This is a genomic window from Streptomyces reniochalinae (genome assembly GCF_003323735.1).
Lineage (GTDB): Bacteria > Actinomycetota > Actinomycetes > Streptomycetales > Streptomycetaceae > Streptomyces > Streptomyces reniochalinae.
Window position 1 is genome coordinate 1 of the sequence record NZ_QOIM01000034.1, and the last position, 57671, is coordinate 57671.

General features: G+C 71.5%; 45 protein-coding genes and 3 pseudogenes. 28 read left to right on the forward strand and 20 right to left on the reverse strand.

The genetic code is table 11. From position 1 onward, the window contains the following. Window positions 1–199 precede the first annotated feature (199 nt). Window positions 200–551, reverse strand: a pseudogene (locus DQ392_RS35230) (replication initiator); the annotation flags it as partial. Between the two features lie 175 nt (window positions 552–726). On the opposite strand from DQ392_RS35230, the gene DQ392_RS14620 reads away from it, so the two are divergent. The 5 genes and pseudogenes from DQ392_RS14620 to DQ392_RS14640 all read left to right on the forward strand — a co-directional run bounded on the left by DQ392_RS14620 (window position 727) and on the right by DQ392_RS14640 (window position 4624). Next, window positions 727–1215 (forward strand): hypothetical protein, encoded by a 489-nt coding sequence (locus tag DQ392_RS14620; RefSeq protein WP_114016286.1) that lies wholly within the window; start codon window positions 727–729, stop codon window positions 1213–1215. 60 nt (window positions 1216–1275) lie between these two features. Then, window positions 1276–2340, forward strand: a pseudogene (locus DQ392_RS36205) (IS630 family transposase). A 387-nt stretch (window positions 2341–2727) separates the two neighbouring features. Then, window positions 2728–3234, forward strand: a complete 507-nt coding sequence (locus tag DQ392_RS14635) for an alpha-lytic protease prodomain-containing protein (protein WP_181856429.1) — start codon at window positions 2728–2730, stop codon at window positions 3232–3234. A gap of 276 nt (window positions 3235–3510) precedes the next feature. Further along, window positions 3511–3633: a hypothetical protein gene (locus DQ392_RS35835; protein WP_281272988.1), complete on the forward strand. Its 123-nt coding sequence runs from the start codon at window positions 3511–3513 to the stop codon at window positions 3631–3633. Window positions 3634–3727: 94 nt separating this feature from the next. Next, entirely contained in the window at window positions 3728–4624 is an 897-nt protein-coding gene (locus DQ392_RS14640; RefSeq protein WP_114016046.1) for a hypothetical protein, read from the forward strand. Between the two features lie 17 nt (window positions 4625–4641). Here DQ392_RS14640 and DQ392_RS36210 read toward each other — a convergent pair. After that, window positions 4642–4918, reverse strand: a pseudogene (locus DQ392_RS36210) (hypothetical protein); the annotation flags it as partial. 331 nt (window positions 4919–5249) lie between these two features. On the opposite strand from DQ392_RS36210, the gene DQ392_RS14645 reads away from it, so the two are divergent. Continuing rightward, window positions 5250–6053, forward strand: a complete 804-nt coding sequence (locus tag DQ392_RS14645) for a hypothetical protein (protein WP_114016047.1) — start codon at window positions 5250–5252, stop codon at window positions 6051–6053. 606 nt (window positions 6054–6659) lie between these two features. Here the strand turns inward: DQ392_RS14645 and DQ392_RS14655 are convergent. Both DQ392_RS14655 and DQ392_RS14660 read right to left on the reverse strand, forming a co-directional pair. Next, a complete protein-coding gene (locus tag DQ392_RS14655; protein WP_114016048.1) occupies window positions 6660–7079 on the reverse strand; it encodes a hypothetical protein in 420 nt (139 codons plus the stop codon). A 324-nt stretch (window positions 7080–7403) separates the two neighbouring features. Further along, the gene (locus DQ392_RS14660; RefSeq protein WP_114016049.1) at window positions 7404–8660 is read right to left on the reverse strand and encodes a helix-turn-helix domain-containing protein; all 1257 of its coding nucleotides are present in this window, start codon (window positions 8658–8660) and stop codon (window positions 7404–7406) included. Between the two features lie 204 nt (window positions 8661–8864). Between DQ392_RS14660 and DQ392_RS14665 the strand changes: the two genes are divergently transcribed. From DQ392_RS14665 to DQ392_RS14680, 4 genes are all read left to right on the forward strand, one after another. Next, on the forward strand, window positions 8865–9407 hold the full coding sequence (locus DQ392_RS14665; RefSeq protein WP_114016050.1) for a flavoprotein: 543 nt from the start codon (window positions 8865–8867) through the stop codon (window positions 9405–9407). 756 nt (window positions 9408–10163) lie between these two features. Further along, complete coding sequence (locus DQ392_RS14670) at window positions 10164–10781, forward strand: TetR/AcrR family transcriptional regulator (RefSeq protein WP_245981480.1); 618 nt, start codon at window positions 10164–10166, stop codon at window positions 10779–10781. Beyond that, window positions 10778–12019 carry an FAD-dependent monooxygenase gene (locus DQ392_RS14675; protein ID WP_114016052.1) on the forward strand — a complete coding sequence of 414 codons (1242 nt, stop codon included), beginning with the start codon at window positions 10778–10780 and terminating at the stop codon, window positions 12017–12019. Before DQ392_RS14670 ends, DQ392_RS14675 begins: the two co-directional genes overlap by 4 nt. 188 nt (window positions 12020–12207) lie before the next feature. Continuing rightward, complete coding sequence (locus DQ392_RS14680) at window positions 12208–12612, forward strand: VOC family protein (RefSeq protein ID WP_114016053.1); 405 nt, start codon at window positions 12208–12210, stop codon at window positions 12610–12612. Between the two features lie 24 nt (window positions 12613–12636). Here DQ392_RS14680 and DQ392_RS14685 read toward each other — a convergent pair whose 3' ends face one another. Together DQ392_RS14685 and DQ392_RS14690 are read right to left on the reverse strand one after the other, a co-directional pair. Continuing rightward, on the reverse strand, window positions 12637–14421 hold the full coding sequence (locus DQ392_RS14685) for an MFS transporter (RefSeq protein WP_245981481.1): 1785 nt from the start codon (window positions 14419–14421) through the stop codon (window positions 12637–12639). Window positions 14422–15120: 699 nt separating this feature from the next. Then, window positions 15121–18000, reverse strand: coding sequence for a serine hydrolase (locus tag DQ392_RS14690; RefSeq protein ID WP_245981483.1), 2880 nt, complete (start codon window positions 17998–18000; stop codon window positions 15121–15123). 339 nt (window positions 18001–18339) lie between these two features. On the opposite strand from DQ392_RS14690, the gene DQ392_RS14695 reads away from it, so the two are divergent. The 3 genes from DQ392_RS14695 (at window position 18340) to DQ392_RS14705 (ending at window position 20879) form a co-directional block, all read left to right on the forward strand. After that, the gene (locus tag DQ392_RS14695; RefSeq protein ID WP_114016056.1) at window positions 18340–19110 is read left to right on the forward strand and encodes a GOLPH3/VPS74 family protein; all 771 of its coding nucleotides are present in this window, start codon (window positions 18340–18342) and stop codon (window positions 19108–19110) included. A gap of 498 nt (window positions 19111–19608) precedes the next feature. After that, window positions 19609–20469, forward strand: a complete 861-nt coding sequence (locus DQ392_RS14700; protein WP_114016057.1) for a helix-turn-helix domain-containing protein — start codon at window positions 19609–19611, stop codon at window positions 20467–20469. Between the two features lie 194 nt (window positions 20470–20663). Next, complete coding sequence (locus DQ392_RS14705; protein WP_114016058.1) at window positions 20664–20879, forward strand: DUF397 domain-containing protein; 216 nt, start codon at window positions 20664–20666, stop codon at window positions 20877–20879. A gap of 153 nt (window positions 20880–21032) precedes the next feature. Here DQ392_RS14705 and DQ392_RS14710 read toward each other — a convergent pair whose 3' ends face one another. Further along, window positions 21033–21920 (reverse strand): hypothetical protein, encoded by an 888-nt coding sequence (locus DQ392_RS14710; RefSeq protein ID WP_245981485.1) that lies wholly within the window; start codon window positions 21918–21920, stop codon window positions 21033–21035. An 86-nt stretch (window positions 21921–22006) separates the two neighbouring features. On the opposite strand from DQ392_RS14710, the gene DQ392_RS14715 reads away from it, so the two are divergent. Beyond that, window positions 22007–22801 (forward strand): SDR family oxidoreductase, encoded by a 795-nt coding sequence (locus DQ392_RS14715; RefSeq protein WP_114016060.1) that lies wholly within the window; start codon window positions 22007–22009, stop codon window positions 22799–22801. A gap of 187 nt (window positions 22802–22988) precedes the next feature. Here the strand turns inward: DQ392_RS14715 and DQ392_RS14720 are convergent, their stop codons facing one another. The 7 genes from DQ392_RS14720 to DQ392_RS14750 form a co-directional block, all read right to left on the reverse strand. Next, window positions 22989–24122: an ADP-ribosylglycohydrolase family protein gene (locus DQ392_RS14720; protein ID WP_114016061.1), complete on the reverse strand. Its 1134-nt coding sequence runs from the start codon at window positions 24120–24122 to the stop codon at window positions 22989–22991. Between the two features lie 83 nt (window positions 24123–24205). Then, window positions 24206–26818 carry a bifunctional FO biosynthesis protein CofGH gene (locus tag DQ392_RS14725; protein ID WP_114016062.1) on the reverse strand — a complete coding sequence of 871 codons (2613 nt, stop codon included), beginning with the start codon at window positions 26816–26818 and terminating at the stop codon, window positions 24206–24208. 86 nt (window positions 26819–26904) lie between these two features. Beyond that, a complete protein-coding gene (locus DQ392_RS14730; RefSeq protein ID WP_114016287.1) occupies window positions 26905–27735 on the reverse strand; it encodes a TIGR03619 family F420-dependent LLM class oxidoreductase in 831 nt (276 codons plus the stop codon). Window positions 27736–27845: 110 nt separating this feature from the next. After that, window positions 27846–29585, reverse strand: a complete 1740-nt coding sequence (locus DQ392_RS14735; RefSeq protein ID WP_114016063.1) for an N-acyl-D-amino-acid deacylase family protein — start codon at window positions 29583–29585, stop codon at window positions 27846–27848. Window positions 29586–29709: 124 nt separating this feature from the next. Continuing rightward, entirely contained in the window at window positions 29710–30837 is a 1128-nt protein-coding gene (locus DQ392_RS14740; protein WP_114016064.1) for an LLM class flavin-dependent oxidoreductase, read from the reverse strand. A 381-nt stretch (window positions 30838–31218) separates the two neighbouring features. Beyond that, on the reverse strand, window positions 31219–32016 hold the full coding sequence (locus tag DQ392_RS14745; protein WP_114016288.1) for an SDR family NAD(P)-dependent oxidoreductase: 798 nt from the start codon (window positions 32014–32016) through the stop codon (window positions 31219–31221). A 130-nt stretch (window positions 32017–32146) separates the two neighbouring features. After that, window positions 32147–33094, reverse strand: coding sequence for a TIGR03619 family F420-dependent LLM class oxidoreductase (locus DQ392_RS14750; protein ID WP_114016065.1), 948 nt, complete (start codon window positions 33092–33094; stop codon window positions 32147–32149). A 251-nt stretch (window positions 33095–33345) separates the two neighbouring features. Between DQ392_RS14750 and DQ392_RS14755 the strand changes: the two genes are divergently transcribed. The 6 genes from DQ392_RS14755 to DQ392_RS14780 all read left to right on the forward strand — a co-directional run bounded on the left by DQ392_RS14755 (window position 33346) and on the right by DQ392_RS14780 (window position 39054). Beyond that, window positions 33346–34968 (forward strand): sensor histidine kinase, encoded by a 1623-nt coding sequence (locus tag DQ392_RS14755; RefSeq protein WP_114016066.1) that lies wholly within the window; start codon window positions 33346–33348, stop codon window positions 34966–34968. Beyond that, window positions 34965–35387 (forward strand): roadblock/LC7 domain-containing protein, encoded by a 423-nt coding sequence (locus DQ392_RS14760; RefSeq protein WP_114016067.1) that lies wholly within the window; start codon window positions 34965–34967, stop codon window positions 35385–35387. The genes DQ392_RS14755 and DQ392_RS14760 overlap by 4 nt, the downstream gene beginning before the upstream one ends. Beyond that, complete coding sequence (locus tag DQ392_RS14765; RefSeq protein WP_114016068.1) at window positions 35384–35749, forward strand: DUF742 domain-containing protein; 366 nt, start codon at window positions 35384–35386, stop codon at window positions 35747–35749. Before DQ392_RS14760 ends, DQ392_RS14765 begins: the two co-directional genes overlap by 4 nt. Next, window positions 35721–36416, forward strand: coding sequence for a GTP-binding protein (locus DQ392_RS14770; protein ID WP_425470534.1), 696 nt, complete (start codon window positions 35721–35723; stop codon window positions 36414–36416). The genes DQ392_RS14765 and DQ392_RS14770 overlap by 29 nt, the downstream gene beginning before the upstream one ends. After that, window positions 36413–37717, forward strand: coding sequence for a cytochrome P450 (locus DQ392_RS14775; protein ID WP_245981487.1), 1305 nt, complete (start codon window positions 36413–36415; stop codon window positions 37715–37717). Before DQ392_RS14770 ends, DQ392_RS14775 begins: the two co-directional genes overlap by 4 nt. 89 nt (window positions 37718–37806) lie before the next feature. Beyond that, the gene (locus DQ392_RS14780; protein WP_114016291.1) at window positions 37807–39054 is read left to right on the forward strand and encodes a cytochrome P450 family protein; all 1248 of its coding nucleotides are present in this window, start codon (window positions 37807–37809) and stop codon (window positions 39052–39054) included. Between the two features lie 165 nt (window positions 39055–39219). On the opposite strand, the gene DQ392_RS14785 is transcribed toward DQ392_RS14780, so the two are convergent. Next, a complete protein-coding gene (locus DQ392_RS14785) occupies window positions 39220–40440 on the reverse strand; it encodes an amidohydrolase family protein (RefSeq protein WP_425470535.1) in 1221 nt (406 codons plus the stop codon). 468 nt (window positions 40441–40908) lie between these two features. On the opposite strand from DQ392_RS14785, the gene afsR reads away from it, so the two are divergent. The 3 genes from afsR to DQ392_RS14795 all read left to right on the forward strand — a co-directional run bounded on the left by afsR (window position 40909) and on the right by DQ392_RS14795 (window position 44695). After that, window positions 40909–43854, forward strand: coding sequence for an SARP-family global regulator AfsR (afsR, locus tag DQ392_RS14790; RefSeq protein ID WP_114016070.1), 2946 nt, complete (start codon window positions 40909–40911; stop codon window positions 43852–43854). 221 nt (window positions 43855–44075) lie between these two features. After that, a complete protein-coding gene (locus tag DQ392_RS34465; protein WP_181856430.1) occupies window positions 44076–44225 on the forward strand; it encodes a hypothetical protein in 150 nt (49 codons plus the stop codon). Window positions 44226–44491: 266 nt separating this feature from the next. Beyond that, on the forward strand, window positions 44492–44695 hold the full coding sequence (locus tag DQ392_RS14795) for a hypothetical protein (protein WP_114016071.1): 204 nt from the start codon (window positions 44492–44494) through the stop codon (window positions 44693–44695). Window positions 44696–44749: 54 nt separating this feature from the next. Here DQ392_RS14795 and DQ392_RS14800 read toward each other — a convergent pair whose 3' ends face one another. Next, entirely contained in the window at window positions 44750–46324 is a 1575-nt protein-coding gene (locus DQ392_RS14800; RefSeq protein WP_114016292.1) for a FadD3 family acyl-CoA ligase, read from the reverse strand. Window positions 46325–46665: 341 nt separating this feature from the next. Here DQ392_RS14800 and DQ392_RS14805 point away from each other — a divergent pair, with 341 nt between their 5' ends. The 3 genes from DQ392_RS14805 to DQ392_RS14815 all read left to right on the forward strand — a co-directional run bounded on the left by DQ392_RS14805 (window position 46666) and on the right by DQ392_RS14815 (window position 49164). After that, window positions 46666–47805 (forward strand): lipid-transfer protein, encoded by a 1140-nt coding sequence (locus DQ392_RS14805; RefSeq protein WP_114016072.1) that lies wholly within the window; start codon window positions 46666–46668, stop codon window positions 47803–47805. Window positions 47806–47810: 5 nt separating this feature from the next. After that, a complete protein-coding gene (locus tag DQ392_RS14810) occupies window positions 47811–48296 on the forward strand; it encodes a Zn-ribbon domain-containing OB-fold protein (RefSeq protein ID WP_181856431.1) in 486 nt (161 codons plus the stop codon). Window positions 48297–48366: 70 nt separating this feature from the next. After that, entirely contained in the window at window positions 48367–49164 is a 798-nt protein-coding gene (locus tag DQ392_RS14815; RefSeq protein ID WP_114016073.1) for an enoyl-CoA hydratase/isomerase family protein, read from the forward strand. A gap of 123 nt (window positions 49165–49287) precedes the next feature. Here the strand turns inward: DQ392_RS14815 and DQ392_RS34080 are convergent, their stop codons facing one another. After that, on the reverse strand, window positions 49288–49833 hold the full coding sequence (locus DQ392_RS34080) for a hypothetical protein (protein WP_147266529.1): 546 nt from the start codon (window positions 49831–49833) through the stop codon (window positions 49288–49290). 170 nt (window positions 49834–50003) lie between these two features. On the opposite strand from DQ392_RS34080, the gene DQ392_RS14825 reads away from it, so the two are divergent. Then, window positions 50004–51113: a hypothetical protein gene (locus tag DQ392_RS14825; protein WP_114016075.1), complete on the forward strand. Its 1110-nt coding sequence runs from the start codon at window positions 50004–50006 to the stop codon at window positions 51111–51113. A gap of 91 nt (window positions 51114–51204) precedes the next feature. Here the strand turns inward: DQ392_RS14825 and DQ392_RS14830 are convergent, their stop codons facing one another. Then, window positions 51205–54390 carry an outer membrane protein assembly factor BamB family protein gene (locus DQ392_RS14830; RefSeq protein WP_425470536.1) on the reverse strand — a complete coding sequence of 1062 codons (3186 nt, stop codon included), beginning with the start codon at window positions 54388–54390 and terminating at the stop codon, window positions 51205–51207. 310 nt (window positions 54391–54700) lie between these two features. Between DQ392_RS14830 and DQ392_RS14835 the strand changes: the two genes are divergently transcribed. Further along, entirely contained in the window at window positions 54701–55348 is a 648-nt protein-coding gene (locus tag DQ392_RS14835) for a TetR family transcriptional regulator (protein WP_114016077.1), read from the forward strand. A 103-nt stretch (window positions 55349–55451) separates the two neighbouring features. Here the strand turns inward: DQ392_RS14835 and DQ392_RS14840 are convergent, their stop codons facing one another. Together DQ392_RS14840 and DQ392_RS14845 are read right to left on the reverse strand one after the other, a co-directional pair. Further along, entirely contained in the window at window positions 55452–55940 is a 489-nt protein-coding gene (locus DQ392_RS14840; RefSeq protein ID WP_114016078.1) for a nitroreductase family deazaflavin-dependent oxidoreductase, read from the reverse strand. Next, on the reverse strand, window positions 55940–57535 hold the full coding sequence (locus tag DQ392_RS14845) for an acyl-CoA dehydrogenase family protein (protein ID WP_114016079.1): 1596 nt from the start codon (window positions 57533–57535) through the stop codon (window positions 55940–55942). Before DQ392_RS14845 ends, DQ392_RS14840 begins: the two co-directional genes overlap by 1 nt. Between the last annotated feature and the right edge of the window lie 136 nt (window positions 57536–57671).

Consider the following 57671-nt stretch of genomic DNA (forward strand, 5'->3'; position numbering starts at 1 on the left):
TGAACTCCGGTGTGAACGAGCGGCGAGGACGCGGCTTCTTCTTCCCCATGCTCTCCATGATGGACATCCTTCCGGGGCAACGCCCCTGATCTCGAATGTCCGTCAAACCGAATCAAGCCCAGGTCAAGTGGGCGAGGACGAGCGTTGTCTCCTCACTATCTGTGGCGGTTTCCTCCCCTCACGCGATGGCCGCTTAGAGACGGCGCCATTCGGCGCGGGCGGTGCGGAGGGCGCCGAACGTGGTGAAGTAGCGGCGGGTTTTGGTGGAGAAGTGACCTCGAAGCCGAGCACGTGGCCCAGGCGCAGAGCCTGAGGTGTTCGAAGCCTTTGCGAGCGCCGAGGGACCAGGCAGTGCGGATGAGGCGTCCGGCGCGAAGAGGCAGGTCCATGCCTGCCAACTCGGCGACGAAGTGCAGGCGGCGGTGCAGAGTGCCCGTCGCCGTTTCGGCGCCCTTGGTGGCGTACGTGGCGATGTAGGCCGCGACTGCCCGGTCAGTGAGCGCCTGACCGTCGTAGAAGGCTGGGCCGTGGATGGTGCGGATGTCGAGTTGGTCCCTTCTGTGGCTGAGACAGCCGCTACTGAGCGTCATCACAAGCCATTGCAGCAGGTGAGATCCGCTTCCCAGCGCCAAAAAATCGTGTGTCCCAAGCGCTGAGGGCCGAACCTGACAGCCAGCTCACCAATTCCGCAGTGCGTCTCTGCCCGAGTGCCTAATGTGGCGTCTCGTGGAATGGATATCGCCAGTCAGTACGGCTATCGGTGCCCTGATAGGTGTGGGCTCGACGCTGGTCGTTGACCGCGCCCGTTGGCGTCGTGAGCGGACCGACCGAGCACAGGAACAGCGGCTGCATCTGTACGCCGACTACTCAGCGTCCCTCTCCCGTATGAGGACAGCGCTCAACGAATGTGCGCAGGAGGAGGCGCAGGGTGAGGACCGGGCTCAACGAGTCCGCGCGCTGTTCCTCAGCCCTGGCGGCTACGAGCTTCGGCACCAACTTGCCATACTGGCCCCTCAGGCGGTGATCGAGGCTTCCCGCACGGCTTTCATCATCCTCAGAGAGACGCGCGATTGCTTGTTGGCCGGAGCGGACGCCCACAGCACGGACTACCGCGAGTTGGAAGACTCCTTCGACAACGCCATAGCTGAACTCCGCGCACTCATGCGGAGAGACCTTGGCGCTCCGGATTCCATCCCAGGTCAAGCTGGTTACTGACCTTCAAAGCGTGGTGTCGGTAGGACTGACGGCCCTTGATCCCTGCGGTATCACGAGTACATGAGGTATGCCCAAGGCGGTGGTCTGACCGACGAACGGCGGTCCTTCCGTGAGGAGTTACGGCTGGAGGCGGCCGAGCGGTTCCGGCACGGCGACGAGAACGCGGTCATCGCGCACGACCTGCGGGTCAGCGTCCGGGTCGGTGCAGCGCTGGCGCAAAGCCTGGTCCCAGCGCGGGCCCAGAGCCCTGGCCTCGAAGGGCCCGGCATCGCTGCCGCTGCTGAGCGACGACCTGTTCGCCGTGCTGGAGCAAGAGCTGGACAAGGGAGCGGTGGCACATGGGTGACCGGATCAGACGTGGGCCCTGGCGCGGATCAAGACCCTGATCGGGCGCCGGTTCCACAAGAGCTCCACCGTGCAAGGTGTGGCCGCCCTGCTCAAGCGGCACGGCTGGAGCTGCCAGGCCCCCGCCCGTCGCGCGATCGAGCGCAACGAGGCGGCGGTGGCCGGCTGGGTGAAGGAGACCTGGCCTCAGGTGGAAGGACCGTGGCGGCGCTCGATGCCTGGCTCGTCTTCGAGGACGAAGCCGGATTCTCGATGACGCCGCCGACCACTCGCACCTGGTCCCGCCGCGGTCGCACCCTTGTGGTCCGCGTCCGGGGCCGTTCCCGCCGCCGCTTATCGATCGCCGCCCTGGCCTGCCACAAAGCCGGCGAATCCTCCCGGCTGATCTACCGCCCCTGCCCGGACGCTCGGCCCGACGGTCGCAAAAGCTTCTCCTGGAAGGACTACCGCGACCTGGTCCAGACCGCTCACCAGCAGCTCGGCGGTCCGATCGTGGTGGTCTGGGACAATCTCAACACCCACCTCACTGCCGGAATGCGCCGCTACATCGCCGACCGCGACTGGCTCACGGTCTTCCATCTGCCGCCTTACGCGCCCGACCTCCACCCGGTCGAGGGCATCTGGTCCGTCCTGCGACGCACCACCACGGCCAATCGCGCCTTCGCCGACCCCGACGACCTGATCACCGCCATCCGACGCGGCCTACGCCAACTCCAATACCGTCCCGACGTCCTCGACGGTTGCCTCACTGGCACCGGCCTCCGGCACCAGCCACCATGACGACACCACGCTTTGAATGTCAGTAACCATCTACCAGGCCCGGGACCTCCGACGCCTGCTGTCCTCGCCCCGGGCGAATCTCTCGGCCGCTTGTAGTCGTAACTTCTCGCGGAACCGCTGCGGTTCGACAGCCGACCCGCCTCCCTGTGGGTAGCGCCTGCCTGGTGATACCGCACAAGAAGACGACCCCCTCAGCCCCTACGACCTCACGAGTTCAATCTTGTAGATGGTGCACCAGTGCGCGGACAAGTCACTCGCGCTGCGACCGAAACCTTCGGCACCATTTTTCGTATTGAAGAGAGCAATGGGGGACCAATCGCCTACAATCGCAGAGGTCTCAATTCGCACGACTGTTCCCTCGCTATTCAAGGACCCTGGAGGTCACACGTGAGCGTGGTCGCTATCACCGACCAGGCAGCTGCGCAGACCGTCCAGGACGCGGGCGGGATCCCAAAACGGGTGACCCGCAGCAAGGCTGAGCCGGAGTCCATCCACCGTGAACTGGACGAGCTGGGAGACATACGCAATACAGCGTGGGGTGCCGATCCGAGCACCAACCAGGTATCGGTCGAGATCTTCGACAGAGCGCCCGCCGACAGCCGGGAACGTATCGAGACGGTCGCAGCGGCACACCCAGGTTCGATACGCATCGACCGGATCAGGCAGAAGCTGAGGTTCAAGGCCACCGAACTCCGTGGTGGCAACGGGATTCACCTCAGCCAAACTGACTGCGGCGCCGGCTTCAACACGAAGGACTCCGCTGGGAAGGTCCATAAGCTTTCCGCCGGGCACTGTGCACGCCGTGTCAGCAAGGGAACCGACTGGCTGATGAGCTGGAACGGCCAAAGAATCGGAAGACCAGACCGCGTGGGGCTTCAGCGGCTCCCTGGATGACTGGGCCACCATCAGAGCCAGCGACTCCAAAATCAAGCCCCTCGGGACTGTCAGGTACTACGGAGGTACCTACAAGCAGATCGACAAGTCCCGCTTCCCCGCAAACGGGAAGGATGTCGACCGGATTGGCGTCAGCAGTCAGGACACAACGGGCACCGTCACCAACGAAGTGGTAACGGTCATTATCGACGGGGTCAAGCTCAAGAACATGTTCGAGTCGGATGTCTGTGCTCTGGGGGCGACAGCGGAGGTCCGGCGCTCTGCGGATCAACGGCCTTGGGGCTCCTCTCCGGCGGCACCGACGAGAAGAAGTGCACCGCCTCCGCCAACGGCACCTACAGGAACTACTTCATGCCGGTGCAGACGGTGTTGGGGCAACGCGGCCTTCGCGTCTACTGAGGCGCCGTCCGATGCCGCAACCGGCGGAACCCACCCCGGGCCAGGCCCGTCGCATGAACGGGGCAGTCTGCAACTCATTCAACCAGGAGGTCACATGAGGTCCAGGTTGAGGCGCCCTGTCAGCCAACTGACCGCGGCCGTTTTGGCCTGCGGCCTGGGGGCCACCGCCGGTTGCGGCAACCAGCAGGAGAACGCCGACAGCAACCAGCAGGCCGACGCGGACCTCAGACGGGAACTGGGCCACCGTGCCCGGCAAGTCGCCAAAGCCTGGGAGCGATCACCCGCAGCCGCCGCGTGGCGTACCGGATACCACCCCACCGGTGCAGTGACCCAACTGCCGCGCGACGGCCTGCGTAGCAAGGGCGAAAATCGGGCGTACCAGACCGGCAGATTCGTCCTGCGGGCAAAGCTGCCCGCCGCCGAGCCCAAGGACGGCCGGGTGACCTGGAACAGGCATGAATCGCTGACCCGGCCACTGGCCGGGGCGGAGGAGACCTATCAGGCCCTGGCCGATGACAGTGCCGGGACGCATCTGACCGTGACCGGGGCGAAGCTGGGTGACATGCGCGTGTCCACCAGTCGCGGCCCGGCCACGGTCCCCGCCTGGCTGTTCAGCCTGAAAGGCTACGACTCCCCCCTGAAGCAGGCCGCTGCCATCCCCTCGAAACTTCCCCGCCCGCCGATCAAGAAGCTTGTCGGCGTTGCTGGAGGTGTCGAGCGGCTTGTCCGGATCTCCGCCGACGGGCGGGCGGTGACTGTGGACGTTCGCCTCAGCGGCTGCCATGAGCTCGCCGCGGTGGATGAATGGGAAACACGCAGCAGCGTGGTACTGACAACACCCCTAAAGAGTCGCAAGAAGGATGGCCTTTGCCTCAAGCGGGCGAAGTCGCAGCAGACGACGGTGAAGCTGGACCGCCCCGTGGGTGATCGCGCCGTGCTCGACGCGCGTAGCGGCCAACCGCTCACCTACGAGACACGGCTCAGACCTTGAGAGGTCGTTTCAGTAGGTCAGTCAGCGGTAGCCGACGAGGGCCACGGCTTATCGACGAGAGCAAGAAAACACTCAGACTTGCGCTCGTGGCGGCGGTGCAGACGTCGGCACCCGGCCAGCCAGAACACACCGTATTCTCGACAACCCAGCGATGGCGGCCCAGCCGAGCAGGGGTCGCGACACTCTTGCGGGCGATGCGGTGGCGAATGCCCCCCTCGGTAGCCATCGCCGCAGGTGATCATAGTCGTACCTGTGTCGTGTGGAGTTTGTTTCGCCCGGGGAGAAGGCCCGGGGGCGACCGGGCTACCTCACCACATGTGCTCGGATCGGCTGAATCTGCTGCAGCACTCTGATCACGCCGGTGGCCGCGTGCGTCCGGATTTCGTCGTCGGAACAGCAGCTCCATCGCGGTACGCACGGTCCTGGACGGTTCGGTTCCGCGCGAGCGCCGGCGGCCTTCCGCACTCGTACTGGATCATCGCCCGGGGGCACGGGAAAGGGCCCGTTCAGCGGGTATCTCGATTCGCGGACGGTTTGGTTGAGCGCACAACCATGCCGCGGCCACGCCGGTCTTGCTTGCACGATCTGCGCCCAGCGCGGGAACAACAGCACAGGGAGATGCACAGTGCGAGTCGCTGCCATACGTCGTACCGTCCTGATCGCTTCCGCGGTCTCCGTCGCGCTTCTGGTCACCGGATGCGGTGGCGACGCCGAGGGCGGTGAGGGCAAGGAGGCGCGCGGCGACGCGGGGGGCAGGAAGCCGGTGGCGAAGGCGCTCACGGCCGGCGAGTTGGAGAAGCGCGTGGTCGCCGAGGGTGACGTCAAGGGCCACGAGGTCAAGGAGCCGGGAAAGAGGGATGTCTTCGAGCCCGGCTCCGTCTCTGCCGAAAGGGCCGAGTGCAAGCCGGTCGCCCAAGTGCTGTCGGCGCTGCCGGCGGGTGAGCCGACGGCACGTGTCCAGCGGCTCGTCGTCCATGAGGCCGAAGGCGCCAAGAAGGACCTGCCCTCCACGGATGAGATGGCGGACATGAAGGAAGGCGAGGCGGGGGAAGCGATGCTCGACTCGCTGGACGTCACCAAGACGCTGACCTCCCTGTGGTCCTACGACGCCGACGGCGCCCAGCAGGCCCTCGCCACGCTGCGGGAGGCCGGTAGGAAGTGCGCAGGGGGCTTCGCCATGACGGCCGACGGCGACGAACAGCAGGTCACCAAGGTCAGCGTGGAAAAGCTCTCCGTGGGTGAGGAGGCCGTGGCCTGGACCGTGGGGACGGAGCAGGACGGTGCCGCTGCCGAGACCAAGGTCGTCGTCTTCAGGCAGGGCACCACCCTGGCCGGTTTCTCGTCCTTCAACATCGCGGCGATCACCCGGGGGGAGGCGTTCGAACAGCCGACCGCTGTCATCGAGGCGCAGGCGGCCAAGCTCGGCTGACGCGTTCGAGCCGATTCGTGCACCCGTGGGGGCAGGGGCCTGGCGGGTGCACGGAGCGGAGCGAGTGCGGTAGTGGCGCTCTTCGGCTCGGTGGCTTCTCGGCCCTCCTCGGGGTGTGGGGTAGTGGCGCGTGGAGGGGTTATGACGACTGGCCCTCGCACTCCTGGGTGAGGTTTCCGGGCAGGGGGAGGGCTGCCGCGAGATGGCGTGCTCCTTCAGGCGTGAGGACGAGAGCTCTGGGGCGTGAGCCGGGCGTCAGCCACCGATGGGTGAGGAGCGCGGCGAGGAGGGCCGCTCCCAGCCGGCCCGCCAGATGGTGACGTTGCTTTGTCCAGTCCAGACAGCACCGCAGCAAGGTGCGTCGGGAGGGGCGGGGCGGGGTGGCCGTTTCCGAGAGATCGACGCCCAGACAGGCGAACACCTCCTGTGCGGTGGGTCCCAGTTCGTAGGGGTGGGCGGGGAGCGGGGAGGAGAGACGGTCGTGGGGACGGCGGCGAGTGTCGGGGATTCCGTCGGTGGGATGAGTGTGGGCTGGGGACACTTCGGGCTCGATGGAAGTGTCCGGTGGCCGGGGTAACGCCCGTGGGAGCGGGGCCGGGGCCGGCCTCATCCCGCGCCCCGTGCGCGCGTGCTCTCCCGGGGGCCCAGGTTGTGGAGGATCGTCGAGTGCAGGGCCGCGTGGAGGGCGGCGGCGTGGGTCAGGGACGCCGCAGGGGTGCAGGGAACGGCCCAGTGGGGGCCCGGAGGGTGCAGGCGGCTGCTGGGCGGTACGGTCACCCAGCTCGCCGTCCCGAGAACCTGGACGGCGGCGAACTCGTCGAAGGACCAGTCGCGGGCGGTGTCCGGCTCGATGAGCCAGTAAAGCCTGCTGCCGTACGGGTCACGGATGACGGCTCCGGAGGAGGGGCCGAGCCGTGCCAGTACGCCCTCTCCCAGATAGGCGGGGACCCGTACGGCGTCCCACCACTCCCCCGCGGGTAACAGCACGGCATCCAGGCCCTTCGGCAGCGGCCACCATACGGTCACGGCTTCTCCTGTGCGTCCTGCGCGTCCAGTGCGTCATGTGCGTCATGTGCGTCGTGCGCGACGGGCGTCCGTCGTGCGACGGCGGCACTCGGGGAACCAGCCGGTGCCCGAGGGCGCCGAACCGTGGCTCCGCCGATCCTTGGGGCGCCGACAATTGTCACGCCGGCAGCGCCCCTCGGTGTCGTGACGGGTTCAGCCTGCCGCGACGACGGCGGGAGAAGTGTCACCACTGAGTGACACTTTGATCGCACACCGTAGTTTTATCGCCCTGAGTTCCGCCGCACGCCTGCCCGACGGGACCGTTCTGGCGCGCCGGTGAGCGCTTCACAGGCCCAGCCAGGCGGCCATGTTGTCCAGCGAGTCGGGGGTGCGACGCCGCTGAGCCACCAGCCCGTTGATGGTCTCGCGGGCGCCGGGGTGGTAGCGCGTCTGCTCAGGGGCCAGTTTGCGCGCCGTCATGACGGACTCCAGTGCGGCGTCGCAGCGCCCCGTCTCCATCTCGGCGCGGGCGCGGTCGACGTAGAAGTGGGCGCGGCGCGACATGGGCCAGCCGTGCGGCAGCCGCACCTGGCGGGACTTCTCCAGCGCCTTCCCGTAGCGCCGCATCTCCACCTGGGCGGAGACCTCGTGCACGGTGACGTTGGCCGGCCCGAAGCTGAGCCAGTGGACCCGCGAGGCCTCGCCGGTGCGCTGTGCGTACGCGGCGGCCTCGTGCAGATGGCCCTCGACGGCGTCCGCGTCGTGTGCGCGGGCCGCGATGACGCTCGCCCCCAGGTGCAGCTGCCCGCGCACGGCGAGAGTCTCCCGGGCTTCCCGCTCTGCACTGTCGATCTCCGAGAGAGCTCTGTGGCCCGCTTCGACGAGCCGCAGTCCGACGGTGTGCTCGCCCTCACGGAAGTAGGTCAGGGCGCGCATGTACTGGCGTACGGCGGCCAGCCGCGGGTCGGAGGCGCGTTCGGCGGCCCAGCCGAGCCGGTCGAGTGCGATGGTCGCCAGGTCGTAGAACCCGAGCTTGGTGGCGATGTCGTGCGCCGTGCGATAGGCCGACCCGAGTGTTTGCCAGAGCACTGTACTGGGCGTCCGGTGGGCGGCGGAGGTGACTTCCGCGACGAAGGCGGGGAGCGCGTTCCCCGCCTTGCTCAGCTGGGTGGCCCGCACCATGCGGCACAGGTCGTCCGCACGGGCGGCGAGTTCGGCGGGGCGGACCTCGTTTCCCCCGTATCCGTGCCCGTTCCCGTCCCACCTGCCCCTGTCCCCCTCCGTCACCGGTACGTGCCCGAGTCCGTCTTCGAGGTCGTAGAGGTCCAGGGACTCACGGATGGGCCGGATCAAGGCGGCGAGCCTGTCCTGCTGGAGTTCGGTGACGTACGGCTGCCCGGTCAGCGCGGTGACATCGATCCGCAGCAGCCGCGCCACCGCCGAGATCAGGTCGGGCGACGCGTTCTTACGGCCTTCCTCGACCTGTCGTAACAGGCTGTAGGAGTAGGGGATCTGGGCGGCCAGACCACGCTGGGTCAGTCCGGCCAGCTTGCGTTGATGGGCGATACGGACGCCCGCGTGTTCTTCCTTCAGCCCGCGCATCCGCGACTCCGTTCGACTTTCCCGATGCCCCGGCACGGTACGCACGGTGGCGTGGTCCACCGGTTCGCGGCCGGGAGCACCACTCGATCGAGTTCCGTGAAGTTGCGCCGGTGGGACGGGGTGTGAGAGAGGCGCACGAGACAGCGGATGGGGGCGGAGAGGGCGGCAACGGTGCGCTCCGGGCGCTCATGGTGGGATGCCTCCATGGCCTCACGCGTCCTGTACCTGCTCGCCTGCGCCGCGCCCCCCGTCCTGCGGGTTGCCGATGTCGTCCGGGACGCCCGGCGGGCGGGCTGGGAGGTGTGCCTGGGCCTCACGCCGACCGCGGCGCACTGGCTGGACGGTCAACTGCCCTCCCTGGAGCGTCATTCCGGTCATCCCGTACGCTCCCGTTACAAGCTGCCCGGCGGCCCCGACGTCTGGCCGCCCGCAACGGTGGCCCTCGTGGCGCCCGCGACGTTCAACACCGTCAACCAGTGGGCGCTCGGCATCACGGAAAAGTTCGTCGTCGGTTTCGCCGCCGAGGCGATCGGCAAGGGCATCCCTTTGGTGACGATGCCGTGCGTGAACGCCGCCTACGCCGGGCATCCCCAGTTCACCCGTTCGCTGGAGGTCCTGCGGGGTGCCGGTGTGCATGTGCTGTACGGGGAGGGCGGTTTCGTTCCCAACCCGCCGGGGCAGGGCCGTCCCGACGCTTTCCCGTGGGAACTCGCCCTGGAGGCCATGGACCAGGCCGCCGACGCATGAGCCGGGCCACGTCGAGCGTTACCTGTCGCGGCTCCGCCTTCTGACCGGCGCGTGCCGGCCCGAGCGCCAGTCCTGGGTCCCGCCTGAGGGCTGAGCCGGTCCTGCGCGCCTGCCAGATCACAACTCGGAGCGGCACGGCCGCTGATCCCGGCCCGGCACGGTTCCGCTTTCCGACCCCTCACCGGAGGGGCCGCAGACCTCCACGCCTGTACGGCCGCCGGTCCCCGGCCAGTCCCGGACCTCCCGCTCCGGTGCAGTCGCCGGACTCCGCCCTGCCGAGGCATGACCGCGGGCCCGCCCCCGCGGCCCGCCCCACCCCACCGCGCCGCGCCGCGCCGCGACCGACCCAACGACGCAACGACGCAACGACGCAACGACGCAGGGAAACGCCTGAGGCCGCGGTAACCGCGGGAGCCGGGGAGGTCCACGGGAGGTGCGGGGCGCAGCGGGAACGGAAGACGCGGAAGCCGCCGCTGTGGGGGCCGAAGGATCTCCACAGCCCACGCACGGGATCGGCCCACACCGCTTCGACCTGCGAAACCTGCGCAACGCCACGACAGGCGCTACCCTCTTGGGCATACGACTTGTGCACCCGCCCAAGGCGACCGACCTGCACACGAGCTGTGCACTTCACACCCGGAAGCGTCCGATCACGCCGAAAGCCCGGCACGCGTTCGCTCGACGAACCGGATGGCCGGGCGCCCGTCCGCTACGCACGTCGGCGCACCTCAGCGCCCCGTCAGTGAGGGAGATTCCGTGCCACCACCACCCGTCACCGCCGCCGACCGGGGCCGTGAGGTGCGGCAGCGACTGCTCCATGCCGGTGCCGAGTTGATCGCGGAGCGGGGCTGGTCGGGCGTCAGCACCCGCGCGGTCGCCGAACGCGCCCAGGTCGGCCCCGGGCTCGTCCACTACCACTTCGCGTCTCTCGGAGCGCTGCTGACCCAGGCCGCCCTCGGCACGATCGAGACGCTGACCCGGGAGATGACGGCGATGTTGGCGGCTGCCGCCACGCCGGAGGAGGCGCTGGAGGGCGTCATGGGGGCGCTCGACGCCTACCCGGGCACCGATCCGACCTCGCTGCTGTTCATCGAGACGTACCTGGCGGCCACCCGCGACGAGGAACTGATGCGCGGCGTGGCCGCGATCATCTCGTCGGCGCGCGAGGAGCTGGCCGGACGGCTGGGCGACCACGGTGTGCCTCGCCCGCAGGAGACCGCAGCGGTGCTGCTGGCGGCACTCGACGGGCTCATGCTGCACCGCGCGGCAGTCCCCGAGCCGGCCTCGGGATCTGTCTCTCCCGTGCTGCGCCGCCTCCTGACCGACCCGGAAACCGACCACGCTTCCACGACCCCGAGGAGGGCGCACCCATGAAGGCCGTCATCTGCGGAGCGGGCATCGCCGGGCTGGCGCTCGCCCACCGGCTCGCCGCGCACGGCTGGCGCAGCGAGGTGGTCGAGCGCGCCCCCGGGCCGCGCACCCAGGGATACATGATCGATTTCTTCGGTCCCGGCTACGAGGCCGCCGAGGCGATGGGGCTGTTGCCGCGCCTGCGCGAGTTGGGCTACACGGTCCACGAGGCCGCCTTCGTGGACGAGCGGGGACGTCGCCGGGCAGGGCTCGACTACGCGCAGTTCTCCGCGGTCGCGGGCGGCGCGCTGCTCAGTATCATGCGCCCTGACCTGGAACTGGCCCTGCGCGAGAGCCTGCCCCGCGAGGTGACGCTGCGGTACGGCACGAGCGTGACCGGCCTCGACGACGGACCGGACGGCGTGCGCGTCACTCTCGACGACGGCACCGTACGCGAGGCCGATCTGCTCGTAGGGGCGGACGGTATCCACTCCACGGTGCGCTCTCTCGCGTTCGGCCGGGAGGGGGGCGACGAGCAGAGTCTCCGCCACCTCGGCTTCCACACTGCCGCATTCGTTTTCGACGACCCTCAGGTGCGCGAGCAGGTGGCGGGGCGGTTCTGTCTGACGGACACGGTGGGACGCCAGATGGGTTTCTACGCCCTGCGCGGCGGGAAAGTCGCGACCTTCGCCGTCCACCGGGTCTCCGACCCCTCCGCCCCGCTCCCTGAGGACACCAGAAGTGCCCTGCGGGAGACGTACGGAACGCTCGGCTGGGTGGCGCCCCGGGCGCTGGCAGCCTGCCCGCCCTCCGAGGAGATCTACTACGACCATGTGGCGCAGACCGTACTGCCCCGCTGGAGCACCGGAAGGACGGTGCTGGTCGGTGACGCCTGTTACGCCGTCTCCCTGCTGGCGGGCCAAGGCGCCTCACTGGGCATCGCCGGCGCCCACGTGCTGGCCACTGCGCTGTCCGAGGCCCCAGGAGACGTCCGTGCGGGCCTGGAGCGGTACGAGCGTCTGTGGCGTCCGGTCGCCGAGGAGAAGCAGCGGGCGGCCCGTAAGGGAGCCCGCTGGTTCCTGCCCGAGAGCACGGCGTTGCTGCGGGTGCGCCGAGGTGCCATGCGGCTGTCGGGACTGCCGGGCGTGGACCGGCTCATCGCGGCCGCGGTCAGCGGCAAACCCGCGGAACTGGCCACGCTGACCCAGGCGGGAGCCGACGGCCGGCGGAAGGAGCGGGAAACGGCCGCGCCACCGCGATGAGTTTCGCCTACGGGCCCGGTCTGCCTCCACGTACACCACACCGGACCCGCGGAACACGTCCCATGGGCGGCCGTCCCAGGGCACGCCCTCCCGGGGAAGCGTCTCCCCACGGAAGGCGGCGGAACGCTCCGCGAACAACCATCGCTCCGTCGTGCACAGCACTGCGGAGCTTCCGAGAAGAGGCAGCCATGTCCCGGAAGATCTTCGTCAACCTCCCGGTGAAGGACCTGAACCGCAGCGTCGACTTCTTCACCAAGTGCGGCTTCTCGTTCAACCCCCAGTTCACCGACGAGAACGCCACCTGCATGGTCGTCAGCGACGACATCTTCGTGATGCTCCTCGTCGAGCCGTTCTTCCAGTCCTTCTCGAAGCGGGGGATCCCCGACCCGGCGCGGGCGAGCGAGGTGCTGGTCTGCCTGTCGGCCGACAGCCGCGAGGAGGTGGACGCGCTGGTGGACAGCGCGGTGGCAGCCGGCGGGGGCACGCATGGGGAACCGCAGGCGGAGGGGCCGATGTACGGGCGTTCCTTCACCGACCCGGACGGGCACATCTGGGAGGTCATGTGGATGGACCCGGCGGCTCTCGAAGGGTGAGCCGCCGGGTGGGGGCCGGGGACGTCAGTTCTTCCCGTCCTCGGTTCCCCGCTCGCCGTCCGGGCACGGTGTGCCGCGCGGCAGCTTGTAGGGCGCGGCGATGTGGTAGACGCCGGGCCGGGGGGCGTCCAGCACCGTCCAGGTGTCCAGCACCGGCTCGTCCTTGCCCTCAGGTGGCGGACCGCCGAACGTCGGTTCGGCCTCCCGCAGGCAGCCGTTGACGTTCTCCTCCTCGCGCGCGGGCGGCGCCACCCGGTCGCCGTCCCCGTCGACGAGCCCGAGCCACGGCGAGTACGGCACCCGCACCAGCACGTGCCCGCTCTCCTCGACCCGCACCGTCACGCTCTCGGCGTCTGCACGCTCGACGGAAGCCGACGAGTCCACCAGCGGCACGGCGTCCTTGACGCGGAAGAGGCGCCAGCTGTCGTCCGACCAGATCTCCTTCAAGTACGGCTGCCCCTCCCCCACCAGCTTGGCTTCGGCGACGCCTCCCGCGATGTCGGGCGGGTCGGCCGGCAGCACGACGTAGTGCACCGCCCAGCGGCGCAGCCACGCGTGATAACGCTCGGGGCTGAGGTCCTCCTCGTAGAAGAGGGGATTGCGCTCCAGGTCGGCCTGGCGGTTCCAGCCGCGCGCGAGATTGACGTACGGGGCCAGGGCCGAAGCCTCGCGGTGGCTGTTGACGGGCACGACCTCCACGCGCGCACGGTCCGCGTCGACCTTCTGCAACTGGGCGACCAGCGGCTCCAGCTCCCGCGACCAGTTGGTGTCCGGCGTCGTGTGCAGGACGTCCCAGGTGGGCTTGGCGATCTGCCAGCCCATGGTCACCAGTAGCGCCAGGGCCATCGCCAGGCCCCTGCGCGACTTCCACGGCTGCCAGCCGTGCCCCACCACGAGCGGAACGGCGGCCAGCAGCGCCACCGCACCGAACAGCAGTCCGAGCCGTTCGACGTTGGACCCGACCTGCGAGGGGATCGCCCAGGTCGCGACGATGCCGAGCGTGTAGATGGCACCGCCGACCCGTACGGCCGTCCACGTCTTGGGCATCAGCAGCGTCACCGCGACAGCGCCGAGAACGGGGAAGATCAACGACACGAACGGCATCGGCTGCACACCCGTGAACGGGAAGAGCAGCGCGGAGAACGCCACCACCAAGGGCGGCGGAACGGCGATCGCGAACATCGCGGCCGGCCTGCGGGCCAGCAGCAGGGAGGCCGCGACCACCTCGAGGAAGAGACCCGCCACGGGACTGGCCGCGGTGGCCAGCGCGGCCAGCACGATGGCGAGCGCGGCCCGCAGATACCGGGCGGGGCGGCTCGCGCGCCCCCCGCGCCAGCGCGCGGGCCACGTCCAGACGACCGCCACCGCGCCGAGTCCGAACAGAACCCCCAGCGCGAAGGTGACCCGCCCGGACGCCGCGTTGCACGCGAGCGCGAACGCACCCCACAACGAGGGCGCCAGCGGCTTGGGCACCGTCCGGGCCAGCAGCAGGGACAGCAGTCCGGCCGAGAGCACCCCGGAGACGATGAGCGTCGAGCGCACGCCGAGGACGGCCATCAGGTAGGGCGAGATGACGCTGTAGGAGACCGGGTGCAGCCCCCCGTACCAGGCGAGGTTGTACGCGGAGCCCGGGTGCTCACCCGCGAACTCGGCCCAGGCGTCCTGGGCCGCCAGGTCCCCGCCACCGCTGGCGAGGAACCACAGCCACACCAGATGCAGCAGCGCCCCGGCGGTCAGCGCGGCCCCGACGACGAACGCCGGCCTGGCAGACGGCTTCTCCCCGTCGCCCTGCGCCGGCTCGCCCCGCATGCGCAGGGCCCACAGGCGCAGTGCATGCCGTCGGTCGGCCCCGTCCGCACCGTCACCGTCGGCGCCGTCGGCGCCGGCCCTGGAGTCGCCCTCCGTCCGAGCGCCCTTTCCGGAAACGTCCTCCGTCCGAACGCCATCCCCCGAGGCGTTCTCCGTCGGGACGGCGTGCGTCGAGACGCCTTCCGTGGGGGCGTTCTCACGGGTCGGCAGGAGCTCCCCCTCCGAGCGGGCTCCGCCGTCCGAGCCCCCCTCGCCGGAGGGAGCCTCTTGACCGGACGGCTGCCCGGCCTGTCCGGAGGACCCCTCTTCGGCGCCCGCCAAGGGCTCTCCGGCGTCTCCGGGAGAGTCTTCGGCGTGTCCGGACGGTTCCCATCGCGGGCGTTGCCCGGGAACGGGTGTGCGAACGGCATCCGCGGCGTCGTCCACGCCCGGATCTTCGGCTATCTCGTCGGCGCCGGTGTCAGGCTCCGACTCCGGCGGCCGCGGTGGGTGCACAGTGGCCACTGCGCTCTCTCCCCCATCCTCCCCGTACGGATGTGCGGCTCAGATCCGCATGACGTTACCGGACGCCGCCCGTGCGCTCCCCGTCGCCCCGCGCGCCCCCGGGCTTTCGCCGCGGGGAGCGCGGACACGTTGGTGAGCCGGGCGCCCCGGCTGGGACGGGGGACGCCGCGGAGCGCCGAAAGGTTCAGTAGGACGTCAGCCGACGCGCGTCAGCTTGTCACCGAACCCGGGTTCGGACAGATCCTCCTGCAGGGCGACCGGAACCTTCACCTGCCCGGGGCCGTCACCCGCGGTCAGCGTACCGACCTTGGTCCCGGCCCCGGCCTCGTGCGGAATGGTCTTGCCGCCGTCGGTCAGACCCAGCTCCACCTTCAGCCCCGACCAGCCGACGGCCTCCACGTCCTTGGTGGCCACCACCGGCGTCTTGCCGCCGAGCTGATCGTCCACGTAGCCGACGACCTCGCCCTTCTTGACCACCGTCCGCGAGGTGAGCGAGTCCTGTGCCGCGTCGATCAGCTTCTTGCTGGAAGCCAGAACGGTGTCCAGGATCGAGGGCTTGTACTGGCCCAGCATCGCGCCGATGATCAGCTGCTTGGTGCCGCCGACCTCCTTCTCCGCCGCGAACACCAGGTTGCCGCCCGCCTTGGTGGTCGTGCCGGTCTTGATGCCGCTGACCCCGTCCATCGGGACGAGCCTGTTCCAGTTGCGCTGCGTCTTGCCGTTTCCGTCCACGTACAGCGGCTGGCGGACGACCTCGCGGAAGATCGGGTACTGCATGACCTTCTTGGCCAGCTTCACCTGGTCGGCGGCGGTGCTGACGGTGGAGGCCGTGAGACCGCTGGGGTCGGTGTAGTGCGAATTGGCCATGCCCAGGTCCTTGGCGGCGGCGTTCATCTTCTTCACGAACGCCTTCTCCGACCCCGCGTCCCAGCGCCCGAGCAGCCGCGCCACGTTGTTCGCGGACGCGATCATTATCGCGTTCAGCGCCTCACGCTGCGAGATCTTCTTGCCCGCCTGGACCTCGACCGTCGACTCGTTCTGCGCGCTGAGACCCGCCTCCTTCTCGGCCTTCTTGTCGACCGGGATCATCTCGCCCTTGCTGCCCTTCTTGACCGGGTGGTCACGGAGGATCACGTAGGCGGTCATCACCTTGGCGACGCTGGCGATCGGCACGGGCTTCTGCTTGCCGTACGAACCGAACGAGCCCAGACCCTGTACGTCGATCACGGCCTGCCCCTCGGAGGGCCACGGCATGGACGGCTTGGAGCCCTCGAAGGTGTAGGACGGCGACGCCGACAGGGACAGTTCGGGGTCCGGCACCGAACGCACGGACTGGACGACGACGAAGACGACCGCGAGCAGCAGCACCAGCGGCGTCCAGATCTTCACCCGTCGGGCAGCCGTACGCAGCGGCGTCTCGGGCGGCGGCGGCGTGTTCGTCAACTGGGCCAGCAGGTCCAGCGGCTGCGGGCTCTGCTGCCCGGCAGCCTCCGCCTCCGGGGTGCCCGGCATCGGCTGCTGCCGCGTACGCTCCGGCTCGGTCTCCGCGGCGCTCGGCGCTCCCGGCGCCTGCTGCGGCGCCGACGGCCAGGGGTTGGCAGTCGGAGCCCCGGAAGGGGGCGAGGAGGGCTTACGCGGCGCTGTGGGCGCCGCTGAGGACGGCGCGGCGGGCGGCAGCGGCTTGGCCGGCGCGCCCGGCCCGTCGGTGGACCGGAGCGGAATGAACTGGCTGGTCCGCTCAGCGTCCGATTCGCCACCGTTGCGGCCGTCCTCGGCCGACCGGTCCGGCGCGACAGTGGTCGCCTTGCCAGTGGCCGACTTGTCGGGAGTCGCCTTGTCGGGAGTCGCCTTGCCCGAGGACGGTCCGTCCGGGGACCGTTCGCCCGAGGAGGTCTTGTCCGTGTCCGGTGCACCCGCGCCCGGTGTTCCCGTGGCCTGTTTTCCGGCGTCCTGTGCCGCCGTCGGCGAGGCGGTCGCGTCCTGTGTGCCCGTGGCGGCGTCCGTCGCCGCAGGCTTGCGGGGATCGGAAGCCCGCGGGTCCGCCACGCCGCCCTTGGCCTCCGGGGCGGCTGAACCCTTTTTCCGGGAGTTTCCCGACTGAGCGTCCTTTTTCACCTTCTCGGACGTTCCGGACTGACCGGGCTGCTCCTGCTGCCGGGACTTTCCGTCGGTCCGATCCTGTCCCGACTTCCGGGACCCGGCCCGCTCGACGTCGGGCGCACGGAAAATCGCCGTCGGCTGGTCGACGGCGGGCTTCGCCGCGCCGCCCCTCTCGGCACCGCCGCCGGCCTTCGCGCCACCGTCCGTCTTCGCGCCCTCGGCCCCGTTGGCGGCCTCCTCGGCCTCCCCGGCGTCCCCGTCTTCCTTCGCTCGCTTGGACGCGCCGAAGAACGCCGAGGTCAGCCGCTCGGCGCGGTCTGCCGCTGCCGTGTCGCTTTCCTTGGCGGCGTTCACGTCGTCACGGTGCAGGACGCCGAACATCGCGGTCGGCGCGTCCGGCCGACCGCGACCGTCGGACCGCCCGGGGGCGTCGGAGTCCTTCTTCGCCCCGGCGTCTTTCCCCGCCGCCGCGCTCTCTCTCGCCGCCGTCTTGTCCGCCTCCCCCGTCTTGGGCCGAACGGGGAGGTCCGAGGCAGCGGCACGGTCACCCGCTTCGCCGTCGTTCGCCTGCCCGCCCTCTTGCTGCCCTCCGGCGGCCTCCGACGAGGGCGCGCCATCGGCGCCGTCGGTTTCCTCGGGGTGGCTGGAATCGCCCGCGACCCAGGCCGCCACGGCGGACTTCAGCCGCTCGTCGCCCTCGTCGCCGGCGCCCGCCCGATCGCCCTGTCCGTCGCCGCCGTCCTGACCGTCGCGGCCGTCGCGGCCCTCCATGACCTCGCCGTCACCCTGGCCACCAGCGCCGTCGGTACCGCCGTGGTCCGCGCCCTCGGGGCCCTCCGCGGTCCCGTCCGTGGGGGGCTCCCCGCCCGGCGCCGTCGGAGCCGGGATCTTGGAAGAGGCCCCGCCGGACTGCGCGTCCGCGCCACCGTCCTCGGCCGCGACCCCCGCGCCCTTCGCAGCTTTGGAGCTGCTCAACCGTTCGTTTTCGGCCGTCTCGCCAGGGCGCGCAACCGTGCCCCCGCTCCCCGTCGTCTCCCCCGACGACCTCTCCCGCTCCGACCTGTCGGGGGATTCGCCCGCCACCGATGCCTCCTGATGCTGCTGCTCGCCGCTCGCCATACCAGTTAACAGTGTCCCGTGCACAGAAGCCGCCACCGGCGTGGCGGCGGTCCTCCAAGAGGCGGCCGCAACAGCCACCCCAAGCGGCAGACGAGAACGACATACCTACTGGTTCCCGCCCATAACGTCCAGGCACCCTCGACAGACCATTGTGAGAGGGGTCACCCTGTCATTCATCCACGCGGGGAGGCATGGATGGGCAGGAGCCGCAGAACAATTCCTGAGGAGCTTCTGCTGCTCGCTCTGGACCCGGCCACGGGTACCACGGCGCAGCCGCAGTCGCTTGACCTCGGCCTGGCCGGGGCCCAGCTAGTGGAGCTGGCTCTGGCAGGACGGATAGCCCCGGATGGGGATCGTATCGCCGTGGTGCTGCCACGGCCGACCGGAGATCCGACACTGGACTCCGCACTGGAACTGCTGCGCAGGCGCGGCAGCCCGGTGCGCGCCGTCCACTGGATCGGCGGGCCCCGGTTGGGGTTGCGCCAAACCTATCTCACACATCTGGAACGGTGCGGCATGGTGCATGCCGTTTCCGGCCAGATGTGCGGAGTGCTGCCGACAACGCGCTACCAGGCGACGGACACGGCGATCAGCAGGGAGATCAGGGCCCGCCTGGACGCCGCGATCCGTACCGGGGTCCCACCGGATCCACGGACGGCGGCGCTCGCCGCGCTGGCCCACGCGGTCGGCCTCGGCAAGCATCTCTATCCCGGAAACGAGGGGCGGTCGTGCCGCTCCCGGCTGCGGGATCTGATCAGGCACGATCCGATGGGCGGTCTCGTCGCGCACGCGGTGATGGACGTGCAGAACGGCGTCGGCGCCCAGCCCCGAAGGGCGCCGGCGGGCGGTGCACCGCCGGGCCGCCCTCCGGCGCGTGCCACGGCGTCGGCGGCCCCCTCGGCTCGCCACGTACCGGAACAGGCGCGGCATCTGGCGGGCGGAATGGTCCGCGCGGGAGCTCGCTGAACCACGGCACGCCGGACGCCGCCGGTCCGCGCCCGCCGGCCCCGGACACGGCGCGCCCCTACGGGCGCGCCCCCGGGAGGCGACGCGCACCACTGTGGGCGGGCGGTTCCGTTCGACGAACGGTTCCGCCCGGCCAGAATCACGTCCGTACGGCGTCGTCCCCGTGGAGGCGTCACGTCCGTGGAGGTGTCACGTCCGTACGGACATCACATCCGTTTCGGGCACGGGCATCACGTCCGTTTACGGGCACGGGCATCACATCCGTACGGGCATCACGTCACCCCGTACGACAACACCGCACGGTGACGGGTTCGCCGCGTGCGCGGCGGGTGGTGGGGTTCCGGCCGGAGGAAGACGGCCGGATTCCTCCTCCGCGCAGGCGGCGACCCGCCGCCTGCGTACTCAGGTCCGCACTCTCTGTTGCCATTTCCCAGCGGGGACGCACATGTTGATGGCAACCTACTGGGAGTAGTCGTACTTACACGGAGGTGCGGTCCCGTGGCGTCGAACGTCAACCCCACAGTCCGGCGTCGCCGACTGGGCCAGGAGCTGCGCCGGCTGCGTGAGCAGCGCGGCATGACGGCCGAGGAGGTCGCGGACCGGCTGCTGGTGTCCCAGTCGAAGATCAGCAGGCTGGAGAACGGGAGACGGAGCATCAGCCAGCGGGACGTGCGTGACCTGTGCGGGGTCTACGAGGTCGAGGACCGCCGGATAGTCGACTCCCTGATGCAGATGGCGAAGGAGTCGCGCCAGCAGGGCTGGTGGCACGCCTTCGGTGACATTCCGTACAGCGTCTACATCGGCCTGGAGACGGACGCGGCCTCGCTGCGCGTCTACGAACCCCAGGTGGTTCCGGGGCTTTTGCAGACCCACCCGTACGCGGAAGCCGTCGTCGCGGGAGCGCTGCCGGAGGCCACGGCGGCGGACATCGAGCGTCGCGTGCAGGTGCGGCTGCGCCGTCAGGACCGGATCAGGGACGAGCGCAACCCGCTGCGGCTGTGGGCCGTTCTGGACGAGTCGGTGCTCCGCCGCGAGGTGGGCGGCAAGCACACGATGGCCGAGCAGCTCGAGTACCTCAACGAGATGTCCCAGCGCCCCCATGTGACGCTCCAGGTCATGCCGTTCTCGATGGGCGCGCATCCGGGTGTGAACGGTCAGTACGCGATTTTGGAGTTCCCTGACGCCTCGGACTCGACCGTCATCTACCTGGAGGGCGTGACCAGCGACCTCTATCTGGAGAAGGCGAACGACGTCCAGAACTACAGCGTCATGTACGAACACCTGCGGGCACAGGCGCTGAATCCGGACCAGACACGGGAGTTCATCGAAAAGGTCGCCAAGGAGTACGCCCGCGGCTGACACACACTCCGCCTTCACGGCATGTGCCAGCGGGACATGCCGTGGAGACGGGGGAGGCTACACCGCGGTCCATCGCGATGTGAAGACCAGCCTGGAATATGCCATCCGGTTGAGTGAACAGCCCCTTCCTGCGCCCGAACCGCCGCGTAATGTCGTTCACACGTCAGGAAAAACTCGGAACAACCGGAGCAGACATGTCCATTCAGCAGGGAAAGACCCACACGTGGACCAAGTCCAGCTACTCGACGGGGAACGGCGCCTGTGTCGAGGTGAAGTCCCCTCAGGTGCGCTCGATCGCCGTGCGTGACTCGAAGGAGCCGCAGGGCCCCGCACTCAGCTTCCGCTCCGCGGCCTGGGACGCGTTCGTCTCCCGCGTGAGCGGCGGGGAGCTCGGCTCCGGTCTGGACTGAGGCCGGGACCGGGTGCCACACCGCGTACGACGTGGCGCCCCGACGCCCTGATGCGGCGTCGAAGCGCAGGACACAGCCCTCTCGACTGGCTCGCCGTCCCGGCCGAGGGGGCTTCGCGCTGCCGCCCCGCTGTCCCTCCCCGTGGGGCACCGTTCAGCGGAGTTGGTCCACGTAGGTGTCCGTTCCCGGGATCGTCGGAACGAAGGGTGCCACCAGTTCCGTCCGTCCCAGCCCGGTCTCCGCCACGGCTTCCTCCAGGCCCGTGAAACATGCCTCCCAGTGTTCGCGCGGGTCCTCCTGGAGGAACCACAGCAGGGTCAGCCGGGTGCCGACCCCCTCGACCTGCCGCACGTACGCCATCCGGTCGGTGGGCAGCGGGGTGGGGCGGAACACGGTGACCATCGCGGCCGGAGAGCCGCCCAGACGGGCTGGGAGATGGCCGGCGCGCAGCCACTCCAGCAGTCCGGCGCGCTCGCCGGGGCCCGTCGCGTCGACCACCTGGAGGACCAGGCCACGGTACGGGTGGTCGAGCGCGTGGTGGTCGCGCGGCCCGGCGGCCCCGTCCCGGTAGACGGTGACCTCGTGGTCCTGGAAGCTGGTGAAGACGTGGGTGCGCTCCTGATGGACGCGCGCGTCCCGGTTGAGGCGCTTGTTGATGGCGACCGTCCACTTCATGTGGTCCTCGTAGCGCCCCTCGGTGATCCAGTACGTCGACAGGTAGCAGCCCGCGGTCACCGGCTGGGCCACCGCCGAGCGGGCCGGATAGCGCAGCAGTTGCATCTCGCGGGTGGCCACCCAGCGGCGCCCCGCGTAGATCCAGGGCATGGCCATGGCGCCGGCGATGTAGTGGTCGTCCTCGTACCAGCGGTTGTAGGCGTACTCGTGGCCGGGGTGCGGCTCGACCATGGTGATGAGGGCGTGCCCCGGACGCACCCCGTAGGGGCCGACCGCGGCCAGCCGGGCGTAGGCGTCGCTGTCCGTACGGCGTGCCGTCGAGTCGCTCGGCACATCCGGTGTATCCGGTGCGTCCGGTGTATCCATCGTGGCTCTTCCTCCCCCTCGGCTTCTCCTCTACGGTGTAACTGACTGGGCGTCAGAATTCGATACCTGTACGGAGGGGGATCGGTGTGCTGCTCGCGGACAGGACAGTCGTGATCTCGGGAGTGGGTGCCGGACTCGGGCGCGAGGTGGCAGCCGCGTGCGTACGCGAGGGCGCCTCGGTCGTGCTCGGCTCCCGTACGGAGGCCCGTCTCGCCGCCTGCGCCGAAACGGTCGATCCCTCCGGCGCCCGCAGCACGTACCGGACGGTCGACATCCGCGACGAGCGGCAGTGCGAGGCGCTGGCCGCCGCGGCGGTGGAACGCTTCGGCCGTATCGACGCCGTCGTGCACGTGGCGGCGCTCGACACGGTCATGGGCGGCCTCGAGGGTGCTGATCTGGCCGAGTGGCAGTCGGTGCTGGACGTCAATCTCCTCGGCACCCTGCGGATGACGCGTGCTTGTCTGCCCGCGCTGAAGGAGGCCGGTGCGCGGGGCGACGGCTCCGTGGTGATGATCGGCACCCAGTCCTCCGTCGCGGCGCCCGCGCAGGTGCAGCAGGCGGCTTACGCGGCGTCCAAGGGTGCTCTCGTGTCCGCCATGTACTCCCTCGCCCGCGAGCTGGGGCCGCACGGCATACGCGTGAACACCGTGCAGCCCGGCTGGATGTGGGGGCCCATGGTCGAGGGGTACGTGGCGTGGCAGGCCTCGTCCGAGGACGTGGAGCCCGAGGTCGTCCGGGAGCGGCTGGACGCAGGGATGGCGCTGCCGCGGATGGCGGAGGACGCGGACGTGGCGGAAACCGCGGCGTTCTTCGCCTCACCCCGGGCCCGGGGGATCACGGGGCAGTGTCTGCTGGTGAACGCGGGAGAGCTCATGCGCTGACCCCGCGGCGCGGCGACTCGGCCGCACGGTCGCCCCTTCGCGCCGGGGGCCCTCCGGCCTCCCAGCCCCCGGCCCTCCGGCCTCTCCGGAGCGTCCCCCTATCGAGGAGCGCTCCGCCTCCCCGGAGCGTTCCTCTCTCCGGAGCGCTCCTTCCCAAAACGCCCGGCGCTTCCCCTGAGCGCTGTCCCTATGCGCGCGGATACCGGGCCAGCCAGGCCGGTGTGGCCGTGCCGGGGCCGTGCAGGGCGGGGCCCTGCGTCATCTCCATGGCGAAGTCGTCGGCCAGCTCCAGGATGGTCGCGCGGCCTTCCACCTCGGCGACCCACCCCGCGGGCAGGGCCGTCTCTCCGTGCATGACGCCCAGCAGGTTGCCGCAGACGGAGCCGGTCGAGTCGCTGTCGCCGCCGTGGTTGACGGCCAGCAGCAGACCGTGGCGGACGTCCTGCGCGACCAGGGCGCAGTAGACGCCGATGGAGAGCGCTTCCTCGGCCGTCCAGCCCTCCCCCAGCGCGGCGACGCGTTCGGGGGACGGCATGCCCTGACGGACGGCGCCGAGTGCGCGCTTGAGGGCTTCGGTGGTCTCCTGGTGGCCGGGGCGGGCGGCCAGCTGCACGAGGGTGCGCTGGACCGCCGTGTCCAGGTCCTCGCCGCGGGCCAGGGTGTGGACGATCGCGGCGAACGCCCCGGCCGCCAGGTACCCGGTGGGGTGGCCGTGGGTCTGGGCCGCGCACTCGGCGGCCAGTTGGAAGACCAGTGCGGGCTCCCAGCCGACCAGCAGCCCGAAGGGGGCCGACCGCATGACGGTCCCGCACCCCTTGGAGTCGGGGTTCTTGGGCTGGTCCAGCGTGCCCATGCGGGGGTCGGCCAGGCCGCTGAGGCAGGCGTTGCCGGGCGCCCGGCGTGAGTAGAGCCATTCCTCGCGGGCGAGCCAGCCGTCGTTCTCGCGGCGTTCGTCGGGGCCCCAGTCGCGCTGTGTGGCCGCCCAGCGCAGGTAGGCGGCGTGCACGTCGGTGGGCGGATGCCAGGCGCCGGTGTCGCGGCGGACGTGGGCGCGGATGAGGCCGTCCACGGTGAACAGGGTCATCTGGGTGTCGTCGGTGATGGCGCCGCGCCGTCCGAACGCGGGCAGGTAGTCGGTCACGCCCTGGGGGCCGTGATCGTCACGGATCCTGTCCAGGGAGTCGAACTCGACGGCCGCGCCCAGCGCGTCACCGACGGCGCCGCCCAGCAGGCATCCGCGCACCCTGCTGCGGAAGTCCTGCTGTTCGGCGCGTCCCCATATGGCGCTCGCGCCGCTGTCCGCCCCACCCGCACCTGTCACGATCCGCCGCCCTCCTGGCTGCCCCTCCTCCGGCTTGTGGCCCCGCACTCTAATAGACGGGGCCGGGCGGCGGTGAGCGCCCGTCAGTCCAGCACGGGCAGCAGTTCGGGCAGGTGGCCGTCGGAGGCGTGGGCTGCGCGCATCCGTTCCGCGGGGACCTGGCCGTATCCGGTGGTGCGCGGGCGTGCGGGGCGCCCTGCGGCCTCGGCGATGGCGACCAGGTCCTTGATGGAGCGGTAGGAGCCGTAGGAGGAGCCGGCCATCCGGGAGATCGTCTCCTCCATGAGGGTGCCGCCCAGGTCGTTGGCGCCGGAGCGCAGCATCGCGGCGGCGCCCTCGGTGCCCAGCTTCACCCAGCTGGTCTGGATGTTGGGGACCCAGGGGTGCAGCAGGAGGCGCGCCATGGCGGTGACCGCGCGGTTGTCGCGGGTGCTGGGCCCTGGACGGGCGATACCGGCGAGGTAGACGGGTGCGTTGGTGTGGATGAACGGCAGGGTGACGAACTCGCTGAACCCCGCCCGTCCCTTCTCCAGCGCCGTGCGCTGGATACGTGCCAGCAGCCGCAGGTGGCCCAGCCAGTGGCGGGGCTGGTCGACGTGGCCGTACATCATCGTGGAGGTCGTGCCGAGCCCCACCTCGTGCGCCGTCTCGATGACCTCCACCCAGGTGGCGGTCGGCAGCTTGCCCTTGGTGAGGATCCAGCGGACCTCGTCGTCCAGGATCTCCGCCGCCGTGCCGGGGATCGAGTCGAGTCCGGCCTCCTTGGCGGCGGTCAGCCACTCGCGGACGGACATGCCGGTGCGGGTGGCGCCGTTGACGACCTCCATCGGGGAGAAGGCGTGCACGTGGAGGCCCGGAACGCGTTCCTTGACGGCTCGTGCGATGTCGAAGTAGGCGGTGCCCGGCAGGTCCGGGTGGATGCCGCCTTGCATGCACACCTCGACGGCGCCGACGTCCCAGGCCTGCTGCGCACGGTCGGCGACCTGTTCGAGGGAGAGCGTGTAGGCGTCTGCGTCGGTGCGGCGCTGTGCGAAGGCGCAGAAACGGCAGCCGGTGTAGCAGACGTTGGTGAAGTTGATGTTGCGGGTGACGATGTACGTCACGTCGTCGCCGACCGCGTCGCGCCGTACGTCGTCCGCCGTGCGGCACAGCGCGTCCAGCGCCGGACCGTCGGCGTGCAGGAGCGCGAGGGCCTGCTCGTCGGTGAGCTTCGTGGGGTCGTCGGCGGCCTGGGAGAGCGCCGCACGCACGTCGGCGTCGACGCGCTGCGGGGCCATGCCGGGGGCGGCGCGCTCGCGCAGCTCCGCCCAGTCGCCGTACACCTCGTCGAAGTCGTCGCGGCGGTCGCTGGTGCGGCCCTCGGTGTCGATGGTGCGGTGCAGGTCGGTGCGGCCGGTGGCCGTCAGGCCCGTGAAGCCCTCGTCGGGCTCCTGCCAGGGCAGCCCCCGCGGGCGCACGTCCTCGCGGGCCATGCCGGTTTCGGGCTCGGCGAGCGCCCGCACGTGCGGGAGGACACGCGGATCCAGCCACGGCTCTCCGCGCCGGATGAACTCGGGGTAGACGGTCAGGCGCTCACGGAGGGCGAATCCGGCCGCCGAGGTCTTCTCGGCCAGGTCGTCGATGTGCGGCCAGGGGCGCTCCGGATTGACGTGGTCGGGGGTCAGCGGGGAGACGCCGCCCCAGTCGTCGATGCCCGCCTCGATCATCCGGCCGTATTCGGCGTCCACCAGGTTCGGCGGGGCCTGGACGCGTGCGGAGGGGCCCAGGATGTGGCGGGCGACCGCGATGCAGGCCGCCAGCTCCTCCAGTTCCGCGTCGGGCATGCCGCGCATCGCCGTGTCCGGCTTGGCGCGGAAGTTCTGCACGATCACTTCCTGGATCCCGTGGTAGGCCCGCTGGGTCCGCCGGATCTCGAACAGGGCGTCGGCGCGCTCCTCGTAGGTCTCTCCGATGCCGATGAGGACGCCCGTGGTGAACGGCACGTTGGAGCGTCCCGCGTCCTCCAGGACGCGCAGCCGCACGGCCGGCTCCTTGTCGGGGGAACCGTGGTGGGGACCGCCCTTCTCGGACCACAGGCGCCGCGCCGTCGTCTCCAGCATCATCCCCATGGACGGCGAGACGGGCTTCAGACGCTGGAAGTCGGTCCAGGTGAGCACCCCGGGGTTGAGGTGCGGGAGGAGTCCCGTCTCCTCCAGGACGCGGATCGCCATGGCCCGTACGTACGCGAGGGTGTCGTCGTAGCCGTGCGACTCCAGCCACTGGCGGGCCTCGGGCCAGCGGTCCTCCGGACGGTCGCCCAGGGTGAAGAGTGCCTCCTTGCAGCCCATCTCGGCACCGCGCCGGGCGGTCTCCAGCACCTCGTCGGGCGAGAGGAACATGCCGTGTCCCTCGGCGCGCAGCTTGCCGGGCACGGTGACGAACGTGCAGTAGTGGCACCTGTCGCGGCACAGCCGGGTCAGCGGGATGAAGACCTTGCGGGAGTACGTGATGACGCCGGGGCGCCCGGCCGCCTCCAGCCCGGCGTCTCTGACGCGGGCCGCCGAGGCGGTGAGGTCGGTCAGGTCCTCGCCGCGCGCCTGGAGGAGGACGGCGGCTTCCGTCTGATCGAGCGCCACCCCGTCCCGGGCCCGCTTGAGCGCCCGCCGCATCGCATTCGCCGTCGGGGCAGTCGGCGACACCTGTCCGTGAGAGGTCATCCCCCCACCGTAGCCCGGAGCAGCGACAGCGCCGCGGGCGGCGAGCGGGCCGGACGGCCCGGCCGTCCCGTTCGGGCGCACGCTGTTCACAGGTACCTGGAGTAGTCGTCCAGGGCGCGCAGAACTTCGAGTTCTGTGCCGGAGGGGAGCTGGAGGACGACCTCTTCAGCGCCCAGTTCGTCGCGGTAGTGGCGCAGTTTGCCCGGGGAGGGCTGGACGAAGGCGGGGACGAGCGCGGGCTCTCCCCGGCGTCCTGCGGCGCGCCAGACGCGGTGGAGTTCGGGCGCCGCGTCCCGCAGCCCGCTGCCGCCGACCGGGAGCCACCCGTCGGCGTACTCGGCGATGTGGTCGAAGAGGGTGGGTCCCGCGGCCCCTCCCACGAGCAGCCGGGGGCCGCCGGGGCGCACGGGTTTGGGGTGCGCGAGGGAGGCGCGGACGGAGCCGAACTCGCCGTCGTGTGCGACGGGCTCGTCCGCCCACAGGGCCCGCATGAGGGCGACGCGGTCGCGCACCACGTCCCTGCGGCGGCGCCAGTCGACGCCGTGGTCGGCGGCTTCCTCGACGTTCCAGCCGAAGCCGACGCCCAGGGTGAAGCGGCCGCCGGACATCCAGTCGAGGGTGGCGATCTGTTTGGCCAGCACGATGGGGTCGTGCTGGGCGACCAGTGTGATGCTCGTCCCCAGGGCGAGCCGTTCGGTGACGGTCGCGGCGGCGGCCAGGCCGACGAAGGGGTCGAGCGTTCGCGCGTAGGGGCGCGGTAACGGGTCGCCCATGGGGGCGGGTGTCTGTCTGCTGACGGGGATGTGGGTGTGCTCGGGCAGGTAGAGGCCGCCGAAGCCGCGCTGTTCCAGCTCGCGGGCGAGGCGGTCGGGGCGGATGGTCTCGTCGGTGAGCAGGATGGTCGTGGAGATCCGCATGCCGTCACTGTGCAGCCCGGTGGCGGGGAACTCCATGGTCTGTACGCACCCTGTGGACGCCTTCGCCGTCCGGCCGAGCGGCTCCGTCCCGAACGCCCGCGCAAGCGGTGCTACCGCGTGCTGACCGTCTCCGTGTCGCGTCCCGAACGGAGCACGGTTCCGGGGACGGCGCCGGTCACCGTGTCGTCGCGTACGGTCCGCGTCCCGTTGACCCAGACGCCGACGATGCCGGTGGCCCGGGAGTCGAGCCGGGGGCTGTCCCCGGGGAGGTCGTGGACGAGGGTGGCGGGGCCCGCGTCGATGCGCTCGGGGTCGAAGAGGACGAGGTCGGCGTGCCAGCCCTCGTGGACACGGCCGCGCTCGCGCAGCCCCAGGAGGCGGGCGGGCTCGTCGGTGAGCATCCGTACGGCCCGCTCCAGTGGGGCCAGCTTGCGGCCGCGCAGGCAGTCGCCGAGGAACCTGGTGGTGTAGGGGGCCCCGCACATGCGGTCGAGGTGGGCGCCGGCGTCGGAGCCGCCCAGCATCACGTCCTCGTGCTCCCAGGTGCGCCTGCGCAGCTCCCAGCTGGCCGGGTCGTTGTCGGTGGGCATGGGCCACAGCACCGTCCGCAGCTCGTCGGCGGCGCAGATGTCCACGAGGCACGCGAAGGGCTCCTGGCCGCGCTCGGCGGCGATGTCGGCGACGACGCGTCCGCTCAGGCCCTCGTTGGCGGCCGAGTAGGTGTCGCCGATGACGTACCGGTCGAAGTGGGTGAGGCGGCGGAAGACTCCGGCCTCCTTGCTTTCGGCCCGGCGCAGCATCTCGGCGCGCACGTCCGCGTCACGCAGCCTGGCGGTGCGCTCGGGTACGGGCAGGCTCAGGATCTCGCCCCAGCCGGGGATGAGGTTGAGCGCGCAGAAGGTGCCCAGCGACATGTTCATGGGCGTGAGGATCGGCATGGTGAGCGCGACGACCCGTCCGCCCTGTTCGCGCGCCCGTGCGCCGGCGGCCAGCTGGCGAGGCACCCGGTCGGGGACGGCGGCGTCGATCGTCAGCACGTTCCAGTTCAGCGGCCGTCCCGCTGCCGCCGACATCCGGGCGAACAGCTCGATCTCGTCGTCGGAGAACATGTCGAGGCAGCCCGCGACGATGGCTTCGATCTGGGTGCCCTCGTGGTCGGCGACGGCACGCGAGAGGGCCAGCAGTTCCTCGGGGCGCGCGTGGCGTGAGGCGACCGGCTCACCGTCCCCGTCGGAGTGGCTGGCCGACTGGGTGGTCGACAGCCCCCACGCCCCGGCGTCCATGGCCTCGTGGAAGAGCCGCAGCATCTCTCCCAGCTGCTCCTCGTCTGGCTGCCCCCCGATGGCGTCCTCGCCCATGACGTGCCGTCGCAGCGCGCAGTGGCCCACCATAAAACCCGCGTTGACGGCCGTGCGGCCCTCGAGCGCGTCCAGGTAGTCGCCGAAGGTGTGCCAGTCCCAGGGGGCGCCCTCTTCCAGTGCGACGAGGGACATGCCCTCGACCTTGGACATCATGCGGCGCGTGTAGTCGGCGTCCTGGGGGCGAGCCGGGTTCAGCGGGGCGAGCGTGAAGCCGCAGTTGCCGCCGGCGATGGTGGTGACGCCGTGGTTCATGGAGGGGGTGGCGTACGGGTCCCAGAACAGCTGGGCGTCGTAGTGGGTGTGCGGGTCGACGAACCCGGGGGCCAGGACGAGCCCGGTCGCGTCCTGACGGGTGCGGCTGTGCTCACGGACGGTGCCGGGCTCGGCGACGAGGGCGATGCGCCCTTCGCGCAGGCCGACGTCGGCGCGGTACGCCGGTGCTCCGGTGCCGTCGACGACGGTGGCGCCCGTGATGAGGTGGTCAAGCATGCTGCGCACGTCCTCCCTTGCTCGTCATGGGTGGTCAGGACCGCGGCATCGCGGCCGCTGGGACGTCCGGCTGCCTGGACGGCTGGGCGCTCGTGGCGTCCCGCGGGCGCCGGACGGGGCCGGCTCAGCCGCGTGCCGCGTCGCGGAAGCGGGTGGTGCGGTGCACGGGGTCGGTGTCGATCTGCGGGATGACGTGCTCACCGATGAGCTTGATCGTGTTCATGGTGTCCTCGTAGCCGATCCCGATGGGCAGCCCGAAGGAGAGCTGGTCGGCCCCGGCCTGTTCCCAGCGCTTGCACTGGCGCAGTACCTCTTCCGGGGTGCCGCAGATCATCAGTTCCTCGGCGATGAGCAGGTCGACGATCTCCGCCGTGTACTCGGGGATCAGCTCCGGCCACTGGGGGATGCCCTCGGGACGGGGGAAGGTGTCGTGGTAGCGGAAGAGGAGGGACTGGAGGTAGTTCAGGCCGCCGTTCACGGCGATCTGCTTGGCCTTCTCGGTGGTCTCGGCGCAGATGGCCGTGGAGGTGACCATGACGTTGTCGTTGACGTATCCGCCGACGGGTTCCGCGTCTCCCACGGCCCCCTTGTAGGACTCGACGACCCACTCCATGTCGGAGACCTTCTGCACGCTGAAGCCGAGCACCCCCAGCCCCTTCTTCGCGGCCATCGCGTACGACGACGGCGAACCCGCCGCGTACCACATCGCCGGGTGTGAGCCCCCGTACGGCTTGGGAAGGATCTTGCGTGGGGGCAACGACCAGTGCTTCCCCTGAAACCCCTGGTACTCGTCGTTCAGCCACATCTTGGGGAACTCGGCGATCGTCTCTTCCCAGATCTCCTTGGTGTGATTCATGTCGGTGATGCCCGGCAGGAACCCGAGGATCTCGTGGGAGCCGGCCCCCCGGCCCGAACCGAACTCCATGCGGCCGCCGGAGAGGTGGTCGAGCATCGCGACCTTCTCTGCGACCTTCACCGGGTGGTTGACCTGGGGCAGCGGGTTGAAGATGCCCGAGCCGAGGTGGATGCGCTCGGTGGCGTGCGCCAAATACCCGAGGAAGACGTCGTTGGCGGACAGGTGGCTGTACTCCTCCAGGAAGTGGTGCTCGGAGGCCCACGCGTACTTGAACCCCGACCTGTCCGCCTGGATGACGTACTCGGTCTCCTCGACCAGTGCCTTGTGCTCGGCCTGCGGATCGGTCCTGGCCCGCGCGGCGGGCACGTATCCCTGAACAAAGAGCCCGAATTCCACGGTGTCATCTCTCCCTCGGTGTGTTTCCGACGGCAGAAACCTGACGGCCCGTCAGATCGTGTCGCGTCCGACTCTGGCACCGCGGGGTGAAGGCGTCAACATGTCCGTCACACGCGACGACCCGCCGCCACGCGAGCAGGCCGGCACCGCTCCCGCCCGAGCCGGTCCCGTGAAGGATTCGTGAAGAATTGGAAACCAAAAACGTCAGCCCTTGCGAAGTCTTCCTGAGGGAAGCGGAAAACTGTTCCCGCCGACCCCCCGTTCCGTTTCACAAGCGAAGCAGCAAATCGCCCAACTGGTCCGGAGGGTGCCCGGATTCCGCCGTACGGTGCACCGATCCCACGGCACGGGGAACGGCCCCCGCCGCACGGTGCACGGACCTCACAGCACGGACACGCCCGCCAGCCAGCCCCCGTCGACGACCAGGGGCGCACCCGTGACGTACGAGGAGTCCGCACAGCTGAGGAAGAGCGCAGCGCGCGCCACCTCCTCGGGACGCCCCATGCGGCCCTGCGGGATGAGCTTCGCGTAGAAGGCGTCCGTGTCGCTCCGCCCCGTCGCGGCACCGTCCAGCGGCAGCCCGCCGTCCGCCGCCCTGGCGGGGTTCGTCATGGGGGTGTCGATCGCGCCGGGGCACAGCGCGTTGACCCGCACCCCCTTGCCGGCCAGCTCCATCGACGCCACGCGCGTCATGCCCACGATGGCGGCCTTGCTCGCGGCGTACGCGGTCAGGTAGGCCATGCCCGTCAGCGCCGCGTAAGAGGCGGTGTTGACGATGGTGCCGCCGCCCGCACGGACAAGGCGCGGGGCGAGGGTCTTCATGCCGAGGAAACAGCCGGTCTGGTTGACCTCGACCACCTCGCGGAACTCCTCCACCGGGGTGGCGGACAACTCGTTGAAGCGCAGGATGCCGGCGTTGTTGACGAGGCCGTCCACGGCGCCGAACGCCCGCTCAGCGGCGTCTGCGGCCGCCTGCCAGCTGTCCTCGTCGCGCACGTCCAGACGGACGTGGAGCGCGCGCTCGGGGCCCAGCCGCGCCGCCACCTCCTCGCCCTGCTCGTCCAGTACGTCACCCAGCACCACCTTGGCTCCCTCGGCCGCGAACAAGCGCGCCTCCGCGGCGCCCTGCCCCCGAGCGGCCCCGCTGACGAGAAACACCCGTCCCTCCAGCTTGCCCACCACGACCTCCTCGGCCTTCCCGGCTTCCTCGGTCTTCCCGTCCTCACCGACTGCCTCGAAGAACGGCGACGGCAGGCGTCCGAACGGCACTCGGGGGACAGACAGCTGCACACGCCGCCCGCCCCCTGGGTCAGCCCAGCAGTGGCGCGACCTGTTGGGCGTAGAGCTCCATCTGGTCGGTCAGCTCGTCCGCCGAGCGGGAGCGGAAGCGCAGCTGGACCTGGGTGACGCCGAGGGCCTGGTACGCGCGCAGGGACTCGGCGATCGCGCCGGGCGCACCGGTCAGGGTGCGGCGGCCGACGTCCCAGGCGGCCCGGCCCACGTACAGCGGCTCCGCGAGGGCACCGACGGTGAAGGGCTCGGCCTCCAGGCCCGCCTCCCCGCGCAGCCGCCTGATGCGCTCGATCTTCGCCGCCAGTGCTTCCCTCGGGTCTTGCTGGGGCAGCCATCCGTCGCCGCGGAGAGCGGCACGGCGGACGGCCGCGGGCGAGGAGCCGCCGACCCACAGTGGCGGTCTGGGCCGCTGTGCGGGTCTGGGCCGCTGTCCGAGCCCGGCGAAGGAGAAGCGTGCCCCCTCCCAGGCGGGGAACTCCTCCGGGCCGAGGGCGGCCTTGAGCGCGTCGACCGTCTCGTCGAGCACGGCCCCGCGTGCGGCGAAGTCGGCGCCCAGGGTCTCGAACTCCTCGCGTACGTGTCCGGCGCCCACGCCGAGGATCAGGCGCCCGCCGGAGAGGTGGTCGAGGGTGGCGTACTGCTTGGCGGTGGCCAGCGGGTGCCGCAGGCCGACGACGGCGACATGGCTGAGCAGCGCCGCCCGTTCGGTGGCCGCGGCCAGGAAGGAGAGGGTGGCGACGGGGTCGTACCACACGGTGCTCATCGCGCCGGCGAGCCTGCGCGGTATCGCCACGTGGTCGCAGCAGGCGAGGTAGGCGAAGCCGTGCCGGTCGGCGGCGCGGGCCACGGCCAGGAGTTCGGCGGGTCCCGCCGTCGCCTCCCAGGGCTCGGCGTAGAGGGTGCTCTGCGACTGGACCGGCAGCTGTATCCCGTACGACAGCCGCCCTGAGGGATAGGTCAGCACGCCCCCATGCTCGTACCTGACGGGGCGTCAGGCAAGAGGGGCGAACGGAAGTCCGAAAACAGCTGACGCGCGCTCAAATCGCCGGTCAGGGGCCCGCCGTACGGATTTGCTTCCAGCAACAGGCAGGGTGTATTCCGCATACGGCTGCGCGAAAGGCGCCGCTGAGGGAACATGGCGGCACCGCTGTTCCCTGATCGGTCCCGGCGAGGACGGATCAGCTCGCACGACAACCCAATCGCTCAAGGACGCCGATGACCGAGATACCGGTGGCGCTGCTCGTCACCCTGTCCGTGGGGACGGCGGCCGCCGTGGCGCTCGCCCTCCTGCTGGCGCGTTCGATGCGGGAGGCGAGGCGGTTGCGTCAGCGCTCCGCCGTCGCCGAGAAGGACCTCCAGGACGCCATGCGGCACCAGGCGGGCCTCGCCGCCCACGCGCAGGCCGTCGAAGCCGAGGTACGGCACCTGGCGGCCGCCCGCATCCCGGACCTGGCCGCGGCACTGGCCCACCCGAACGTCCCCGTCCGCGGTGTCGCCGACCCCGCCTTCCGGGGCACCGACCTGGACCGCTCGCTCGCCTCGGTGCTGGACCAGGTCGGCGACGCGGTCACCAAGGAGCGGCTGCGCGTGGACGGCGCTGCGCAGTCCGCGATGCGCGGCGCGACCACGACCATCCAGGCCCTCCTCTACCAGTTGCAGACCCGCTTGCAGACGATGCAGGAGCGCTACGACGACCCGTTCGTCGCGGAAGACCTGCTGGGCGCCGACTTCCTCAACGAGCAGGCGATCCGCCGCATCCAGGCCACCGCGATCGTCTGCGGCGCCTGGCCGGGACTGACCCGGCAGAACTCCCACGTGGGCGACGTCGTCGTCGGCGCCATGTCCCGCCTGGTCGGGTACGCCCGCGTCCAGGTCACCAACCAGCTGCGCGACCCGGTGGGCATCGTGGCCCGCGCCGTGGAGCCGGTGGCGGTCGCGCTGACCGAGCTGATGGCCAACGCCCTCCACTACTCGCACCCCGAGCTCCCCGTCGCCGTCACCATCCAGCAGGGCAACCGGGGCGCCTCGATCATCGTCGACGACGCGGGCGTCGGGATGCACGGGGAGGAGATGGAGCGCGCCCAGCGCATGATCACCGGCGAGGAGGTGCTGCTGCTGACCGAGCTGGGCGACCCGCCCAGGACGGGCCTGGCCACGGTGGGCCAGCTCGTCAAGCAGTACGGCTTCGCCACCTCCATCGAGACGTCCCCCTACGGCGGGGTGCGCGCCATCGTGCACATCCCGGGCGAGACGCTGCTGACGCTGCTCGACGAGGAGGAGCAGCCGATGTCCCCCATGGCGCCCGTGCCGCGCGGCAGCGCGAGCGCCGCGGCCCCCGCCCCGCCCCACGGGCAGCCCGCTCCCCGTCCGGAGCCCGCGTACGGCGAGACCGTGCAGCTGGGTGCCGTCCACGGCCCGGCCGCCGACGCCGCCCCGCCGGTGAGGCCGACCGCGCAACCGTCCGCCACCGGGCCGTCCCACGCCGCGCCGGGGGTAGACCCTGGCGGGCCCGCTCACCGGAGCGGAGCCGCCGCGCCCGACGGCGGCGACGAACTGCCGCGCCGCCGGCGGAGGCGCCCGGCCCCCGAGGCGTCGCTGGACGCCACGGCCGCCGTCTCCCCCGAGACCGCCCCGCACGGCCGAACGTCCGCACCACAGGCCCCGCAGCCCGCCGCGCACGCCCAGGCGTCACCGGAGGAGAGCGCGGAGCGCTGGGCGGCGTTCCAGCGCGGCACCGCCTCGGGCCGCGCGGCCGTCGACGAAGCGGCCGCGCCGGGCCAGGCACCCTCACACCCCCACGCCGATCCCCGTTCCGCTGAAGGGAATCCGCAGGAATGACAATCCCCGCACGCAGGTCGCTGCGCGACGACACCTCCTGGGTGCTGGCCCCGCTCCTGGACCTGCCACACGTCATCCACGCGGCCGTCATCTCGGGTGACGGCCTGATCGAGGGACGTTCACCCAACCTGGAGCGGGAGGCGGCCGAGGGCGTCGCAGCGATGCTCTCGGCACTCCAGGGCGCGGCAAGGACGACCACGGCGGCGTTCGCCGGCTCCTACGAGGTGCGGCTGCGCCAGACGGTCGTCGAGTCGGACCAGGGATGGGTTTTCGCCATCCCCGCCGGCGAGAACACCGCACTGGCCGTCTTCGCCGGGCCCGACGTGAACATGGGCATCGTGACGCACCAGATGCAGGTACAGGTGGCGTCGTTGGGCAAGGCCATGAACAGCCCGGCCAGGAACGACATCTCGACATGAACCCACCCGCCGACAACAGGCGCCTGGTGCCCGCGTATCTGGCGACGACCGGACGTGCCCGGCCCAGCCGCAACACGCTCGACCGGCTCACCGTGCTGCACGGCGCGTCGGACCCGGCGACCGTCTCCGGGCTGCGCCCGGAGGAGACGCGGCTGCTGGAACTGCTGCGCGGTGGGGCGCTGTCCCTCGCGGAGGCCGCCGCGCACCTGCGGCTTCCGGTCAGTGTGGTCAAGGTCCTGGTGGCCGACCTGGTGGACGCGGGCCGGCTGATGGCCCGCGCCCCGATCCCCGACGCCGAACTGCCGGAGCGGCAGATTCTGGAGAAGGTTCTCAATGGACTCCGCACTCTCAAGTCCTCCTAGCCCGGGCGACCCGGCCGGCGCCTCGGCGGCAGGCGGCTCCATATATCTGGAGGACAAGCCGCAGACGCTGGTCAAGCTGCTGGTCGCCGGGCCGTTCGGGGTGGGCAAGACGACGTTCATCCGCTCGCTTTCGGAGACGGCGCCGCTGCACACCGAGGAGGTGATGACGCAGACCGGCGCGCTGGTGGACAACCTGGCCGGGGTACGGGACAAGACCACCACCACGGTGGCCATCGACTTCGGCCGGCTGACGCTGCCGGGGGACCTCGTGCTGTACATGTTCGGCACCCCCGGGCAGCGGCGCTTCCGCCCCCTGTGGCAGGACATCGCGCGCGGCGCGCTGGGCGCCCTGGTGCTGGCCGACACCCGGCGCCTGGCGGACTCCTTCGAGGTGATGGACATGATCGAGGAGGCCGGGCTGCGCTACGCGGTCGCGGTCAACTCCTTCCCCGACTCCCCCTCGCACCATCCCGACACCCTCCGCGACCACCTCGACCTGCACCCCGACACCCCGCTGGTGGTGTGCGACGCGCGCAGCCGGGACCAGTCGGCCGACGCGCTGATCGCGCTCGTGGGCCACGTCCTCGAAGTGCTCGACCAGCAGCAGAAAGACGACAGCACGCCCGGCCGGCAGCACGGCCGCCAGCAGCCCCAGGAGACCGCTTGAACGCCGCGCCCCACCCCGGGAACACGCCGTCCGGCACGATGCCGGCGCCGCTGTCCCGGCCGAGCCACGAGGTCACCCCGCTGTACGGCGAGGAGTTCGCGGCGGACCCGTACGCGGTCTACGAGCGGCTGCGCCGGTACGGTGCCCTCGCGCCCGTGGAGATCGCACCCGGCGTCGGCGCGATGCTCGTGATCGACTACCGGGCCGCACTCGACCTGCTGCACGACCCGGTGACCTGGTCGAAGGACTCCTCCGTCTGGCAGGACACCGTGCCGCAGGACTCGCCCGTGCTGCCGATGCTGCGGGCCCGCCCCAACGCCCTGTTCAGCGACGGAGAGGCGCACGCGCGCTACCGTCAGGTGATCTCCGACGGCTTCGCGCGGCTGGAGCCGCACCAGGTGCGCCAGATCGTGCGGGAGGTCTCCGACCAGCTGATCGCCCGGTTCGCCCAGGACGGCGAGGTCGACCTGATCAGCAAATTCGCACGGCTGCTGCCCCTGCTGTTCTTCAACCGGGCCTTCGGCCTGGCCGACGACCGCAGCGAACTGCTGATCCAGGGCATCGCCGGCATGTTCGACAGCAAGACCACCGAGGAGGCGGAGGCGGCCGACGTCGCCTACACCCGCTACATCACGGAACTGACCCAGGCCAAGCAGCGCGAGCGGGGCCAGGACCTGACCTCCTGGTTCATGGACCACCCGGCCGGACTCAGCGCCGAAGAGGTCATCCACCAGATCGTCCTGACGATGGGCGCCAGCTACGAACCGCTGTCCAACCTCATCGGCAACGCGCTCGGCCGGATGCTCGTCGACGAGCGCTACTACAGCAACCTGTCCGGCGGCGCGCTGACCCCCCGAGACGCCCTCCACGACGTGCTGCGCAACGAGCCCCCGATGGCCAACTACTCCGCGCACTTCCCCAAGCGGGACGTCTACTTCCACGGCGTGTGGCTGCGCGCGGGACAGCTCGTCCTGGTCAGCTACGCGGCGGCCACCACCCAAAGCGGACGCGCTGCGCCCGGTGAGGCCACCGGCGCCGACGGCTCGGGCGGCGGCGCGCACCTGGCGTGGGCGGCAGGCCCGCACGGCTGTCCGGCCCAGCAGCCGGCGCTGCTCATCGCCAGCACCGCGATCGAGCGGCTCACCGCCTGGCTCTCCGACATCCGCCTCACGGTGACGTACGACGAGCTGAAGTGGCGCCCGGGCCCGTTCCAGCGGGGCCTTGTCGCGCTGCCCGCACGGTTCAGCCCCGTCTCTCCCGACCACGTAGGAGGCACCCCGTGGAAAAGCCCGTCCATATAGCCGTCCCTTCCGACGTCTCCCCCTCGGCCGAGGTCTCCTCCGCGGAAGGCGGCTCCCTTTCGGTCGGCGGCGGCTCCCCTTCGGACGTCCTGCCCGCTGTCCGTGCGGACGCCCCCAGGGGCGTCCTCATCGACCCGGAGGGCCGCGACATTCACGGGGAGGCGCAGCGCATCCGCTCGGGGGGCGCCGCCGCCACACTGGTGGAGCTGCCCGCCGGCATCCACGCCTGGTACGTCAACGAGTTCGACGTCCTCAAACAGCTCCTGCGTGACCCGCGCGTCTCCAAGGACCCGCGCAAACACTGGCCCGCCTGGCAGCGCGGCGAGTTCCACGACACGTGGATCCGCACCTGGGTCAGCGTCGAGAACATGCTCAGCTCCTACGGCGAGGACCACAAGCGGCTGCGCAAGCTGGTCGCCCCCGCCTTCACCGCGCGACGTACGGCCGCCATGCTGCCCCGCGTGGAGCGCATCACCAGTGAGCTGCTCGACGCCATGGACGAGGACGCGGCACGTGAGGGAACGGTGGACCTGCGCGCCTCCTTCGCGCACCCGCTCCCGATGAACGTCATCTGCGAACTGTTCGGTGTGCCCGAGGACCAGCGGCCCGAGATGAAGCGGCTGATGGACATGGTCATGGACACCACCCGCACGCCCGAACAGGCGGGACAGACGGCGGTGGACATGCAGGCGGCCTTCACCGCGCTCGTCGAGGCCAAACGTGCCGAGCCGGGCGACGACCTGACCAGCGTCCTGGTCGACGCACGGGACGAGGAGGGCGCCGCGCTCTCCGAGAAGGAGCTGCTCGACACCCTGCTGCTGATGATCGGCGCCGGGCACGAGACGACCGTCAACCTCATCGGCAACGCCGTCCACGCCCTGCTCACCCACCCCGGGCAGCTACAACTCGTCCTGGACGGCGCGGCCTCCTGGGACGACGTCATCGAGGAGACACTGCGCTGGGCGCCCAGCATCGCCAATCTGCCGCTGCGCTACGCCGTCGACCGGATCGAGCTCTCCGACGGCACCGTGATCGGGCAGGGCGACGCCATCGTCTCCACGATCGCCTCGGCCAACCGGGACCCCGCCAAGTACGGGGCTGACGCGGCGGAGTTCGACATCCGGCGGGCGGGCGGCGGAGAGCACCTGTCCTTCGGTCACGGGGTGCACTTCTGTCTGGGCGCCCCACTGGCCCGCATGGAGGCCCGCACCGCACTGCCCGCCCTCTTCGGCCGCTTCCCGAAGATGCGTGCGGCGGTGCCGCCCGAGGAGATGGCGCAGGTCGCCTCCTGCATCGCCTTCGGATACGCGGGCATCCCCGTACGGCCACGAGGGTGAACCCCCGCGGCACCTGAGGCCGGAGGCGGCGGGGGGCGGGCGGCCCGGAGGACAGGGCCGGGCCGCCGCTCCCCGCCGCCTTCTTGAGCGCCCGGCCTGCCCGCGTGTTCCGGAGGGCCGGGCCTGCCGGCGTTCGGGGCGTGGGGGCCGGCGGTGCCTCGGTTGTCACGCCCCCGGCCACAGCCCCTCGTCCGTCAGGCCGAGGAGGTCGATGGCGTTGCCCCGCACGATCCGTTCCACCAGATGGGCGGGCAGGTGCCCCATCTGCTGCTCCCCGACCTGACGGGACTTGGGCCAGGTCGAGTCCGAGTGCGGGTAGTCGGTCTCGTACAGGACGTTGGGTACGCCGATGGACTCCACGTTGCGCAGCCCGAACGCGTCGTCGAAGAAGCAGCCGTAGACGTGCTCGGCGAACAGCTCGGACGGCGGGCGCAGCACCTTGTCCGCCACACCGCCCCAGCCACGGTTCTCCTCCCAGACCACGTCGGCGCGCTCCAGGATGTACGGGATCCAGCCGATCTGCCCCTCCGCGTACATGATCTTCAGGCGGGGGAAGCGCTCGAACGCGCCGCTCATCAGCCAGTCCACCATGGAGAAACAGCAGTTGGCGAACGTGATGGTGGATCCGACGGCGGGTGGTGCGTCCGCCGACGTCGAGGGCATCTGGCTGGAGGAGCCGATGTGCATGGCGATGACGGTGCCCGTCTCGTCACAGGCCCGCAGGAAGGGGTCCCAGGCGTCCGTGTGGATGGACGGCAGGCCCAGGCGCGGAGGGATCTCCGAGAAGCAGACGGCGCGCACGCCCCGCTCCGCGTTGCGCCGTACCTCCTGCGCGGCCAGCTCCGCGTCCCACAGCGGTACGAGAGCCAGCGGTATGAGGCGTCCGTGCGCGTCGGGCCCGCACCACTCCTCCACCATCCAGTCGTTGTACGCGCGCACCCCCAGCAGCCCCAGTTCCCGGTCCTTGGCCTCGGTGAACGTCTGGCCGCAGAACCGCGGGAAGGTGGGGAAACACAGGGCCGACTGGACGTGGTTGACGTCCATGTCGGCCAGACGCTCGCGTACGTCGTAGGAGCCCGGGCGCATCTGCTCGTAGGTGATGGCCTCCAGCCGCACCTCGTCCCTGTCGTAGCCGACGGCGGTGTCCAGCCTGGTCAGCGGGCGGTGCAGGTCCTCGTACACCCACCAGTCGGCGATCGGCCCCTCGTCGCCCGCCCTGCCCATCGTCGGGGTGAACCTGCCGCCGACGAAGGTCATCTCCTTCAGGGGGGCGCGCACGATGCGGGGCCCGGTGTCGCGGTAGCGGGACGGGAGCCGGTCCCGCCATACGTGCGGGGGTTCGACCGTGTGGTCGTCCACCGAAATGATCCTGGGGAAGGTCTCCATGCCCACCACCGTAGCGCCGGAACTGACGGCCCGTCAGCTACCGCGTCAGCCCGAAAGCACCCGCCTTCGGTCCCCGTTGTCGCCCCCCGAGTGCCTGTCCACTCCGGCCCTTTGGCGCTCTGCGCGCCCCTGGCGTCACTCCGTACGGACCGAAGCAGCATCTCCGTGCGGACGCGGGCATCCCTCCGTCCGGGCCGGCGCGACCCTCCCTCCGGATCCGGACGACCCTCCGTCCGGACCCTCGCGACCCTCCGTGAGCAGGGATGCGTCGCTCCGTACGGTCCGTCGCACCCCGCCGTCCGGACTCCCCCACCGCCCCGCTCGGACCGGCAGGAGGCCATAACCGGCATCCGCCGAATTCGAAGGCTTCGTAGAGAGGCTGGTACCTGAGCTGACGGAAACGCCGCCGACAAGGCAGACTGACCCCTGCGGGGAACGGAGGAGTGCGGAACAGCAGGGGGCACACCAATGGGCGCCGGGGACGACACGCGTAACGGAGCGGGGCAGCGGGACCGCCAGTTGCGGTTCACTCTGCTCGGTCCCGTGCGCGCCTGGCGCGGGGACCAGCCACTCGGCATGGGCTCCCCCCAGCAGAGAGCCCTGCTGGCGGCGCTGTTGCTGCGCGGTGGCCACACCGCCACCGCCGAGGAACTCATCGACGCCATCTGGGGCGAGGATCCGCCCGAGCAGGCCAAGGCCGCCCTGCGCACCTACGCCTCCCGCATCCGCAAAGCCCTCGGCCCGGACGCCGATCTGCTGGTCAGCGAATCCGGCGGCTACTCCCTGCACACCGGCCCCGAAGCACCGCTCGACGTCGAGACCGCCCACGACTGCGCCGTCCGCGCCGACAAGGCGGCCTCCGGCGGCGACCGCGCCCAGGCCCGCGAACTGTACGGCGCGGCCCTCGCCCAGTGGGACGGCGAACCCCTCGCCCGCATACCGGGCCCCTACGCCGAGCACCAGCGCGTCCGCCTGGAGGAGTGGCGGCTCAGCCTGCTGGAGCTGCGGCTCGACCTCGACCTCCAGGTCGGCTGCCACACCGAAGCCGTCAGCGAACTGACCGCCCTGACCGCCGCGCACCCGCTGCGCGAACGGCTGCGGGAACTGCTGATGCTCGCCCTCTACCGCAGCGGCCGCCAGGCCGAAGCCCTCGCCGTCTACGCCGACACCCGGCGCCTGCTCGCGGACGAGCTCGGCGTCGACCCCCGTCCCGAGCTGGCCGAACTCCAGCAGCGCATCCTCGAAGCCGACGACGAGCTCACCTACCAGGCCGACGAGCCCACCGCCGCGGGTCCCGTGGTCACCCGACCCGCACAGCTGCCCGCCACCGTCGCGGACTTCACCGGGCGCTCCTCCTTCGTCGCCGAACTCGGCGACCAGCTCGCCCAGGCCGAAGGCACCGTCATGGCCGTCTCCGCCGTCGCCGGAATCGGCGGCGTCGGCAAGACGACACTCGCCATCCACGTCGCCCACGCCGCCGCCGACCGCTTCCCCGACGGGCAGCTCTACGTCGACCTCCAGGGTGCCGGAGCCGCGCCCGCCGATCCCGAAGCCGTCCTCGGCTCGTTCCTGCGCGCACTCGGCGTCGCCGACTCCGCGATCCCCAGCGGCGTCGAAGACCGCTCGGCTCTCTTCCGCTCACTGCTCGCGGGCCGCCGCGTCCTCGCGCTGCTGGACAACGCCCGCGACGCCGCACAGGTCAGGCCCCTGCTGCCCGGCGCCGCCGGCTGCGCCGCGCTGGTCACCAGCCGCGTCCGCATGGTCGACCTCGCCGGAGCCCACCTCGTCGACCTCGACGTCATGAGCCCCGATGAGGCACTCGCCCTTTTTACCCGCATTGTGGGCGACGAGCGCGTACTCGCCGAACGCGAGGCCGCCATGGACGTCGTGGCCGCCTGCGGCTTCCTGCCGCTCGCCATCCGCATCGCGGCGGCCCGGCTCTCGGCCCGCCGCACCTGGACGGTCTCCGTACTCGCCGCGAAACTCGGCGACGAACGGCGCCGCCTCGACGAACTGCAAGCCGGCGACCAGGCCGTCGGCGCCACCTTCGAGCTCGGATACGGCCAGCTCGAAGGCGAACAGGCCCGCGCCTTCCGGCTCCTCGGCCTCGCCGAGGGCCCCGACATCTCCCTCGACGCTGCCGCCGCTCTTCTCGACCGCAGCCAGGAGGACGCCGAGGACCTCATGGAGTCCCTGGTCGACACCTCCCTCCTGGAATCGGCCGCTCCACGCCGCTACCGCTTCCACGACCTCGTCCGCCTCTTCGCCCGGGCGTGCGCGGAGCGGGACGAACAGCCACCGAGCGAGTGCGACGCCGCACTGCGGAGGCTGCTGGACTTCTACCTGGCGACGGCGCGGAACTACTACGTTCTCGAACGGCCCGCCGAATCCCTCGTCCACCACCTGGAGACCACGCAGCACCCCGGCCGCACCTTCGCCGACCACGGCGCGGCGATCGAGTGGTTGTTCGCCGAGTCGTCCTGCTTCCTCGCCTGCGCCGCACAGATGGCGTCAGGCCCGACACTCCGCCCGGCCGTCGATCTGCTGATGGCCACCAGCGCGCTGGCGGAGGCGGGAAGTTACGGACGGCAGTACGAGCAGGGGGCGCACTCCTTGAAACGCGTCGCCCAGGAAGTCGGTGACGCGCATGCCGAAGCCCGAGCGCGCTCCGTACTGACGGGAATGCACCTGGCGACGGGGCGCTTCGACGAGGCCGATGGGGAAGCCAGTGCGGCGGGCCCGCTCGGCGAGGAGGCGGGCGATCCCATCTCCGCCTCCTACGCGCTCAACGACCGCGGTCTGGTCGCCAACTACCAGGGCCGCCCACTCGACGCGGAGCACTTCCTCGATGCCGCGCTCCAGGCGTTCCGCTCCTACGGGAACAAGCCCGCCGAAGCGAGCGCCCTGTGCAACCTCTCGCGGGTACACACCGTGCTGGGCAAGACGGACACGGCCATCTCTCTGGCCGAGCAGGCGCTGGACATCCACGATCATCTGAGCGTCTCCATGCGCCGCGCCACCACGCTGTACGCGCTCGGTATCGCGCTGACCACGGCGGAGCGGCTGCCGGAGGCGGAGACGAACTTCTCGGAGGCGCTCCGTCTCTTCCAGCAGAGCAGGCAGCGCCTGTGGGAGGGCATGGCGTACTTCAGGCTCGGCGAGGTCAGCTTGGCAGCCGGCCGGCCCGCCCACGCCGCGGGTCTGGCGGAACAGGCCATGGCCATTCTCCGCAGTGTCGGTGGTCCCTGGCGCAGGGCGAACGCGTTGACACTGCTCGGCCAGGCGCTGGACTCGTTGGGCCATCACCGCCGCGCACAGGCGTGTTGGCGCGAGGCGCTGGAGCAGTACGAGAGGCTGGACGCTCCGGAGGCGGAGGACGTGCGGCGGCTGCTGGAACGTGAGGCTGCCGTCTGACCGCTCGTGAAACACGGTCACCAACAAGACGTTCATCGATCGTTTATCGACGCCCGGCATGCTCTAAGCAGTCGATCCGGCGCGTCGGGGGGCAGGCGGATCGGCAGGGGGAGGCGGCCCTCCCCCGATAGGGTGAACGGCCCGACTCGTCCGCCCGGCGACCCACGGGGGAGCCGCTGGGCGGACACCTGCCCACAGATTCCATGGAGGGGAAAGCCACCATGAGCGACCACGAAGAGAAGGTCACGCCCGAGGGCGGTGACGTGACCACCAAGGAGCGCAACCAGACCATCAAGCCGCCGGCCGCGGACAGCGCCTCGGGCGAAGTGACCACGAACGAGCGCAACCAGACGATCAATCCGGCCAACTGATACCTGCTCTCCGGGGCCCCGAAAGGATCGGGGGATCCAGGGGGGAGGGCCCCGGAGAGCACACCAGGCCAACGAGCAGGGCGCCCACCAGGGGGAACGAGTGAGACGGGGGCCGTCCTACGGGGGACACGAGGGCCGCGACCGACGACGCAGAGGGGGAGTCGTCGGCCGCGGCCCTCGGCGCATGACCGACTTCTGCCGTTTCTCAGGCCCGTGCCGCGTCAAAGTACAGAGCAGAACACGTATCCGCTTCCGGAGGTGCCTTCATGTCCCGCTCCACCAAGCTCATCGTCACCTGTGCTGCCGCCCTGGGCGCGCTGGGGGCTGCGTCCGCTCCCGCTGTGGCCGTCGGCATGGCACCCTCCGATCGGGTACAGACCATCTCCGTCCTGGAGCGGAACTCCACCCTCCTTCCCGGCCTCGACGACAACCATGGGTCTGTCGCACCCACCGCGACCCCGGCCGGCTGACCGGTCGGCGCGGGCCCGGGGGGCCGAGGGGCATGCCGGCGGTGACGTGCGTCGTCACCGCCGGCCGCGGAGGCGCGTCTTGACCACCTTGCCGCTCGCGTTGCGCGGCAGTGCCGCGACGAATTCGACGTCCCTGGGGACCTTGTAGTTGGCCATCTCCCGACGGGACCAGGCGATGAGGTCGTCGGCGGTGACGGTGGCGCCCGGGTGGCGGACGGCGAAGGCTTTGCCGACCTCGCCGAGCCGGGGGTCGGGCACGCCGATGACGGCGGCCTCACTGATGTCGGGGTGCCGGCTGAGCAGCTGCTCGATCTCGGCGGGGTAGGCGTTGAAGCCGCCGACGATGAACATGTCCTTGATGCGGTCGGTGATGCGCAGGTTGCCCCGGGCGTCCAGGACTCCGATGTCGCCGGTGCGCAGCCAGCCGTCGGGGGAGAGGACCTCCGCCGTCTCCTCCGGTTCCTCGAAATAGCCGGACATGACGTGGTAGCCGCGTACCAGGACCTCGCCCGGCTCGCCGGGGGGCTGCGGAGCGCCCGCGGGGGAGACGACTTTCACCTCCGTACCGGGTATGGCCCGTCCCGAGGTGGCGGCGACGGTCTCGGCGGGGTCGCCGCGGCGGCACATGGTGACGGTGCCCGCGGCCTCGGTGAGGCCGTAGGCGGTCAGGACGGTGCCGACCCCCAGTTCGGCACGCAGCCGCTCGACGAGTTCGAGGGGGACGACGGCGGCGCCGGTGACGACCAGCCGGAGCGCGCTCAGGTCGTGCTGCCGGCGGGCGGGGTGGTCCAGCAGCGCCTGGTGGAGGGTGGGCGGCCCCGGCAGCACGCTGACGCGCTCGGTGGCGATGTGCGCGAGCGCGGTCTCGACGTTGAAGACGGGCTGCGGGATCATCGTCGCGCCGCGCAGCAGGCAGGCGATGACGCCCGCTTTGTAGCCGAAGGTGTGGAAGAACGGGTTGACGATCAGGTACCGGTCGCCTTCTTCCAGACCGGCCAGTTCGCTCCACACGGTGTAGACGCGGAGCGTCTGTTCGTGGGTGATCACGGCGCCTTTCGGGCGCCCCGTCGTGCCCGAGGTGAAGGTGAGGTCGGACGGCGCGGAGGGGCTGACGCGGGCGGCGCGGGCGCGGACCGCCTCACGGGAGACCGACGCGCCGCCGGCCAGGAAGTCCGTCCAGGTGCGGAAGGAGGCGGGCGCGTCCTGCGCCAGGACCACCACCTGCCGCAGGTGCGGCAGTCCCGGCAGTGGGCCCTCGCCCAGCCCCTCGGCGGTGGCGCGGCGCAGTGAGGCGACGTACGACGTGCCCAGGAACGTGCCGGTGACGAACAGCAGCCTGGCGCGGGTCTTGCCGAGCACGTAGGCGGCTTCGGCGCCTTTGAAACGGGTGTTGACAGGGACGAGGACGCCGCCGGCGGTGACCGCTCCGAGCGCGGCGACGATCCAGTCGAGGGTGTTGGGCGCCCAGACGGCCACCCGGTCGCCGGGTTCCAGGCCGCAGGCCAGACATGCGGCTGCGGCCCGCTCGACGCGCTCACCCAGGTCGGCGTACGAGATCCGGGTGCGCCCCTCGACGACGGCTTCGCGCTCCGGGTAGCGGTCCGCGGCGGCCCGGACGAGAGCCGGGATGGTCCCGGCAGCGGTTTCCGCGCCGGCGCCGGTGGCGGGGGCCGCGACGGCGGCGGACGCCGCTTGGGTGCGGGCCGCCGGGGCCGCTTCGGCAGTGGACGCCGGGACCGCTCCGGGTGGGATGTCCTTACCACTCACTGTGCGCCTCCTTGGCCGAGCCGCCGCCGCTGCCCGCTGCACTACTGCGCTGAGCCACTGCACCGCCGCAGTTGTGCGGTGCGGCTCCCGGGACGGTTGCGCGGCTCTCGTCGCGCACCGGTACCTGACACACCGTCAGGTTAGCTGTAGCCTCCCGGACTGTCAGCAGCGGTGCACCAGTCAGGTCGCCCGAGGAGGACGCCATGAAGGACGCCACGGCGATCGTCGGCATAGGGCAGACGCCGTTCGCCAAGCGGCTCGACGAATCCGAGAAGAGCCTGGCCTGCCGCGCCATCCTGGGCGCGCTGGAGGACGCGGGAATCGCCCCCTTCGAGGTGGACGGTTTCGCCTCGTACACGATGGAGGAGACCGACGAGGTCGAGGTCGCCAAGGCGATCGGCGCCGGCGACGTCACGTTCTTCTCCAAGGTCGGCTACGGCGGTGGCGGCTCGTGCGCGACCCTCGCGCACCTGGTGGCCGCGATTGCCACCGGACAGGCCACCGTGGGCGTCGCCTGGCGCTCCCGCAAGCGGGGTTCGGGCACCCGGCCGTGGGGAAGAACCGCGGCGCAACTCCCCACACCCGCGCAGTGGACGCGTCCCTTCGGACTGCTGCGTCCCGCCGACGAGATCGGCATGCTCGCCCGGCGCTACATGCACGAGTACGGGGCCACCCGCGACCACCTCTTCAACGTCGCCCTGGCCTGCCGCAACCGCGCCAACCAGAACCCCGCCGCGATGATGTACGAGCGGCCGCTGACCCGCGAGATGTACATGACGGCCCGCTGGATCAGTGAGCCGCTGTGCCTGTTCGACAACTGTCTGGAGACCGACGGGGCGCTCGCCTGTGTGCTGGTCTCCGCCGACCGCGCCCGCGACTGCCGCCGCAGACCCGTCTACGTCCACGCCGCGGCGCAGGGCCTGCCCGCCCAGCACCACGGCATGGTCAACTACTGGAACGACGATCCGCTGCGCGGCCCCGCCTGGACGGCGGCCCGGCAGCTGTGGAAGCAGGCGGATCTCGGCCCCGCCGACGTGGACGTGGCGCAGATCTACGACGCGTTCACCGTACTCGTCCCGCTCTCCCTGGAGGGCTACGGCTTCTGCGGGCGCGGGGAGGGAGCCGCGTTCACCGAGGGCGGCGCACTGGAGATCGGTGGCCGTCTGCCGCTGAACACCGCGGGAGGCGGACTGAGCGAGGCGTACGTGCACGGTTTCAACCTGATCACCGAGGGGGTGCGGCAGCTGCGCGGCACCTCGACCGCGCAGGTGCCCGACGCCTCGACCTGTCTGGTGACGGCGGGCGAGTGCGTGCCCACCTCCGCACTGCTGCTGAGGAGCTGAGAGCTGTGACCGCGACCGTGACCGCTTCCGTGTTCCCTGTTCCCGCGGACGGGCTGCTGCTGCCCGTCCCCGACGACGACGGTGCGCCGTTTTGGGCCTACGCCGCGCGGGGCGAGCTGCGCGTGCAGATCTGCCGCGACTGCGGAGTGCGCCGCTTCCCGCCCCGGCCGTGCTGTCCGCACTGCCGGTCCTTCGAGAGCGAGTGGCAGAAGGTGAGCGGGCGCGGGCGCGTCTGGTCGTACGTGGTGGCGCACCCGCCGCTGCTGCCGTCGTACGCCGCGCTCGCGCCGTACGACGTGGCGGTAGTGGAACTCGTTGAGGACCCCGCGATCCGGCTCGTCGGCAATCTGGTCGCCGCGCCGGACGCACCGCTCGGCTCCGTGGACGCCGCCAGGTTGCGCATCGGCGCACCGGTACGGGCCGTCTTCTGCGCGCTGGGCGAGGGCAGCGAGCGGGTGACGGTGCCGCGCTGGATGCTGGAGCGGCCGTGAACAGCGCGGCGAGGGGCGTGAGAAGCGGGGACAGCGCGGCGGTGGGCGTGAGGGGCGGGGAGGGAGGGGCGTGAGCATCGGGCTGGAGTGCCGGGACGGCGTGGCGACGGTGACGCTGGACCGGCCGGAGAAGCACAACGCGCTGGACCTCGCCGACGCACGGGCTCTCTCCCGGACGTGGCGTAAGTTGCGTACCGACCGGGCGGTGCGTGCGGCCGTGGTGACCGGTGCGGGCAGGCGGGCCTTCTGCACGGGTGTCGACAGGTCCGCGGTCGCCGACGCGGAGGCCGTGCCGCAGCCGACGTCACCGTTCGCGGTCGAGGACCCGTTGCTTTCGATCGGTCCCAAGAGCAACGACCTGTGGATCCCGGTGCTGGCCGCCGTGGAGGGCATGGCGTGCGGGGGCGCGTTCTACCTGCTGAGCGAGGCGGAGTTCCTCGTGGCGACGGAGGAGTCCGCCTTCTTCGACCCGCACACCACCTACGGCATGGTCAGCGCGTACGAGGCCATGGGGATGGCGCAGCGGATGCCCTTCGGCGAGGTGGCACGGATGGCGCTGATGGGAACGGCCGAACGGATCTCGGGCAGGCGTGCTTACCAGACGGGCCTGGTCTCCGAACTCGCCCCGGCGGGCGGGGCGCTGGACGCCGCGCTGGACTGCGCACGGACCCTGGCCTCGTACCCGCCCGAGGCGGTGCAGGGGACGGTGCGCGCGGTGTGGGCCGCGAAGGAGGCGGCCCGCAGCCAGGCGAGGGCCCAGGCCCCGCAGCTGATCGCCCTCGGCAACCTGCCGGCGGCGCGGCAGGCGGAGCTGTTCGCGGGGCGCCGGCGGAGCGGGCGGGACGGCGCCGCCTTCCGCACCCGGTAGGGGGCACGAGCGCGCCCGGTAACCGCAGAGGTTCTGTGTCCGAGGGAGCGCGATTCCGTGCCTGCCGCGCGGAGAGGGTGCCCCTCCGCGCGGCTGAGGGAGGGCACATCTCAAGCGAGGGTGTCACCTGACCGAGGAGACCTCGCACTCCACGACGTCCCGCACCTTCGACGGGGTCTCCATCGGCACCTTCACCGACCGTGAACTGCCGCCCTTGACCCTCGTGCGGAAGGAGCCGGAGTCGACGACCTCACCGGCCGCGTCGAGGAAGTCCACCTCGACCACGAAGGTGCCCGACCTGTCACCCGCGTTGCGCACCCGCACGGTCGCGCCGGGCTTCTTCCCCGGCTCGGCCTCCGCGCACTCGGTCACGTATCCCGACCCGTTCGCGCTGCCGCCACCCGAACCGCTGCTGGAGCTGGAGCCGGAGGCGGTGCGGCCGCTTGTGTAACCCCTGGTGGAGCCGCTGCCGTAGCCGCTGTCCGAGCTGCCGGTGTGGCTGTGGCTGCTGGACTTCTCGCTGCTGCAACCGCCTCCGCCGTGGCCGCCGCCGCGGCTCTTGCCGCCGCCACTGTGACCGCCCGACGAGCGGGCCTGGCTGAATCCCGTCAGCGTCAGTAGGACGACCGAGACGGCGGCGATCAGCTTCAGGTGCCGCAACCGCTTCATGAGAACCCCCGAAAACACGTGGACACCACAACCTTTGTCGCGTCCAGTTCAATCATTGCCACCGGCTCAAGACGTCCACAGTGGCGAGCAGGTTCCCGGCGGCGTAGCGTCGAGAGCGGATCACGCACCCGTACGGCGTCGGGAGCGGCGCCGGGAAGCGAGGCGAGACCATGATCCGCAACGCGATCGGGTCGCTACTCGCCCTCATCGGGGCAGCGGCCGCCGTCTACAGCCCCTTCCGACCGTGGTACGACGGCCGCCTCGGACGCGACTTCCGCCTCGACGCGCTCTTCCAGTCCGCCGGCATCACCGGCGCGGGCGCGGCCTTGTTCACAGGGCTCTTCGTGCTGATGCTGGTCGCGGCCGTCATCGCCGTGCTGGGGGTGCTGGCGCGCTCGCGCGCCTTGGTGCTCGTCTCGGGCGTGCTGGCGCTGGGCTTCACCGTCCTGTGGATGGTGCGCCAGGGGCAGGCCGCGGGCAGCCTCACGGCCGGCGGCACAGGGGGCCTCGCCTCGGGCGCCTGGCTCGGCCTGGGAGGCGGTGTCCTGCTGCTGCTCGCCGGCGCCATGATGGCGGGGCGCCGGGGCGTGCGCCACCGCGCCGCCGCGCCCTCCCGCACGGAAAGAGACCCGGACGGGGACACACTGGAGCAGCCGTACGCGGGGCAGCCCCCGCCCCAGCAGCCGTACGCGGGCGCTCCCCCGCCCCAGCAGCCGTACGCCGGTGCGCCGCCCTCTCCCCCTCCGGCTGAGCCGTATCCGCAGCCGTATCCGGGACAGCCCGGAATGCGCGGGGCTCCCCCGCAGCAGCACTACCCCGGCCCCCAGCCCCCCGAGCCCGGCGCGGCACCTAACGAGCAGCCCGCCCCCGGACCGGCCGCCCACCAGCAGCCGGAGCCGTACGGGACGCGGCCCCACCGCCAGGAGCCGTACGCGACGGAGCCCTACCAGCAGGAGCCGTACGGCACGGACCCGCACGCTCCGGAGCCGTACGAGTCACGTGCCGGCACCCAGGGCGCTCCACTGGACGAACCGTACGAGCCGGCCCCGGCCACGACGGAGACCGGTCCGCAGGCGGAAGCCGAGCGGCGAGCGGAAGCCGGCCCGCAGGCGGAAGGGGAGATGGAAGCGGCGAGGACGGAAGAGGAGACGGAGGCGGGGCGGGGATCCGATCCGATGGACAACACGCGTCCCTTCCCGACAACTCCCCCGCCGCCTGGCGACCGCCCCGGTGACGAGAACGAGGACACCTGGCCGCACAGAGGACGCGACGCGGCGTAAGACGGCCGCACGGTGGCACGGTCGTGCTCGACCAACGACGAGAACCCGCGCCCGCCGGGCCGCGTGCAGGGGGCCGGCGGGCGCGCGCAGATCAGGCGGACTGGCGTGACTGTCCGGTGCCCTTGGTGGCGTCCAGCGCGTAGACGCAGCGGTCCTTGCTGCACGCGTACACCACGCCGCCCACCGCCACCGGCGAGCCGGTGATCTCCCCGCCGGTGGCGAGCTTCCAGCGCAGCTGCCCGCCCACGGCGTCGACGGTGTACAGACAGTGGTCGGCGGAGCCGAAGTGGACCCGCCCTTCGGCGACCACGGGGGCGCCCACCACGTCGGCGCCCGTGGCGAAGCGCCAGCGCGGCGTGCCGCTGACCGCGTCGAGCGTGTAGACGGCGCTGCCGCTGCCCAGGTGGACCAGGCCGTCGGCGGTGACGACGGGCTCCGCCGAGTGCCGCGCCTCCGTGGCGATACGCCAGCGGTCGTTGCCGCTGCCGGAGTCCAGCGCGTACACGGTGCCGAGGTAGTCGGCGAGGTAGACCCCGCCGCCGGTCACCCCGGGCCCCGGCACGAAAGCGGCCGGGCTCAGGAAGGCCGCGGGCGCGTCGAAACGCCACCTCTCCTGTCCGGTGGCCGCGTCCAGCGCGAACACCCGCGATCCCGCGCACACGTACGCCACACCGTCCTCGGCGACGGTCACCCGTACGGGCACCCCGCCCGTCGCGGAGGCGTCCCCGACGGGGTACGTCCAGCGCTCGGTGCCGGTGCGGGCCTCGAAGACGTACAGCCGCCCGTCCGCCCAGGTGTAGACGGCGCCGTCGGCGATGACGGGCCCGCCCTCGGGGGTCTCGAAATCCGTCTGGGCGCCCGTCAGGTCCCACAGCTTCTCGCCGGTTGCCGCCTCCCACGCCTGGACCCCGCCCCCGCGAGTCCCGGTGACCACGGTGCCGCGGTCCACCTGGAGGGCGTAGACCCAGCCGTCGGTGGCCAGCCGCCACCGCTCGGACCCGTCGCCCGCGTCGAGCGCGTAGAGGCTCGGGCCGTCGGAGGCGTGTACCCGGCCGCCGGAGACGGCCATGGACCAGGCGACCTCGCGCGTCTTGAACTGCCTGCGTCCGCTGGCCACGTCCAGCGCGTGCACCTCGAAGGAGGTCACGTACACCAGATCGTCGGCGACGGCCGGCGAGCCCCACACGTCGTTCGACATCCGGAAACGCCACGGCCGCCAGCGCTGCGGCCCGCCCGACGAGACACCGGACCCCGCCGGATACCCGCCACCCGCCGAGTGCGCGGGGGGCTGGGACGGCGGCCGCGCGGGCGGCTGCGGATGCTGCGGGGACGGCGGCGGAGGTGCCGGCGGCTGGTGCAGCGGATGCACGCCGGGTGGCGGCACGGACCCCGCGGACGGGTCCCCGCCCTGGTCGGCACCCCCGGCGGACCGGCCAGGAGCACCGTACGGGGGCGCGGGCGGCGGCGAGACGGCCTGCGGGGCAGCGGCGCCGTGCGCGGCGGACGGGCCGGCCAGTGGGGGCAGCGGCGCCGCGTACGGCTGTGCGTAGGAGGGTGGCGGAGTGCCGTCCCTGGGCCCGCCCCCCGATCCGTCGGGGGCCCGCACCCAGCCCGAGGTCGGCTCTGTGCCCGCCTCGCGCCCCGTCTCGTCGGAGCGGCGCGGCCCCGGACCGATCGGCACCTGCGTGTTGGGCAGCTGGACGGGGTCCGCCTCCGGGCTGCCGGGCTGGGCGGAGGGGCGGGAGACGACAGGTGCCGAGCCGGGCACCGCAGCGCCGGGAGAGCCGGCGGCGTAGTCACCGGCGGCGGGGGCGGAGGGATCACCGGGGTGAGGGACACCCCGGACGGACGCACCGGAGGGACCGGGCGCCGCTGACGGACCGGACGCGTCGGCGACGGCGCCGACGGCGGGCGGCCCGCCGGGAATCCCCTGGTTCCACCCGGCAGCGGCGGGGCCGCCGCCTGCCGCGCCGTGGCCGCCCGCAGCTCCGGACCCGTTGCCGGAGACCCCCGGTCCACCACCGGGGACTTCCGGGCCGTTACCCGCTGCGCCGCCTCCGCTCATGGCGGACCCAGCGGACCCAGCGGCCCCCGCGGAAGCTGCGACACCCGCGTTTCCGGCCGCTCCCGCGTCCTGGCTCGGCCCCGCCTGCCCCGCGGCGGGCGGGCCGCCGGGGCCCACGGACCCCATGGCCGAACCGTCCGCGCCACTGCCCCCCGCCCCCGCGGGCGGGAACGACGCGGCGGGGGGCGGCGCGGACGCGGGCGGGCCGGAGGGCGCGGGCACGGAGGGGGCCGGTAGGGAGCCGGCGGGTGACCCGCCGGGGGCGCCTCCCGCGGCCTGGCCCGCGTCGGCGGACGCCGCGTTCTGGCGCCGCATGGCACGTCCGCCCCGGCGGCGCTCGATCAGGGACACGGCGGTGATGGGCAGCCAGGCCGACACCGTGCCGCTGTCGTCGCTGCCCGCGCCGAACAGGTGCGGGGCGAGCTGCGCCTGGAGGTCGGCCGGGGTGGGCCGCTCCTCCGCGTTCATCCGCATGCACGAGTCGATCAGCGACCGCAGGTCGTCGGGCAGTCCCTCCAGGTCGGGGCCCTCACGCAGCAGCATGAAGACGGTCTCCACGGGGTTGGCCCCGTGGAAGGGCGCGTGTCCGGTCGCCGCGAAGACCAGGGTCGAGGCGAGCGAGAACACGTCACTGGCGCCGGTCACACTGCGGGAGTCGCGCGCCTGCTCGGGCGACATGTAGGCGGGGGTGCCCACAGCGACGTTCGTCATGGTCAGCCGCGTGTTGGAGACGCCGGAGGCGATACCGAAGTCGATGACACGCGGGCCGTCCTCGACGACCAGCACGTTGGAGGGCTTCAGGTCCCGGTGGACCAGCCCGGCACCGTGGATGGACTGGAGCGCCTCGGCGACCCCGGCCGCCAGCCAGCGCACCGCCTGCACCGGCAGCGGACCGCACTCGGTGACTATTTCCTCCAGCGAGGGCGAGGGCACGTACGCGGTGGCCAGCCACGGGATGGCGGCGCGCGGGTCGGCGTCCACGACGGCGGCCGTGTAGAAGCCGCTGACCGCCCGCGCGGCCTCGACCTCACGGGTGAAGCGCACCCGGAAGAGCTGGTCCTCCGCCAGTTCCGTGCGCACCGTCTTGATCGCGACGCGGCGGCCGGACGCCGAACGTGCGAGGTAGACCAGCCCCATGCCGCCGGAACCGAGACGGCCCAGCACCTCGAACGGGCCGATCCGCCGCGGATCGTGCTGCGCAAGCTGCTCCACCACTTGTCCTGCCACCTCCCCGTAGGGGCCGTAAAATCTGCCCGTTCCCGCCCCGTGCAGCCTCTCACTGCCGTGCCGGACCTGGCGGTCCGGACGCCGATTCTTCCTGGCGAACGCGCCGGTTGCGAACCCGGGGGCGGCACGTACGTGTCTTCCTGCCCCGACAAAGGTGCGTATGGCCCGGTCAATCCGGCATGTTGCGTTGGCCGTGTATCACCCTGATTGCCCTCATCCCGGCTCGCCGATCGAGCGCACCCCGTTTGCCCGCGGACGAATCGCGGTCCGATCGCCCCTCGGTAAGCTGACGGGCATGACAGGACAAGTTCGAACCGTCGACGGCCGGGTGGCCGGACGCCGCGGTCAAGCGACGCGGCAGAAGCTGCTCGACTGCCTCAGCGAGATGCTCAGCTCGTCGCCCTACCGCGACGTCAAGGTCATCGACGTCGCACGGAAAGCGGGCACGTCCCCCGCGACGTTCTACCAGTACTTCCCCGATGTCGAGGGCGCCGTCCTGGAGATCGCCGAGGCCATGGCCAAGGAGGGCGCCTCGCTCACCGAGCTGGTGGCCGGACGCTCCTGGACGGGCAAGGCGGGCTGGCAGACGGCCGAGGAGCTGGTCGAGGGCTTTCTGGCCTTCTGGCGCAGGAACGACGCGATCCTGCGCGTGGTCGATCTGGGCGCGGCGGAGGGCGACAAGCGGTTCTACAAGATCCGCATGAAGGTCCTCAACTCGGTGAACAACTCCCTCGCCGACGCCATCAAGGACCTCCAAAACCGTGGCAGGGTCGGCAAGGACGTCAACGCCGCCGCCGTGGCCGGCTCGCTGGTCGCCATGCTGGCCTCCGTCGCAGGCCACCAGAAGGGCTTCCAGAGCTGGGGCGTCAAGCAGTCCGAGCTCAAGCCGAGCCTCGCTCTGCTCGTGCACCTCGGCGTGACCGGCAAGAAGCCCACCAAGTAACGCACCGCGACACCCCACCTTGTGGTGCGTCCGCACGCCGCGCTGCCCCTCGGCACGTGGCATCCCCCGTACGCAGCGTCCCTCGCCTCTCACCGAGAAGCCGTCAGCTCTCCGGCCTGCGCTCCAGGCGGAAGACGCGGATCCGCCGCTCGATCCGGCCCTGGTAGACCGCGTACGGCGGCCAGAACCTCAGCAGCTCCCGCCACGCCTCCTCGCGCTCCGCACCCTCCAACTGCCGTGCTCTCACGGGGATGTCGCGGCCCCGGTAGGTGATCCGCGCCTCGGGATGACGGCGCAGGTTGGCGGTCCATCCCGGGTGGCCCTGCCTGCCGAAGTTGCTGCCGACCAGCAACCAACTCCCCCGTGTCTTCTCCGGCATGCACGCCAGCGGCGTCCGTCGCGTCTCACCGCTCTTGGCGCCCGTCGAGCTCAGCACGACACCGGGCAGCATGCGGGTACTGAGCATCGTCCGCCCGCCCGAGAGCCGGTGCACCACCCGGTCCAGAACGGGGATCACATGCGGGGCGACCCGCGAGAACGTCCGCGTGGACGACACCGACTGAATCATCTTCCGTCCGCCCGATCCGGCCATCAGACTCCGGCCGCCTTCCCCGCGCCCGTCCGCACCGCGTCCCCTTTTTCCGCGCCCGTTGGCGCGGCTTCCCCTTTTTCCGCGTCCCTTCGCGCGGCTGCCTCCTCTTCTTCGTCCGTTCGCGCTGTTTCCCCGTTTTCCGCGTCCGTCCGCGCCGCAGCCTCTTCCCGTGCGTCCCTTCGCGCCACGTCCCCCTCCCGTGCGTCCCTTCGCACCACTCCCCCTTCCCGTGCGTCCCTTCGCGCCACGTCCCCCTCCCGCACGTTCGCGGCTTCTCCCGTTCCCGCGGCGTACAGCGCCGCCGCCTCGGCGGCCTGGTGCCGCAGCCGGTGCACCGGCCCGAAGAGCAGGTCGTCCCCGGCCGCGCGCCTGAAGGAGAGGTGCGCCGTCTGCTCCCGGGTCGAACCCGCCTCGCCGTGCAACCGCACCGCCTCGCCCGCGGCGAACCTGAGCGCCTCCAGCCCCACCGCCAGCGCCGTCCCGGCGGCCGCCCGTGACTCCGCCTCGTCCGTCCCGGCCACCCACGCCGCGTAAGAGGCCGCTGCCCGCGCGGTGCGCACCCGCAGGTACGCCTCCGCCAGGCGGGTCCGTACCGCCTGGCGGGATCCGCACGGCCGTCGCCCGGCGCCCGCGCCCGAGGTGACCTGTTCGACCGTTCGCGTCAGCGCACCGTCCGCCGCGCCCACGGCCTCCATCGCCAGGACGGCGGCCACCGGGGGGCCGAGGGCGGCCAGCGCGGGCCGCGCATCGGACTCGTCGGGCCCGCCGAGGAGTTCCGCGCGCACGTCGCGCAGTTCGACGCGGGCCACAGCGCGCGTCTCGTCGAGCGCGGAGTGCCGTACCCGCAGGAGCCCGGCGGCGTCGTCCGCGACGAGAAAGAGCAGCGTTCTGCTGCGCGTGAAGCCGCCCGCGTGCGCCGCGACGAGGAGCAGCCCCGCGCTGTGACCGCCCAGCACCTGTGCCGCTTCCCCGTACAGCCGCCATCCGTCCGCCGCACGGTGCGCCTGGATACCACCGGCACGCCCGCCGCCGGACCACCCGCCGACGGGCCATCCACCGTCGACCCGCCCGCTGTCGGCCCGCCCGCTGTCGAATCTCCCGTCATCGGAGCGCCCGCTTCCGGCTGGTAGCTCGCCGGGCCGGTACTCGCCTCCTGTCGGCTCCCCGGATCCGGCCGCTCCCGTGAGGCCGAGGGCCACGGGCAGCGTGCCAGGTGGTACGGCGAGGGCACCGGTCAGTTCGCCGGAGGCCAGCCGGGGCAGCACTCCGGCACGCTGCGCCTCAGTGCCCAGAGCGAGTACCAGCGGGGCGACCAGGCAGGCCGTGGGCACCAGCGGTGACGGCAGCAGGGCGCGACCGGTCTCCTCGCCGGCGAGCGCGAGCGCGAGAGTGCCACGCCCTGCGCCGCCGTAGGCCACCGGCACCGCCAGGCCGGGCAGGCCGTGGTCCCGGGCGAGCGCGGCCCACAGGCCGGTGTCGTACCCCTGCGGCGACCGCGCCGCGGCCCGCACCTCGTCTGGCCCGCCGTGTCTGTCGAGCACGTGTCGCAACGTACGGCGTATCGCGTTCTGCTCCGCGGTGAATCCCGCGTCCATCGGCAGCGCCCCCTCAAACGGCCACCTCGTCACCTGACGGGGCGTCATGGTAGGCAGCCGCGGCTCAGATGCCCAGGGCACGGGCAGCACCTTGCCACCATTCCCCCTCCCGCCGACACGCAAAACTGATGTACCG

What these genes read in the sequence shown, in the direction of transcription:
- DQ392_RS34080 (WP_147266529.1), bottom strand. Translation starts at nt 49,833, where the DNA reads ATGAAGCGGTTGCGGCACCTGAAGCTGATCGCCGCCGTCTCGGTCGTC.
- DQ392_RS14845 (WP_114016079.1), bottom strand. Translation starts at nt 57,535, where the DNA reads ATGGACGCGGGATTCACCGCGGAGCAGAACGCGATACGCCGTACGTTG.
- DQ392_RS14660 (WP_114016049.1), bottom strand. Translation starts at nt 8,660, where the DNA reads ATGCGCGGGCTGAAGGAAGAACACGCGGGCGTCCGTATCGCCCATCAA.
- DQ392_RS14680 (WP_114016053.1), top strand. Translation starts at nt 12,208, where the DNA reads ATGTCCCGGAAGATCTTCGTCAACCTCCCGGTGAAGGACCTGAACCGC.
- afsR (WP_114016070.1), top strand. Translation starts at nt 40,909, where the DNA reads ATGGGCGCCGGGGACGACACGCGTAACGGAGCGGGGCAGCGGGACCGC.
- DQ392_RS14665 (WP_114016050.1), top strand. Translation starts at nt 8,865, where the DNA reads ATGGCCTCACGCGTCCTGTACCTGCTCGCCTGCGCCGCGCCCCCCGTC.
- DQ392_RS14825 (WP_114016075.1), top strand. Translation starts at nt 50,004, where the DNA reads ATGATCCGCAACGCGATCGGGTCGCTACTCGCCCTCATCGGGGCAGCG.
- DQ392_RS14840 (WP_114016078.1), bottom strand. Translation starts at nt 55,940, where the DNA reads ATGGCCGGATCGGGCGGACGGAAGATGATTCAGTCGGTGTCGTCCACG.
- DQ392_RS14705 (WP_114016058.1), top strand. Translation starts at nt 20,664, where the DNA reads ATGTCCATTCAGCAGGGAAAGACCCACACGTGGACCAAGTCCAGCTAC.
- DQ392_RS14710 (WP_245981485.1), bottom strand. Translation starts at nt 21,920, where the DNA reads ATGGATACACCGGACGCACCGGATACACCGGATGTGCCGAGCGACTCG.
- DQ392_RS14760 (WP_114016067.1), top strand. Translation starts at nt 34,965, where the DNA reads ATGACAATCCCCGCACGCAGGTCGCTGCGCGACGACACCTCCTGGGTG.
- DQ392_RS14730 (WP_114016287.1), bottom strand. Translation starts at nt 27,735, where the DNA reads ATGCGGATCTCCACGACCATCCTGCTCACCGACGAGACCATCCGCCCC.
- DQ392_RS14785 (WP_425470535.1), bottom strand. Translation starts at nt 40,440, where the DNA reads ATGGAGACCTTCCCCAGGATCATTTCGGTGGACGACCACACGGTCGAA.
- DQ392_RS14765 (WP_114016068.1), top strand. Translation starts at nt 35,384, where the DNA reads ATGAACCCACCCGCCGACAACAGGCGCCTGGTGCCCGCGTATCTGGCG.
- DQ392_RS14640 (WP_114016046.1), top strand. Translation starts at nt 3,728, where the DNA reads ATGAGGTCCAGGTTGAGGCGCCCTGTCAGCCAACTGACCGCGGCCGTT.
- DQ392_RS14695 (WP_114016056.1), top strand. Translation starts at nt 18,340, where the DNA reads ATGGGCAGGAGCCGCAGAACAATTCCTGAGGAGCTTCTGCTGCTCGCT.
- DQ392_RS14735 (WP_114016063.1), bottom strand. Translation starts at nt 29,585, where the DNA reads ATGCTTGACCACCTCATCACGGGCGCCACCGTCGTCGACGGCACCGGA.
- DQ392_RS14725 (WP_114016062.1), bottom strand. Translation starts at nt 26,818, where the DNA reads ATGACCTCTCACGGACAGGTGTCGCCGACTGCCCCGACGGCGAATGCG.
- DQ392_RS14835 (WP_114016077.1), top strand. Translation starts at nt 54,701, where the DNA reads ATGACAGGACAAGTTCGAACCGTCGACGGCCGGGTGGCCGGACGCCGC.
- DQ392_RS14685 (WP_245981481.1), bottom strand. Translation starts at nt 14,421, where the DNA reads ATGCGGGGCGAGCCGGCGCAGGGCGACGGGGAGAAGCCGTCTGCCAGG.
- DQ392_RS14755 (WP_114016066.1), top strand. Translation starts at nt 33,346, where the DNA reads ATGACCGAGATACCGGTGGCGCTGCTCGTCACCCTGTCCGTGGGGACG.
- DQ392_RS14675 (WP_114016052.1), top strand. Translation starts at nt 10,778, where the DNA reads ATGAAGGCCGTCATCTGCGGAGCGGGCATCGCCGGGCTGGCGCTCGCC.
- DQ392_RS14795 (WP_114016071.1), top strand. Translation starts at nt 44,492, where the DNA reads ATGTCCCGCTCCACCAAGCTCATCGTCACCTGTGCTGCCGCCCTGGGC.
- DQ392_RS34465 (WP_181856430.1), top strand. Translation starts at nt 44,076, where the DNA reads ATGAGCGACCACGAAGAGAAGGTCACGCCCGAGGGCGGTGACGTGACC.
- DQ392_RS14805 (WP_114016072.1), top strand. Translation starts at nt 46,666, where the DNA reads ATGAAGGACGCCACGGCGATCGTCGGCATAGGGCAGACGCCGTTCGCC.
- DQ392_RS14770 (WP_425470534.1), top strand. Translation starts at nt 35,721, where the DNA reads ATGGACTCCGCACTCTCAAGTCCTCCTAGCCCGGGCGACCCGGCCGGC.